The sequence below is a fragment of the Campylobacter lanienae NCTC 13004 genome, from assembly GCF_002139935.1.
Lineage (GTDB): Bacteria > Campylobacterota > Campylobacteria > Campylobacterales > Campylobacteraceae > Campylobacter > Campylobacter lanienae.
Genome location: NZ_CP015578.1, coordinates 403,700 through 461,370, shown reverse-complemented (window position 1 = coordinate 461,370; position 57,671 = coordinate 403,700). Strand labels below are relative to the sequence as shown.

At 35.3% G+C, this 57,671-nt stretch carries 55 protein-coding genes and 1 pseudogene (2 of these 56 running past the window's edge); 25 read left to right on the top strand and 31 right to left on the bottom strand.

Going from position 1 to position 57,671, the window contains the following annotated elements:
• From CLAN_RS02350 to CLAN_RS02305, 10 genes are all read right to left on the bottom strand, one after another.
• On the bottom strand, positions 1-137 hold the 5' portion of the coding sequence (locus CLAN_RS02350) for a rod-binding protein (RefSeq protein WP_390885750.1). Its footprint begins 118 nt before the window's first position; only the first 137 of its 255 coding nucleotides appear in the window; it begins with the start codon at positions 135-137; the stop codon falls past the left edge of the window.
• A gap of 38 nt (positions 138-175) precedes the next feature.
• Entirely contained in the window at positions 176-1,225 is a 1,050-nt protein-coding gene (locus CLAN_RS02345; protein WP_170000563.1) for a flagellar basal body P-ring protein FlgI, read from the bottom strand.
• Positions 1,226-1,963: 738 nt separating this feature from the next.
• On the bottom strand, positions 1,964-3,247 hold the full coding sequence (locus CLAN_RS02340; RefSeq protein ID WP_100590499.1) for a major outer membrane protein: 1,284 nt from the start codon (positions 3,245-3,247) through the stop codon (positions 1,964-1,966).
• Positions 3,248-3,517: 270 nt separating this feature from the next.
• Positions 3,518-3,733 carry a hypothetical protein gene (locus tag CLAN_RS02335; protein WP_100590498.1) on the bottom strand — a complete coding sequence of 72 codons (216 nt, stop codon included), beginning with the start codon at positions 3,731-3,733 and terminating at the stop codon, positions 3,518-3,520.
• A gap of 55 nt (positions 3,734-3,788) precedes the next feature.
• The gene (locus CLAN_RS02330; RefSeq protein WP_100590497.1) at positions 3,789-4,406 is read right to left on the bottom strand and encodes a UPF0323 family lipoprotein; all 618 of its coding nucleotides are present in this window, start codon (positions 4,404-4,406) and stop codon (positions 3,789-3,791) included.
• Between the two features lie 52 nt (positions 4,407-4,458).
• Complete coding sequence (locus tag CLAN_RS02325; RefSeq protein ID WP_096022215.1) at positions 4,459-5,577, bottom strand: N-acetyl sugar amidotransferase; 1,119 nt, start codon at positions 5,575-5,577, stop codon at positions 4,459-4,461.
• 23 nt (positions 5,578-5,600) lie between these two features.
• Positions 5,601-6,671 (bottom strand): chorismate synthase, encoded by a 1,071-nt coding sequence (gene aroC / locus CLAN_RS02320; RefSeq protein WP_100590496.1) that lies wholly within the window; start codon positions 6,669-6,671, stop codon positions 5,601-5,603.
• A gap of 3 nt (positions 6,672-6,674) precedes the next feature.
• Positions 6,675-7,352, bottom strand: a complete 678-nt coding sequence (gene rnc, locus CLAN_RS02315) for a ribonuclease III (RefSeq protein ID WP_086228372.1) — start codon at positions 7,350-7,352, stop codon at positions 6,675-6,677.
• 11 nt (positions 7,353-7,363) lie between these two features.
• Entirely contained in the window at positions 7,364-7,789 is a 426-nt protein-coding gene (gene rnhA / locus CLAN_RS02310; RefSeq protein WP_086232231.1) for a ribonuclease HI, read from the bottom strand.
• Positions 7,767-8,768 (bottom strand): tetratricopeptide repeat protein, encoded by a 1,002-nt coding sequence (locus CLAN_RS02305; protein WP_100590495.1) that lies wholly within the window; start codon positions 8,766-8,768, stop codon positions 7,767-7,769. The genes rnhA and CLAN_RS02305 overlap by 23 nt, the downstream gene beginning before the upstream one ends.
• A 60-nt stretch (positions 8,769-8,828) precedes the next feature.
• Between CLAN_RS02305 and dnaG the strand changes: the two genes are divergently transcribed.
• Genes dnaG through CLAN_RS02290 form a run of 3 tightly spaced genes read left to right on the top strand, consistent with a single transcriptional unit; the run spans position 8,829 to position 12,274 of the window.
• Complete coding sequence (gene dnaG, locus CLAN_RS02300) at positions 8,829-10,451, top strand: DNA primase (protein ID WP_100590494.1); 1,623 nt, start codon at positions 8,829-8,831, stop codon at positions 10,449-10,451.
• Entirely contained in the window at positions 10,448-11,431 is a 984-nt protein-coding gene (locus tag CLAN_RS02295) for an ATP-binding protein (protein WP_100590493.1), read from the top strand. The genes dnaG and CLAN_RS02295 overlap by 4 nt, the downstream gene beginning before the upstream one ends.
• A 9-nt stretch (positions 11,432-11,440) precedes the next feature.
• Positions 11,441-12,274, top strand: coding sequence for a radical SAM/SPASM domain-containing protein (locus CLAN_RS02290; RefSeq protein WP_167368920.1), 834 nt, complete (start codon positions 11,441-11,443; stop codon positions 12,272-12,274).
• Between the two features lie 224 nt (positions 12,275-12,498).
• Here CLAN_RS02290 and CLAN_RS02285 read toward each other — a convergent pair whose 3' ends face one another.
• Positions 12,499-13,074 carry an NAD(P)H-dependent oxidoreductase gene (locus tag CLAN_RS02285; RefSeq protein ID WP_100590492.1) on the bottom strand — a complete coding sequence of 192 codons (576 nt, stop codon included), beginning with the start codon at positions 13,072-13,074 and terminating at the stop codon, positions 12,499-12,501.
• Positions 13,075-13,249: 175 nt separating this feature from the next.
• Positions 13,250-14,392, bottom strand: coding sequence for an NAD(P)-dependent alcohol dehydrogenase (locus tag CLAN_RS02280; RefSeq protein ID WP_100590491.1), 1,143 nt, complete (start codon positions 14,390-14,392; stop codon positions 13,250-13,252).
• Positions 14,393-14,592: 200 nt separating this feature from the next.
• Here CLAN_RS02280 and CLAN_RS02275 point away from each other — a divergent pair, with 200 nt between their 5' ends.
• A complete protein-coding gene (locus CLAN_RS02275; protein ID WP_100590490.1) occupies positions 14,593-15,327 on the top strand; it encodes a Fic family protein in 735 nt (244 codons plus the stop codon).
• Positions 15,328-15,537: 210 nt separating this feature from the next.
• Here CLAN_RS02275 and CLAN_RS02270 read toward each other — a convergent pair whose 3' ends face one another.
• The 6 genes from CLAN_RS02270 to CLAN_RS02245 all read right to left on the bottom strand — a co-directional run bounded on the left by CLAN_RS02270 (position 15,538) and on the right by CLAN_RS02245 (position 18,287).
• Complete coding sequence (locus CLAN_RS02270; RefSeq protein WP_100591039.1) at positions 15,538-15,891, bottom strand: cyclophilin-like fold protein; 354 nt, start codon at positions 15,889-15,891, stop codon at positions 15,538-15,540.
• A 44-nt stretch (positions 15,892-15,935) separates the two neighbouring features.
• Entirely contained in the window at positions 15,936-16,337 is a 402-nt protein-coding gene (locus CLAN_RS02265) for a MerR family transcriptional regulator (RefSeq protein WP_100590489.1), read from the bottom strand.
• Complete coding sequence (locus CLAN_RS02260; RefSeq protein ID WP_147525227.1) at positions 16,337-16,756, bottom strand: carboxymuconolactone decarboxylase family protein; 420 nt, start codon at positions 16,754-16,756, stop codon at positions 16,337-16,339. The genes CLAN_RS02265 and CLAN_RS02260 overlap by 1 nt, the downstream gene beginning before the upstream one ends.
• The gene (locus tag CLAN_RS02255; RefSeq protein WP_100590487.1) at positions 16,719-17,060 is read right to left on the bottom strand and encodes a carboxymuconolactone decarboxylase family protein; all 342 of its coding nucleotides are present in this window, start codon (positions 17,058-17,060) and stop codon (positions 16,719-16,721) included. Before CLAN_RS02255 ends, CLAN_RS02260 begins: the two co-directional genes overlap by 38 nt.
• Positions 17,057-17,506 (bottom strand): cupin domain-containing protein, encoded by a 450-nt coding sequence (locus CLAN_RS02250; protein WP_100590486.1) that lies wholly within the window; start codon positions 17,504-17,506, stop codon positions 17,057-17,059. The genes CLAN_RS02255 and CLAN_RS02250 overlap by 4 nt, the downstream gene beginning before the upstream one ends.
• Before the next feature lie 445 nt (positions 17,507-17,951).
• The gene (locus CLAN_RS02245; protein WP_100590485.1) at positions 17,952-18,287 is read right to left on the bottom strand and encodes a ComEA family DNA-binding protein; all 336 of its coding nucleotides are present in this window, start codon (positions 18,285-18,287) and stop codon (positions 17,952-17,954) included.
• A gap of 395 nt (positions 18,288-18,682) precedes the next feature.
• Between CLAN_RS02245 and CLAN_RS02240 the strand changes: the two genes are divergently transcribed.
• From CLAN_RS02240 to CLAN_RS02230, 3 genes are all read left to right on the top strand, one after another.
• A complete protein-coding gene (locus tag CLAN_RS02240) occupies positions 18,683-18,898 on the top strand; it encodes a hypothetical protein (protein ID WP_100590484.1) in 216 nt (71 codons plus the stop codon).
• Positions 18,899-18,938: 40 nt separating this feature from the next.
• Complete coding sequence (locus CLAN_RS02235) at positions 18,939-21,311, top strand: hypothetical protein (RefSeq protein WP_197736419.1); 2,373 nt, start codon at positions 18,939-18,941, stop codon at positions 21,309-21,311.
• A 107-nt stretch (positions 21,312-21,418) separates the two neighbouring features.
• Positions 21,419-21,622 (top strand): hypothetical protein, encoded by a 204-nt coding sequence (locus CLAN_RS02230; protein WP_100590483.1) that lies wholly within the window; start codon positions 21,419-21,421, stop codon positions 21,620-21,622.
• A 92-nt stretch (positions 21,623-21,714) separates the two neighbouring features.
• Here the strand turns inward: CLAN_RS02230 and CLAN_RS02225 are convergent, their stop codons facing one another.
• Positions 21,715-22,635 (bottom strand): hypothetical protein, encoded by a 921-nt coding sequence (locus CLAN_RS02225; RefSeq protein WP_096013552.1) that lies wholly within the window; start codon positions 22,633-22,635, stop codon positions 21,715-21,717.
• A gap of 242 nt (positions 22,636-22,877) precedes the next feature.
• On the opposite strand from CLAN_RS02225, the pseudogene CLAN_RS02220 reads away from it, so the two are divergent.
• The 13 genes and pseudogenes from CLAN_RS02220 to CLAN_RS02160 all read left to right on the top strand — a co-directional run.
• A pseudogene (locus CLAN_RS02220) lies at positions 22,878-24,784 on the top strand (propionyl-CoA synthetase); the annotation flags it as partial.
• A complete protein-coding gene (gene prpB / locus CLAN_RS02215; protein ID WP_086232385.1) occupies positions 24,785-25,669 on the top strand; it encodes a methylisocitrate lyase in 885 nt (294 codons plus the stop codon). It abuts the pseudogene before it with no gap.
• A complete protein-coding gene (locus CLAN_RS02210; RefSeq protein WP_096013554.1) occupies positions 25,666-26,793 on the top strand; it encodes a citrate/2-methylcitrate synthase in 1,128 nt (375 codons plus the stop codon). Before prpB ends, CLAN_RS02210 begins: the two co-directional genes overlap by 4 nt.
• Positions 26,794-26,802: 9 nt before the next feature.
• Positions 26,803-28,257, top strand: a complete 1,455-nt coding sequence (gene prpD / locus CLAN_RS02205; protein WP_086226520.1) for a 2-methylcitrate dehydratase — start codon at positions 26,803-26,805, stop codon at positions 28,255-28,257.
• Positions 28,258-28,415: 158 nt separating this feature from the next.
• On the top strand, positions 28,416-30,272 hold the full coding sequence (gene rpoD, locus CLAN_RS02200) for an RNA polymerase sigma factor RpoD (protein WP_096016064.1): 1,857 nt from the start codon (positions 28,416-28,418) through the stop codon (positions 30,270-30,272).
• Between the two features lie 101 nt (positions 30,273-30,373).
• Positions 30,374-31,849 (top strand): amino acid adenylation domain-containing protein, encoded by a 1,476-nt coding sequence (locus CLAN_RS02195; protein WP_100590482.1) that lies wholly within the window; start codon positions 30,374-30,376, stop codon positions 31,847-31,849.
• Positions 31,842-32,069, top strand: coding sequence for a phosphopantetheine-binding protein (locus CLAN_RS02190; RefSeq protein WP_100590481.1), 228 nt, complete (start codon positions 31,842-31,844; stop codon positions 32,067-32,069). Before CLAN_RS02195 ends, CLAN_RS02190 begins: the two co-directional genes overlap by 8 nt.
• Positions 32,070-32,795 carry a hypothetical protein gene (locus CLAN_RS02185; RefSeq protein ID WP_100590480.1) on the top strand — a complete coding sequence of 242 codons (726 nt, stop codon included), beginning with the start codon at positions 32,070-32,072 and terminating at the stop codon, positions 32,793-32,795.
• Positions 32,792-33,466, top strand: a complete 675-nt coding sequence (locus CLAN_RS02180) for a CDP-alcohol phosphatidyltransferase family protein (protein WP_100590479.1) — start codon at positions 32,792-32,794, stop codon at positions 33,464-33,466. Before CLAN_RS02185 ends, CLAN_RS02180 begins: the two co-directional genes overlap by 4 nt.
• Complete coding sequence (locus CLAN_RS02175; protein ID WP_100590478.1) at positions 33,467-34,231, top strand: SDR family NAD(P)-dependent oxidoreductase; 765 nt, start codon at positions 33,467-33,469, stop codon at positions 34,229-34,231.
• Positions 34,232-34,262: 31 nt separating this feature from the next.
• Positions 34,263-35,219 (top strand): ketoacyl-ACP synthase III, encoded by a 957-nt coding sequence (locus CLAN_RS02170; RefSeq protein WP_100590477.1) that lies wholly within the window; start codon positions 34,263-34,265, stop codon positions 35,217-35,219.
• A 9-nt stretch (positions 35,220-35,228) separates the two neighbouring features.
• Positions 35,229-35,441 (top strand): hypothetical protein, encoded by a 213-nt coding sequence (locus CLAN_RS02165; RefSeq protein WP_100590476.1) that lies wholly within the window; start codon positions 35,229-35,231, stop codon positions 35,439-35,441.
• Positions 35,434-35,973 (top strand): GNAT family N-acetyltransferase, encoded by a 540-nt coding sequence (locus tag CLAN_RS02160; RefSeq protein ID WP_100590475.1) that lies wholly within the window; start codon positions 35,434-35,436, stop codon positions 35,971-35,973. Before CLAN_RS02165 ends, CLAN_RS02160 begins: the two co-directional genes overlap by 8 nt.
• Before the next feature lie 806 nt (positions 35,974-36,779).
• On the opposite strand, the gene CLAN_RS02155 is transcribed toward CLAN_RS02160, so the two are convergent.
• The 4 genes from CLAN_RS02155 to groES all read right to left on the bottom strand — a co-directional run bounded on the left by CLAN_RS02155 (position 36,780) and on the right by groES (position 39,668).
• Positions 36,780-37,169: a hypothetical protein gene (locus CLAN_RS02155; protein WP_096013563.1), complete on the bottom strand. Its 390-nt coding sequence runs from the start codon at positions 37,167-37,169 to the stop codon at positions 36,780-36,782.
• A 12-nt stretch (positions 37,170-37,181) separates the two neighbouring features.
• Entirely contained in the window at positions 37,182-37,637 is a 456-nt protein-coding gene (locus CLAN_RS02150) for a hypothetical protein (RefSeq protein ID WP_096030110.1), read from the bottom strand.
• 114 nt (positions 37,638-37,751) lie between these two features.
• Positions 37,752-39,389 (bottom strand): chaperonin GroEL, encoded by a 1,638-nt coding sequence (gene groL / locus CLAN_RS02145; RefSeq protein WP_100590474.1) that lies wholly within the window; start codon positions 39,387-39,389, stop codon positions 37,752-37,754.
• Between the two features lie 15 nt (positions 39,390-39,404).
• Entirely contained in the window at positions 39,405-39,668 is a 264-nt protein-coding gene (gene groES / locus CLAN_RS02140; protein WP_086227752.1) for a co-chaperone GroES, read from the bottom strand.
• A gap of 239 nt (positions 39,669-39,907) precedes the next feature.
• Between groES and CLAN_RS02135 the strand changes: the two genes are divergently transcribed.
• Entirely contained in the window at positions 39,908-42,475 is a 2,568-nt protein-coding gene (locus tag CLAN_RS02135; RefSeq protein WP_100590473.1) for a translocation/assembly module TamB domain-containing protein, read from the top strand.
• Between the two features lie 12 nt (positions 42,476-42,487).
• On the opposite strand, the gene CLAN_RS02130 is transcribed toward CLAN_RS02135, so the two are convergent.
• From CLAN_RS02130 to CLAN_RS02100, 7 genes are all read right to left on the bottom strand, one after another.
• A complete protein-coding gene (locus CLAN_RS02130) occupies positions 42,488-43,762 on the bottom strand; it encodes an aminotransferase class V-fold PLP-dependent enzyme (RefSeq protein WP_232045852.1) in 1,275 nt (424 codons plus the stop codon).
• A 62-nt stretch (positions 43,763-43,824) separates the two neighbouring features.
• Complete coding sequence (gene recG / locus CLAN_RS02125) at positions 43,825-45,618, bottom strand: ATP-dependent DNA helicase RecG (protein ID WP_232045851.1); 1,794 nt, start codon at positions 45,616-45,618, stop codon at positions 43,825-43,827.
• Positions 45,618-46,844, bottom strand: coding sequence for a M16 family metallopeptidase (locus tag CLAN_RS02120; RefSeq protein WP_096018141.1), 1,227 nt, complete (start codon positions 46,842-46,844; stop codon positions 45,618-45,620). The genes recG and CLAN_RS02120 overlap by 1 nt, the downstream gene beginning before the upstream one ends.
• Positions 46,844-48,286, bottom strand: a complete 1,443-nt coding sequence (pyk, locus tag CLAN_RS02115; RefSeq protein ID WP_100590471.1) for a pyruvate kinase — start codon at positions 48,284-48,286, stop codon at positions 46,844-46,846. The genes CLAN_RS02120 and pyk overlap by 1 nt, the downstream gene beginning before the upstream one ends.
• 90 nt (positions 48,287-48,376) lie before the next feature.
• On the bottom strand, positions 48,377-49,723 hold the full coding sequence (locus CLAN_RS02110) for an FAD-dependent oxidoreductase (protein WP_096019037.1): 1,347 nt from the start codon (positions 49,721-49,723) through the stop codon (positions 48,377-48,379).
• 146 nt (positions 49,724-49,869) lie between these two features.
• Positions 49,870-51,180, bottom strand: a complete 1,311-nt coding sequence (locus CLAN_RS02105; protein WP_100591037.1) for a DNA recombination protein RmuC — start codon at positions 51,178-51,180, stop codon at positions 49,870-49,872.
• A gap of 44 nt (positions 51,181-51,224) precedes the next feature.
• A complete protein-coding gene (locus tag CLAN_RS02100) occupies positions 51,225-51,434 on the bottom strand; it encodes an alkylphosphonate utilization protein (protein WP_096013572.1) in 210 nt (69 codons plus the stop codon).
• 161 nt (positions 51,435-51,595) lie between these two features.
• Here CLAN_RS02100 and alaS point away from each other — a divergent pair, with 161 nt between their 5' ends.
• From alaS to CLAN_RS02080, 4 genes are read left to right on the top strand one after another with little or no spacing between them, the layout of a single operon-like run.
• A complete protein-coding gene (alaS, locus tag CLAN_RS02095; protein ID WP_100590470.1) occupies positions 51,596-54,130 on the top strand; it encodes an alanine--tRNA ligase in 2,535 nt (844 codons plus the stop codon).
• The gene (locus tag CLAN_RS02090) at positions 54,127-54,624 is read left to right on the top strand and encodes a hypothetical protein (protein ID WP_100590469.1); all 498 of its coding nucleotides are present in this window, start codon (positions 54,127-54,129) and stop codon (positions 54,622-54,624) included. Before alaS ends, CLAN_RS02090 begins: the two co-directional genes overlap by 4 nt.
• Positions 54,621-55,166: a septum formation inhibitor Maf gene (maf, locus tag CLAN_RS02085; protein ID WP_100590468.1), complete on the top strand. Its 546-nt coding sequence runs from the start codon at positions 54,621-54,623 to the stop codon at positions 55,164-55,166. Before CLAN_RS02090 ends, maf begins: the two co-directional genes overlap by 4 nt.
• Positions 55,163-57,103, top strand: coding sequence for a transglycosylase domain-containing protein (locus CLAN_RS02080; protein WP_100590467.1), 1,941 nt, complete (start codon positions 55,163-55,165; stop codon positions 57,101-57,103). The genes maf and CLAN_RS02080 overlap by 4 nt, the downstream gene beginning before the upstream one ends.
• Positions 57,104-57,139: 36 nt before the next feature.
• Here the strand turns inward: CLAN_RS02080 and CLAN_RS02075 are convergent, their stop codons facing one another.
• A protein-coding gene (locus CLAN_RS02075; protein ID WP_100590466.1) for an FTR1 family iron permease crosses the window boundary here: on the bottom strand, positions 57,140-57,671 show its end. It continues 1,139 nt past the right edge of the window; only the last 532 of its 1,671 coding nucleotides appear in the window; its start codon lies beyond the right edge, outside the window; its stop codon occupies positions 57,140-57,142.

The following is a 57,671-nucleotide window of genomic DNA, read 5'->3' as shown; positions in this document are numbered from 1 at the left end:
GGAAATAGCGGATTTTCATTTTTTAACGCAATATCTAAAACCTCCTTAACCAAAAACGCCTCAAAAGCATCAGTTTGCTCCCTTAGCGCTGCATCATCAACTGCTTTTTCTTTACCTAAATTTTGGGTATTTGCCATATTATAGGCATTTAAAGCCATAGTATTATCTACTCTCATCATATCACCTCCACACCAGCGTGAATCGCTCCGGCGCGTTTTAAATTCTCAATAATTGCTATTATCTCTTTTGGCGTAGCACCAAGCTTATTTAAAGCCCTTGTAATATTAGCAACTGTTATATCTTTTTGATTGATTTTTATCATATTTGTATTTGTATTTATCGCTACATTTCCGATATCCACATCACCTGCTGCCATAGCTGCCGGATCATATCCACCATCATCAATCTGTATTGTGATAGCTCCATGAGAGATAATCACAGGCTCAACCTTGATATTAACCCCACTAACTACCGTTCCAGTTCTCTCATCTATAATCACCTTATCTTCAGATTTATAATCCATCTCAATCTCAAGCACACTAGCCAAAAACTCAACCATACTAATCCTATCTGGCTTATTTAAGCTAATAGTTCTAGGATCTAAAGCCGTAGCCGAATTAGCGCCGAATTTCGCTATTATCGCATTTTGCATATCAATCGCAGTTTGAAAACTAGAATTTTTTAAACTTAAATTCGCATTTGGCTTATTATAGATATCATATACAACCTCTTTTTCTACCAAAGCCCCGCTCATTATAGTTGCAACCGTTGGATGATTACCACCTTTTGCCGTAGAGCCACCAAGTGTCAAAGCCCCTTGCGCCAAAGCATAAATATCGCCATCAACACCTTTTAACGCAGTTAGCAAAAGCGTCCCGCCAATTAAATTTTTCGCATCACCAATAGAGCTAACAGTAACATCCAAATTATCTCCTTGTCTAGCAAATGGCGGTAATTTAGCCGTTACCATCACAGCGGCGGTATTTTTGGATTTAATATCATTTGGATCTATTTTTACATTTACTGTTTGAAGCATATTTGATAGTGATTGAATGGTAAATTCGCTACTACTACCATCGCCTGTTCCATTTAGCCCCACTACCAAACCATAACCGATTAGCTGGTTGTCACGCACACCTACAACACTAGCCAAATCTTTAATCGCCGCAGCCTTAGCCGCAACCGCTATCAAAAGCGATAAAAGCGTGATTTTTATAATCTTCATCACAAGCCCCTAATTTTAAGCATTTTATATTAATTTCCATAATTTAAGCAATTATTATTCCAAATATATCAATACCAAATTAACGCAAAAATTATGAATTTTGACAAAATTTTCGCAATAGCAAAATAACCTTAAATGGTTATTTTACGGAGAACATTTGGAATAATTAACCTTAAAAGGCTTTTACATGGGGTTAGGGGTTGTTAAAAAAAGGAGAGTGAGGAGCCATTGCGTTACTATCATTCGTAGCATAGCTAAACGATAATTTGTATCGTTTAGCTACCATACTACTCATCTGCCAAAAAAGCGCTTTTTATTTTTATCTACTTTTAACGCACGAACAAAGTCCGTGCTAAAGTAGCAAACGCTAAAGTCCCCATAAATGGGGTACCCCTTCCCACTTAAAAAAGAAAAGAAAAATTTAGATTTCTCTCATATTTCAAAAATTTAAATCCGCAAAAAAAGAAATATAAATTTAAAATTCAAATTTCTAAAAAATTTCGGGCAAAGAATTGGGGCGCCCCACGAAGTGGGGCTTTAGGTGGGATCAAGGGCGAATGGGTCACATTCCAAATTTTCGCCGTCGTTTCATCTGCAAGACGGCGCCTATTGCGAAAATTTTGTCGCAAAGCTGGGCTTAGCTCAGCTGCGAAGTAAAAAATAGGGGGTCACCCACTCAAGGAAACCACTCCTAAAGGGGTCGCATTCGCTGGTTTTGTGGGGGGGGGTGCTATAAAATTAAAAATTATATCTAGCTTCAAATCTTAAATGTTTATAATCTCCTATAATTGAGTCTCTATCAATATATGAATACCAAGCTTTAAAATTTAGCTTTTTGCTATATTTATAATCCACTCTAGCTACGGCTTCGTACTCATTGACAGTTGAGTTGATTCTTTTGCGTATTACTTCGCCAGATACATAATCAGCACCTACTCTTACTTTGTTAGCAAATGTATAACCAGCTTTTAAAAACCAATATTTACTTTCGCCAATTATTAAAGAGTATTCTAGTATATTTTCACCAGCATCTATAAAACTACCTTGGTCTTCAAATGAGATGAACGACACTTCATCTGTATCAAACCATACATAACCAGCATTCGCATCAAAGCCAAAAGCTTTAGCGCCAGCTTCTATAGCTGCAAATTTAGCATCATCTAAAGGCAACACTACACCAAGTCTAAAATTTTCTGCCCACATACTTGAAGTGGCGTATTGAGCTTGCAAGCTTAGGTCTATATCAGCTATATTTGTTCCTATTAGTAAATCAGTAGCATATAGTTGAGCTACGCTATCAATAGCGGCATACCATAGTTGGAAGCTAACTAGATTATATGAGCCAATAGCAGCTACACTATAGAGATTTCTATCGGTTATAAATTCTGGTTGCGGGGAGTTTTTATTGCCGATGAAATAAAATCTTGTCCTAATATCATTATCATTTTGAAGGTTATCAAATGCCATACCAGCTAAAGTAAGCCCGTTAATATCGTTATTAAGCACTTTAATACCAGTACCTACCATATCATCAGTGAAGAATGTACCTAGCACTTGGCGACCAGCTGTGATAGTAGTGTTGCCAGCTTTGTATCCTAGATAGAATTGGCGAACATTGAATGTTTGACCATAATTATCATAGTTAAAGCCTGTATCATTTGTCCCTACCTGGGTAGCAGCGTCAGAATTTTCGCCAGAGTTATCACCGCTATCATATCTAAAGCCGATAACGCCAAAGAAGTTATCATCTAAAGCAGATTGAAAATTTATATCAGATGTAAATCTATGCTTATTAATATGACCTTCAATATCATTATATTCACTATCATACCTATATCTTGAATACCCTGATATATCTATATTTTTAATAGTCTCTTCAAGTATCCCAGCACTTGACACGCTTGAAGTGGTTAAATGAGAATACCCACTTTTTTTATTATCTTCAAGCGTCTTAGCGTTTGATATGCTTGAGATGGTAGCTACGCTTATAATAGCAAATAAGCTTAGTTTGACTAATTTCATTTTTATCTCCATATTTAAATATAAATTTATAAATTATAATAATTTATCATTCAATATTTACTAAAAATTTGATAAATTATTACCTATTATTTACCAAAATTTAGCAATCTTTATAAGGGATTAGTTTAAATCAATAGCGTTAAAATCACTAAATTTATTTGCTTATTAGCGGTAAATTTGGGCTATATTAAACTCTTTTTGCGATTTTTTCCATCTTAGCTATTAGTTTTGAGCGTTCATTATCATCTAAATTTCCGTATAAAAGCTGATTCATCGCTTGTGTAAAGTCAAATGTAGCAAAAAGTTTGGCGCGTCATTATTTGCCTCTTTGGCGGCATTTGAGATAGCAGAGCTGGTATCGCTAGACCCATTTTTTATCTCTTGTAAATTTTGTAAAATTTCATCAAATTTGCCGCTTTCATCAAATTTGGCTTGATTTGTGGCTATTTTTATTAATTTTGTGGTTAGCTCATTGTCTATTGTCATATTTTAGCCTTGTATTGTGAATTTACACAATACAAGCAAATTTTAGACCAAAATATCATCCGCCAGTGGCTTGGCTTGAGCCACTTCCGCTTCCACCGCCGAAAAATCCGCTTCTAGCGTTGCTACCGGCTTTTGTGGCAGAAGCTGCGGTGGAGGCTTTGTTAAAGCTATTTACGCTTCTGTTGTATGTGCTTGGGTTGTTGTATGCGCCTTGGCGTGAGTTTTGGTAGGTTGGGTTATTAAAGAGTTTTGAGCCGATCCAACTACCTATTATCGCACCAGCCGCACTAGCTAGGATCGCTTCGCCTAGACCTAAGCCACCATTTCCGCTACTTAAATTTGAGTTTGTCAGACCGCTAGTGCCGGCGTCTATTTTGGCGTTTTCTTCTTGAAGAAGTTTGTCTATTTCAGCTTGGCTTAATAATCTTTCACTCATTACGCCATTAGCATCGCTCTCTCGTAAAAATACTCTAGTATCATTACTTGGGAATTCATCTGCTATTTTATAACTTCCATCGCTTGTTTTTTCTATAAATACGGTTGCGCCTTGTTTTTGGATAGTTTGGGCTGTGTTTGTGCTATTAGACTCGCCGCATCCTGCTAAACCAAATGCTATTATAGCGCCCACACCGCTAGCTATGCTTATATCTTTTAATCTTTTGATATGCTTCATCTTTGCCCTTTAAATTAAAGTGAAATTATAAAAATATAGATTAAATTCAAATTTAACTTATCCCATATTTTATCTTATACTCGCCAAATTCATTTTTAGCAAATATATCTTTGTTATAGTGTTTTTCTACAATTTGCCAAAATTTGGATTTGCTAATGCCTATAAAATTACAAAAATCCTCCACGCATCTAGGGTCTAGTGCGTGGTCTCTCTCTTTGACTAGCTCGATTGCTTTATCTCTACTCATCAGTCCATATCTAACTAGCCTAGCAGCGTAGTCAGTAGCCGTGGCGTGGCCAAATTTAGGATATTTCATCCAGGCATGGACAATATATGCTACGCTATCTACTTGATCGAAATCTTCTATAGTGTGAGTTCTATCCCATTCGCTCTTTAAATCGCTAAAGCCTCTGCTTTTAGCAAAGATATAATTAGAGTATGAATTCCACTTGATAAAATAACTTAGATATATAGGCTCAAGGCTATCTATATCTAAATTTGGGTTATTTGGGTCATAGAATAGTTGTAAATCTTTAAGGTCTATATCTACGCCACTTAAATCAATATCACTTGCTACGCCATTTAAAAATATATCTTTAGCGCTTGGAGTCTCTACTGCGTCGCTACCACCATACTCGTAGCTCACATTTTCGCCATATACCAAAAGCGGAGTATTAAATTTCGCCGCCATAGCAAATGGATAACTATATATAAGGCGATCTATATACCATGTTGGTTTGCCGTATTTTTCAAATGTGTAGAGCATTAGGGCTTTTTGGGTTTTGATATTTGGTTTTAAAGATATTATATGACAGCCAAATTCTTCGCTTAAATTTCTTAAATTACTCTTACCAGCTTTTGTCATTGTGAAGTTATCCTCAACGCTAAAAAGCACCGGATTCATCCCTAAAACCTCTTTCATGATATGGACTTGAAAGTGACTATCCTTACCGCCACTTACAGCAATAGCGCAGTCATAGTCATTTTTGCCATTTCGGCCTCTGTGCTTATCGCATAAAGCTTCAAGCTCTTTAAATCTAGATTTGTAATCGATATTTTTCTTATTTTCGTGATTTATACACGCACTACATTTAAGTCTTCCATCATCTAAGGTAGTAAATTTAATCCCCGGTCTGCTATCAGGCATAACGCAAAAATCACAATATCGCATTACCCCCCCCCTAAAATCTCCATTCATCTATATATCCTTTTTAAATTATTTAAATTTGAAGTTGCGTTTAAAAGCAACATATCAGCTATAACTAGCCTTGCCATTGCCGTAGCTACCACGCTTCCACGCACTCCAATACATGGATCATGTCTGCCACGAAGCTCACATATCGTCTCATCACCATTTAAATTTAGAGTTGGTTGAGCCTTAAAAATGCTCGGCGTTGGCTTAAAATAGCTCTTAATCACAATATCGCTGCCATTACTAATACCGCCTAAAATTCCGCCACAATGATTGGTTATAAAGCCGCTTTTATCTATATAATCATTATTTTGACTTCCAAGCATATTAGCCACGCTTATCCCATCTCCTATCTCTACAGCCTTTACTCCATTTATCCCCATCATAGCATTAGCTAAAGCGGCATCAAGCTTATTATATAGCACTTCGCCTAGTCCAGCGGGAGCGTTTTTGATGATAGTTAAAACACTAGCCCCAAGGCTATCATTTGAATTTTTGGTATTTAGTATTAGCTCTTTAGCACTCTCTTCTGTGGATTCATCAGCCCAAAAAATCTCACTAGAATTCGCAAATTCAAAGTCAATTTTATCAGCTTTTATATCGCCAATTTGCCTTACGCAACTTTGGATATCTATATCAAATTCTCTTAAAAGCAACCCCGCAAACGCCCCACCAGCAACCCTTGCTACACTCTCTCTAGCGCTACTTCTGCCACCACCCCTATGATCTCTAATCCCAAATTTAGCAAAATATGTATAATCAGCATGCCCTGGGCGAAATAGATCTTTGATATTATCATAATCTTTGGAGTGTTGAGAGGTATTAGCCACTATAAAGCCAATAGGGCAACCGGTGGTAAAACCATCATAAATTCCGCTTAAAATCTCTATCTTATCACTCTCTTTTCTTGAAGTGGCGTATTTGCCACCGGGGCGACGCCTATCAAGCTCACTTTGGATAAAGCTCATATCAACTTTAATACCGGCTGGAATCCCATCTATCACGCCGCCTATAGCTACGCCGTGGCTTTCGCCAAATGTGCTTAATCTAAATTTAGTCCCAAATGTATTCAATAGCTATCCTTTCATTGAATTTAGTATCTCTAAGGCCTTTAAAGCGCAAGCCTGCTCGGCTGATTTTTTGCTATTTCCTATGGCTCTTGCGATCTCTTTGCCCTCTAATATCACCGCCATTTCAAAGCTTTTTTTATGATCTGGCCCACTTGAGCTTATTAGCTCATATTTTGGTGCTAAGCCTATCTTGGCTTGGGTGAGTTCTTGAAGAGTTGTTTTGTAATCTTTAGTTAGATTTAAGCTGATATCAGGGAAATTTGCTTCTAATAAAGCTATAAATATGCTCTTCACTTTTTCTAATCCACTCTCTAAATATATAGCCCCCATCAAGGCTTCTAAAGCATCGCTTATTAGGCTTTGTTTCTCTCTGCCGCCGTTATTTTCTTCAGCGGTTGAAAGATATAAAAACTCGCCAAGTCTTAGCTCTTTGGCTATCTTAGCAAGGCTATCTTCATTGACTAGTGAGGCTCTTAATTTGCTTAAGTCGCCTTCGCTTTTGCCTTTAAATTTGTGATATAGATACTCACCTACTATCAAATCCAACACCGCATCACCTAAAAACTCAAGCCGTTCGTTATTGATAGAGCTTTTGATACTTTTGTGAGTTATGGCCTCTTTGAGCAAATTTATATTTTTAAATTTATATTTTAAAAGCTTTTGAATCTCTCTTAGTTTATCCATAATAATCCTTTTTAATCCTTTGTAAGCTTCATCGCTGCATCTTTGGCTAGTTTGTCGCATAACTCATTTTGTGGATGGCCGGCGTGGGCTTTGATCCAGTGGGCTTTGACTTTGTGAATTTGAGTTAATCTATCTATCTCTTGCCAAAGCTCTATATTTTTGACATTTTTAAAGCTCTTCTTTTTCCATCCATCTAGCCAAGAGTTAATCCCATTTGCAGCGTAGCTACTATCTGTGTAGAGATTGACGATACAAGGCTCTTTTAGGGCTTTTAAGCCATTGATGATGGCCAAAAGCTCCATTTGGTTATTTGTGGTATCTAGCACTGCTCCGCTATCATTTTTGGTATATTTTTCATATTCTAAGATATAGGCCCAGCCGCCATTTCCAGGGTTATTTAAGCAACTACCATCGCTAAAAAGAGATACTATTTTCATCGCTCTCCTTTATAACATTTGGGATAATAGCACAACTTCCTAGCCTAGCGCAGTGATTACACCGATAAAAAAATAGAGGATATGAGCCTTTACACTCCTTACAGATATAACTAAAACTTAAAGTAGCATTAAGGTTATTATCTCTAGCGACCTTTAAAAGATTTAAATTAAAATCAGTGATTTGAGCGTTATTTAGCCCCTTAGCGCTATAAAGCTCTTTATACTCATCACCATCTAAAACTCCATCATTAAGATACAAAATATCTATACAATTATCCAAATTTGGCTTGGATTTTATCTCATTTATATCTTTATTATTTGCTATATAAAGCTCTAAAATCATACGATTTATTAGATTAAATTCACCCGTTAATCTATCTAATTTTGCTATTTTTTTATCAAATTCCATTTTGGAATTTTTGATCTCTAAGGCCTTTGTATATGCGATTTGAGCAGCTACGGCTACGCCTTGTTCGCTTAAAGCGTCTAAGACTTCAAGGCTTTTTTGATACATTTTAAGCTTCTCAAATCCCAATCCAAGGTGGCTAAGAGCATCAATATTTTTGGCTCTTAATCTAATGGATTCTAAGAAAACTTCTGTGGATCGCTCTATAAATCCAGCTTTTAAATAGGCTTTACCTAAATTTAAAAATACAAGCTCTTTTTCATCATTTTTAACCGCCTTTTTAAGGGCGATTAAATATATACTAATCGCTTTATTAAAATCCCCATTTTTAGCAAAAATCCCAGCTAAATTAACAAGCGAATTGGAGTCTATATCAAGATTTAATAGCATATTTTGATATTTTTGCTCTAGTTGCGGGGTGAATTTATTGACAAATTTATCTATATTACTCTTTTGATCTTTGAGCGAAAAAACACCCCAAAAATAGCTTAAAATCGCTATCAAAAGCAAAACGCTAAAAAGAACAATAAGCCCAAAAATCGGATCTCTATACTCAATGAAAAAAAAGTCCAAATCTAAAAACCTTACGAAATTTAATGGCGATTATAGCTAAATCAATGTATAATCTCGCTTATGATCTCTAAAAATAGTATAGAAAATTTAAAAAATATAGTTGATATTGTTGATGTAATAGGTAGCTATATACCGCTTAAAAAATCCGGCGCAAATTTCGTTTGCGTCTGTCCATTTCACAACGACAAGCACCCATCAATGTCAATTAGCCCAAGCAAAGGGATATATCACTGCTTTTCATGTAAGGCCGGTGGAGATGCGATTAAGTTTGTAATGGAATATGAGAAGCTAGGATATGCTGAAGCTATCGAGAAGTTAGCATCCATCTATAATGTAAGCTTAGAATACACAAGTAGCAAAAGTGAATTAAAAGTAGATAAAAAGATTTTAGAGAATTTAAATTTACACTATAAAATACTTTTATACAAAAATAGCGAGGCTCTAAACTATCTAAAACACCGCTCTATAACTGATTCTATCATAGAAAAATGGGAGCTTGGCTGGGCGGCATCTTCGCAAAATACACTAAATTTGCTTCAAAATGAAGGCATAGAGCCAAAAGAAGCCTTAGAGGTAGGCGCTATAAAAGAGAATGAAAATGGATATTATGCTAGTTTTATCAATCGCATAACATTTCCTATATATAACCACCTTGGGAGTTTAGTAGGCTTTGGAGGTCGCACCATTAGCGATAATCCGGCCAAATATATCAATAGCCCACAAAGCCAAATTTTTGATAAATCTAAGATATTTTACGGATATGACAAGGCTAAAAGCGAGATATATAGATCTCAATCAATGGTGATTTGCGAAGGCTATATGGATTGTATCATGCTACATGCTGCTGGGGTAAATAACGCTGTAGCAGTGCTTGGCACGGCTCTCACTCAAAAGCATATCCCATTAATTAAAAGGGGTGATATCAAGGTTACTTTAAGCTTTGATAGCGACGCAGCTGGAGTTAATGCGGCCTTTAAAAGCTCAAAATTGCTAGTAGAGCATCAAATCGATGGTAAGGTTGTCTTAATCAGCGGTGGCAAAGACCCAGCCGAGCTAGTAGCAAGTGGCAAAGAGATGGAGCTAAAAGAGATATTAAAAGGCGGAATGGAGCTTGGGGAGTTTTATATAAGAGAGCTTATTGCGAATTTAAACCCTCAAAGCCCATTAGAAAAGGCCAAAGCTCTTAGGGCTATACAGGAATTTAGCTTTAATCTTGATCCTATTGTGGCTCAATCTTATAACTCTTTAGTAGTAACTCTTTTAAAGATTGAGCCAGGCTCATTTAGCTTAAGTAGATCAAGCTCAAAACCTAGCTCAACAAATTTAAATCCACCCATCAAATTCACAGAACAAAAAGATATCGCCGAGCTATCAATTTTAAAAAATATGCTTATAAATCCTGAATTTTGCGAAGTTGTCAAACGCTATTACGGGGTTGAAATTTTCAAAGATAAAGCCACTTATAGAGCAGTTACAGGCTCACAAAGCTCAAATAACGAGCATATAAGGGAGCTTGAATTATATGAAAATTTAGAAGAGTATAAGAGTGTTGAAGATCTACATAGCGCCATTAGACCACTTGCTATTAGGTATTATGAAGGGCTTTTAAAGAGTGGCAGGCTTAGTATCGAAGAGATTATCGAGTGTAAAAAAAGAATATCAATTTTGAAAGGAAAAAGATGAAAAGAAAGTGTTTAGCGCTATTTAGCGGCGGCCTTGATAGTATGCTAGCTATGAAGTTAATTTCACTACAAGACATAGAGGTCCATGCTCTAAATATAGATATAGGATTTGGCTCAGACCCAGTTAAAAATGAAACTCTAGCCAAAAGAGCAGCGATGGCAGGGGCTACATTTGAGAGTGTAAATGTGCGTAGCAAATATCTCCAAGATGTGCTATTTAATCCTAAATTTGGATATGGAAAGCAGTTTAATCCATGTATTGATTGCCATGGGTTTATGTTTAGAACGGCTATTTCTATGCTTGATGATTATAATGCTAGTTTTGTAATTAGTGGAGAAGTCGTAGGCCAAAGACCGATGAGTCAGCGAAATGATGCGATGGTACATGTCAAAAATCTAGCCGATGATAGAGATGATATCATTCTTAGGCCACTTTGTGCTAAGCTATTAAAGCCTACTTTGCCAGAGCGTGAAGGATGGGTGGATAGAGATAAGCTTTTGGGCTTAAATGGTCGCAATAGATCGCCGCAACTTAGCCTAGCAAAGGAATTTGGATTTAGCGATTTTGAAAGCCCTGGTGGGGGCTGTCCATACACGATGGAGGGCTTTAGTAATAGAATTAGGGATTTTATCAAATATGATAAAAATATGAGCGAAGACGACCTTCAAAGCCTAAGATATGGCAGGCATTTAAGGCTACCAGATGGCGCTAAAATGATAATTGGTAGGGATCAAAATGATAATTCTAAGCTTGAAGCTTTAAAACTTCAAAAGATGGATATCATAGATTGTGGCGATATTATCGGTGCTAGGAGCTTTATAGATAAAAACGCAAGCGATAATGATAAACAATTAGCCGCAAATCTAGCTATAAGCTATTGTAAAAGTGAGCCAAATTTAATTTATGAAATTAAGATAGCTAGTAGCATAATCCAAGCCACAAAATGCGATAAAAGCGAAGCTGCGAGATATTTTATCTAGGTTATTTGAGTGGCAAAATTCCAAAAAGTCTATATAGAGATAAGCGATATTTGCGGATGTGAGTGTAGCTTTTGTCCATCTCTAAATTTAGCCAAATTTGGCTCTATGGATTTGGGACTTTATGAGCGAATTTTATCACAGATAAGGGGCAAGACAAGGGCGATTTGCCTTCATCTATTAGGCGATCCGCTAGCAAATTTAAATCTAAATCAATATCTAAGCTTAGCTTATGATAAGGGCTTTAAAATAGATCTAGTCACAACGGGCAAATACCTTAAAAAGCATGATTTTAACGCACTTAGCAAGGCTCATCAAATTTCATTTTCTCTAAGCGCCTTTGTGGATAAAAATGCTAAATTTAGCGAAAATTATATAGATGATTTACTAGCTTTTTGTCAATTTACTCAAGAGATAAAAAGTGAAATTTTTATCAATTTTAGAATCCAAAAACATATGATAAATGAGCCTAAATTTGAGATGATTAAGGCTAAATTTGAGCAGTTTTTTGGAGTGAAAATCGGTTATAATGAGAGTAGAGTTCGCCTAGCCTATAAGATATTTTTGGTTTTTAAAGAGTATTTTGAGTGGAGAGAGCCAAACTCACAAAATCCAAGTAAATATTGCCACGGCCTAATCTCACAAATCGGCATTAAAAGTAGCGGAATCGTGGTGCCTTGTTGCGTAGATGCTAACGCTAGGATAAACTTAGGCAATATCGGCCAAAATAGCCTAAATGAGATAATAAATTCCCCAAAAGCTAAGGCTATAATAGATGGATTTAAACAAGGAAAAGCGATAGAAAATCTATGCCAAAAATGCGAATATAAGGCAACTTTGGACTAAATATCGCTTATTGTTTTGAAATTTTCAAATCCTAGCAAACTTATCCTTACTCAAGATAAAATTCAAATTATTTAAGCAAAATCTAAATTACAAAATTTAAATTCACCACTAAAATTTGACTTTTTAAATTAATTTTAAGCCAGAGAGCCTTAAATTCCAGCCCCCTAACCTTTTTAAACCTAGCAAATTTAATTATAAAATCTCTATAAATTCGCTAAAATTCTCTAAAAATTCGCCCTTATATGTGCTTTATAGTTACTAATATACTCATCTACTTTTGGATTTTTTTCCACATCATTACACATAAAGCTAGGCAGCGCTTTCATCCCGCAATACTCCATCGCTTTGTGCATAGTAAAGGTTACACCATCACACCCACGCCCTTCAAAAAAATCATTTTTATCATTAAAGGCCGTAATTGGCGCATTCCAAGTGGTGCTTATCATATATTTTTTCTTCGCTGTTTTCTCGCCTGTGCCATATCCATGCTCCGGGTCATTAGCGTGGCGACCATCGCTTTTTGTCAAGTGTGGCGCTGCAGCTGACAAAACCTCATCTAGATATTTTTTGACAATCCACGGCGCACTCATCCACCAGCCAGGGTATTGAAAGATGATTATATCGCTTTGGATGAGCTTTTGTACCTCACTCTCTACTTCATAGCCATCATCTATTTTGGTGCGGATAACCTCATATCCCTTAGCCTCTAGCTCACTACTTGCTACATCGCAAAGCAAGGTATTTAGCTTGCCACCGCTACAACCAAATTTTTTGCCACCATCTAAAATTAATACTTTCATTTTTGCTCCTTTAATTTTGTGATTGTGGCGATATTTTAAAATATTTTCCAAAACAATCATTAAATTTACTCAAATATGAGTTAAGAAATTTGACAAATTTATAACAAATTTTAAAATTTCTTATAAATTTAAGCTCTTTTTACCTTAAATCTCAAAGCCCAACTCATCACAGAGCTTAAAAGCTCTTTGGATCGATCACGAAGCGATATCTAGCTCTTTTTGCTACTACATCACGCCAAGCCTGATTTATCTGCTCGCCAGTGATTTTTACTATATTTGGGCGAACTCCAGCTTTAGCGCAAAACTCAGCCATTTCCGCAGTCTCTTTCATACCGCCAATTAAACTAGCATTTAAATTTACTTTTGTGCTAGCTAGATTTAAGGTTTGGGTTTTTTGGCTGAAATTTATAGGCATACCAACTAGAGTGAAACTACCAAAAGGCTTAACCATCGCAATATATGGCTCCATCTCAAATTCATAAGGAATAGTGCTAAGCGCAAAATCAAATTTAGCCCTAAACGGAGCTAAATCATCGCTACTTTTTACTAGCACGGCTTTTGCGCCCCAGCTCTCTATATCTTTGATTTTACTTTTAGTAGTTGTAAATGCCGTTACCTTCGCACCCTTAGCAATAGCGATTTTAATCCCAAGATGCCCTAGGCCACCGATACCGATGATCGCTACATTATCACCTTTTTTCATATATTTCATTATAGGTGAGTAAGTGGTGATTCCAGCGCACATTAGCGGTGCTGCCTCATCCCAGCTAAGCTCATTTGGGATATGGATAGCAAAATGCGAATTTACCACAAAATAATCGCTATATCCGCCCTGACTTATGCCAGTAGGCTCTTTAGGATATGGATACCCGTAGGTAAAAATCGTATTTTTGCTATATTGCTCTTCAAGCCCAGCCGTAGCGATATCAGTGTTATCCACCATACAGCCTACACCGGCCCGGTCACCGATTTTGAAGTTTTTGACATTTTTACCCACTTCACGCACGAGACCTACTATCTCATGACCGGGTACTTGTGGATAGATTTGCTTACCCCAATGCCCTAGCTCTGTGTGTATATCACTATGGCAGATACTAGCAGCCATCACTTCTATTAAGATATCATCATCACCAACAGCTCTACGCTCAAACTTCCAAGGTTTTAGCTCGCCACTCTCATCAAAAGCTGCCCAACCTTTACAAGCGATATTTGGCTTATTTGCTGCGCCAAAAAGATTTGTACCAGCACCGATTGCTACGCCAGCAACGGCTGCTTTTGCTAGAAAATCTCTACGATCTTTATTTTTGATTTCATTCATTTTTACCCCTTTAAAAAGATATGAAAAATTATAAAACATTACACCAAGTGTAAGTCAAGAGGTTTTGAAAAATTTAGTAAATTTTTGATATAATTTCAAAATGATACTTAAAAATATAGTTAAAATCAAGCTTTTATTTTTGTAATTATTTATAGGCTTTGAAAAAGCTGATGTAGTGGCTGAGTGTAAAAGGATGTTTGATGAGTAGAAATTTGGCATTGGAAATTTTACTTGATGAATACAAAAACTGCATAAAAAACGGACTCTATCATTATACGCAGATAGTTTTTGCATACAACTCAAACAGAATAGAGGGAAGCAAGCTAAGCAAAGACCAGACAAGATATATCTATGAAACAAACTCTTTATTATCAAAAAAAGATGAAGTTATAGAGATTAACGATATTATAGAAACTAAAAACCATTTTAAAGCATTTGATTTTATTTTAGAAAATTATGATAACCCACTAGATGAAGATTTTATAAAACAAATTCACGCTATTGTAAAAAAAGATACAAGCGATAGAGTGATTGGGGATTTTAAAAAAACGGCAAATTTTATAGGAGATTTAAAAACAACTAATCCAAAAAATGTGAGTAGCGAAATTGCAAAATTACTAAAATCATATAATGAATTAAAAAGTGTAAATATAGAAGATATTATTAATTTTCATCATAAATTTGAAAGCATACACCCATTTGAGGATGGTAACGGACGAACGGGTAGGCTTATAATGTTTAAAGAGTGTCTAAAAAATAACATAACGCCATTTATCATTGATGACGAACATAAGCTTTTTTATTATAGAGGTCTAAGAGAATACGATAATATAAAAGGCTATTTAGTTGATACTTGTTTAAGTTGCCAAGATAAGTATCAAGAAATTTTAAATGAATACGACCCCATCAAGCCCATAGGCGTAAATTTGTATTGAGCTAATAAAGAATACGAAAAATGGGCTAAGAGCATTGTAATTATATTTTGAAAACTTTGGAATTCCAACACTTTTGTCATTCTAGAGCTTGATCTAAAAATCTCTACTCTTTTGATAGCAATTATCCGCTCAAAGCCAGATAATGACAAAGTAAATGAAGCTTGGCAATGACAAATTCTAAGGAATTCTAGAATTCCCTAAGCTATTTTTCTATCTTACAGACAGCCTTATTTTTGCATCACCTGTGCCTAGTAGCTTTTTTAGTTCATCTTTGCTTATGCCATCTAATTTGCCAAGGCAAGTTAAGAACCATGAGTTTGTATCGTAGGCTAGCACAAAAGTTTGACCGCTATAAAGAATTATATCGCAAGGCTGCATTGTGATTTGCTCATCATTTCGTGGCAATGGCGATGGAAGTTTGCCGCTTTTTTCAAAGCCACCATAATCACTAGCATTTATAATGATATCTCCTTTTTCTAGCTCTTTATATAGAGCCTTAGCCCGGCTATTTTCAGCCAAAACAGCCTTTAACTTTTGCTCATTTATGATAACAAAAATCTCCATTTTCTCTCCTAAAACAAAGCTAAAAAGGCAAAAAAGCGATAAAATCACTCGCATTTTTTGCCACCTTTGGCGTGTGGGTCGCTTTTAGCTTTTATGGCAGTTTCGTAGAATTCAATTTTTTTATCCACACAATTAAGCGCTGATTTTATCTCATCAAGCTCATTTAAAATTCTACTTTTTTCTTCTTTTATCATCGCTAGGCGAATTTCTAGTGTGCTATCGCCTTTGATAGCTAAATTTATATACTCTCTAAGCCGTTTAACGCTCATACTCATTTTACGAAAACGCACAACCCATTCTACCCACTCTATGTCGCTCTTGCTAAAATACCTAATACCGCTAGGGCTATGCTCAACCAAAGGAAAAAGCCCATTATCACACCAATAACGCAAAGTGCGTGGGCTTACGCCTGTTTTTTGTGAGACTTCTATGATTGTGTATGCCATTATTTGCTAGCCTCTATTACAGCGGTGGTGGCATTTAGTGAGCGTGGATAGCCTATAAGAGCGATATTTGCGTTGATTAGGGCGATTAATTTTTCTTTATTTAAGCCTTGAAGAAAAATAGCTTTTGCGTAAGCTTTCATCTGTGCTGATGTATCTCCTTGAGCCGCTAAAAGAAAAAATGTGATAATCTCACGCTCGATAAGGCTTAAAATTTCAACCCTAGTATAGTAATCCCCAAAGCAATTTTGGCTTAAATACCTGCCGATTTGTGCGTAGTCGCCACTCATACTCTGCGTAGTAGCACTGCCAAAAAGCTCTATTTGTAAATTTTGCCCATTTTTAAGTCTATTTTCATCACTTTCTAGGGCAAAATCTGTGATTTTAACCCCTTTTACGCTTATAAATTTCACTTGTAACAAAGATAAATTCCCTAATCCTAGCCATACCAAGATAAGCTGTGCTTTGGCGTAAAAGCTCCATTATCTCATCAGCCTTTAACTCGCTTTTTTCTAGCCTTTCTTGCCATAGCCTAAGAGAACCCGATGCTATTATCGCAGCTAGATTACTAAGCTCGATTTGCCTAGGACTTAGGCCAGCTTGTATGGTATCATTTTTACTACTTTTCTCAAAGTTTTCAAATATCGCTTTAAGCGTTGTATCTTCTATATCTGCACTCATTAAAACACCCCCAAACACCGCAAAAACAGCTAAAATCTTTTTCATTGAAGCTCCTTTAAAACACTTTCATACTCTTCGTCGCTTACTTTTTCTAGCCAAGTGGTTTTATTTGGCATACCCATGACTGAGATGTGTGCCATTTGCGTGGTTTTGCCACCTGCATGAAAATACTTAGCGTCGCTATCTATTTTGATAATTGCACCAGGCTGGGCTTTTATAGCTTTTTGCCCCTCTATTTTTACTACACCTTCACCGCTTAGAACGATTAGAAGTTGGCCCTTTTCGTGTGTGTGCCAATGCGTACGAGAACAAGGCTCAAAGGTTACTAAGCCGGCATTAGCACTTCTGCCACCACTAGCATCATCAAAGGTATTTAGATAAGTAGTGCCGGTGAAGTATTTGCTATACGGATTTATCTCACCACGCTCAAATGGCAAATCTTGCGAAAAGGCCGCTGCTGCTGCGCTAAGAGTTAAAATAGTTTTTTTCATTTTGCTTCCTTTTTTACAAGTTTAGCAAAAATTATAAAACATTACACCAAGTGTAAGTCAAGAGAATTTAAAAAAATGTTGTAAAAATATGATTAATTTTGCTAAAGTGTCGGCTTAAGCTAGTGGCCATAAATACGCAAAATCTCTTAGAGATTATGTGATATTTTAGCAAAGCATCACAGCGATAAAATCTTAAAAATAATAAAATTTGAATTTAATAGCTTTTGGCTTCTGTGATAAAATTAGTGTAATTTTTATATCAAACATTGCTTTTATAACTCATCTCTAAACACACTTAAATAGTGCTTTATTAAGCTACAATTTATTTTTGCTGATTTTCATCTATATAACAAAATAATTTTAACTTTAAATTTACTATTTTTATCCACACAATCCACACAATTTTGGTCAAATTTAGCCAAAACTAAATTTAACCATAGGGAATTTATCTAGTTTCTGTAGAGTTATTATCTATTTTTTCTTTTTTATCATTTTTTATTGGTTTTTTGATATCTTTGCTTTTTAAATTTTTTGTATCAGTTGGGCCATTTACTATTAGATCAGCTTTAATATTTTCATATATTTTATCTCCAATTCCAGAGACATTTTTGATCTCATTTATGGTTTTGAATTTGTTTTTGGCTCTGTATTCGATAATCGCATTTGCCTTACCTTCACCAATTCCAGGTAGCTCCATTAACTCACTTTTGTTAGCTGTGTTGATATTGATAGCTGCTAAGACCATACTAGCACTAAGAGCGGTTAAAATAATCGCCTTCATCTAATCTCCTTAAATAAAATAATCTTATATTAAATCTAAATTTTATATAAATTTTACTGAATTTAGATAAATTTGATATATGCTGTTACTTTTGGTAACATTTATCTATAAATTAAGCTTAATTTTATTGGGGGGGGGTATAATTAGGGTATTTTTCATCAAAACAATTTTGAATTTTTAAAGGAGAAATATGCAGACAAAAACACCGGTGATATAAATATCCCTGAGATCTGGCTATTTATCATCGGTGCTGTGATTGCTGCCTTTGCGATATCAATCGGCATGGGTGGGGCTATGTTTTTAACGCCGCTTTTAGTTGGCGTGCTTGGAGCGGATATCAAAAAGGCAATCTCGCTGGGGCTTTTTTTGTAATTTTTTCTAGTTTTGGAGGCTTTGTGAGCATAAGCTATAATGGGTTAATTGATTATAAAGTCGGTGCGATTTTAAGTGTCGGTGGGCTTGTGGGCGTGTATTTTGGCACGCTAGCCCATCACAAGATAGAAAAACACAAGCAAAAACTAGCTCTTATGGGGCTAAATATCATAACTTTTAGCCTTGTTATGCGCTTAATTTTTTTTAAGTTAAAATTAGGGAATTCTAGAATTCCCTAGAATTAGGCTATAATTACGCATTTACAAAAAGGGGCAAACAATGGCAAATGAAGTAAATTATAAAGTAGAATTCGCACAAAAGTATTTTAATATAAAGCTTTGTAATTTTGATGTTTTAAGGCAAGTTGATTTGCTTATAAAAGACAAAAAAGGCAATATTTTATTATACATTGAAAGCAAAGATATTATCAGTAGCGATACAGAACACCAAAAAGCCCTAGCACAAGTTATTTTAACAAACAAAAAGCAAGAGCAAATTTTAAATAAAGTCGCGCTCATTTACAAAGACAAGGAAAATAATGATTATTTAGAGCTAATTGACTGCTCGCAAAATGGAATTATGTTTAATAACGACATAAACTGGGCAAAAGAAAAAGCAAGTCAGCCAACAAAAGATGCCATTGATAGAATAAATGACCGCATAAAAGGCAATATAACTCAATATATAAATGATGAAATAGCTGAGTTTTACAAGCTTTTAGAAGCTGGTGCTAGCACTCAAATTGACATTACTGGCTCAAATTTTATTTCAGTTTATAATGAGTGGAAACACAATGTTATTTTTAAGCATGAAATACAAGATGAACAAGATAATATAAACTTATTTTTAGTAGATATCCTAAACGGAGCCACTTATAAAACAAAAATTGAAAGCGAAATGTTTGGAGAATACGAAATAGAACTCATTAGAGAAGGCACAAACCTCAGCAAATATCGCATAATGTATGCTGATGGCAAAATTGATGGTATAAAATATAATGGTGAAAAACAAACTTTTTATTATGAAATATCAAACGCTGAAAAATACGACTTTTTTTGGAAAAAATACAAACGCCCACCAGCACAAAGTGAGTTTTTACAAATCTTAGAACACTCAGCAAAATTATATAGCGAAAAATACCGCAAAGACACAGGCGGAGAGTACACTCCAAGCTGTTTTGTAGAAAAACAAAATGAAATTTTAAAAGAACATTATAATTTAGATGATTTTATCGTTTTTGACCCTTGCGCTGGTGTGGGAAATCTACAAAATCAATTTGGCAAAGACTATAAAAACTCTTGCTATCTCTCTACGCTAGACCAAACTGATGTGGATATTTGTAGAATCAAAGGCTTTGAAAACTCAGTGCAATTTGATTATTTAAAAGATGACAAACAACCAAAATTTAAATATAAAGGCAAAGAGCTTGAAATAACAGAAATTGCTAAGCTAGAAAACAAAAAGCTAATGGTGATAATGAACCCACCTTATCAAAGACTAAAAGGCAAAAAAGAAAATCTAGCTATTTTATTTTTTAACAAAGTTTTAGAGCTAAACCCACAAGTTATAGTATTTTACTATATGACTGAGAGCTTTTTGCGCAGTGAAGTAAATCACTATATAAATAGTAATTATAAAATCGTTTCACACATTTTTAGCAATGCCAAAACTACCTTTTTGCTCTCTACTTGGTCTATTTCACAAGTGATTTTTGACAAAGATAAGGGCGAAACACTAGACTTAAACGCTATAAAAGCTGATAGATACGAGCTAAACGCAAAAACTGATAAACTTGAATTCAAAGGAACTTATATTTATAACGATACTCGCCCAAATCTCATAAATGAAATTGATAAAAAAATAAAAGAAAATAAAGACGGTTTGGTACTTGGAAATTTTAGTTATTTAGAAAGCGTTATAAACTTAACAAATAAACCATCAAAGAATGCCAATTCTATAACATCAAATAATTTAGTGTGGTCTTTGTTGTCAAAAGGATTAAATTTTAATACTCATCAACAATATTTTGAGAGAAGTGATTATATGTTTAAGGGTAATATTGATGATATCCCAAAAGAGTTATTTAATGATGCTATTGCTTTTTCTACATTTTATTTAAGAGTTGCCTTTTCAAATAAAGGACAAAAAAATTATATTATGCCTTTTACTAGCGATGATTTAGGCTGTGCTAAAAATGATTTAAATGTTTTAATGCCAGCAAATGATGATCTTTTTGCTGGTGTTTCAAAGCCTTTTGATTTTAGAGATTTTTTAAAGCAGTTTGAGTTTTCAAATGAAGCAAAAAATCTTTTTAAATCAGCTTTAAAAATCTTTCGCTACTACCACTCAAACGATGAGTATAAAAGCAAAGATTTTAACGATAGCTTTTATGATATAACAAACGCTATAATGGGAAAAGATGAAAGTAGTTTTAAAGAATTCAAGACCCAAAACGACACCCGCATAACCAAAACAAAAACCACAAAAGGCACAAAGGGCTTTGGTAGAAATACCATTAAATACGCAGTTAAAAGCGAGTATTTGCCTATATTTATAGAGTTTTTTGATAATAGAGATATTTTAGCTCGTAAAATTAATAGGCAATTAGTAGAAAGTGGTTTATTGCTTTGGGAGCGAGAAAATATTTATTAAAATTCTAAAATCCCACTAAAACGAAAACAAATAGTCTGCAATTCTAGCTAGAATTCTAGCAAACATTGCCAAAATGCAAAAAATGTATCGGCAGAAAGGATAATAAAATGGATACAAATCTTACAAACTACTTGGAATTCTTAGAAAATTCTAGCAAATTCAAAGCGATGGATAAAGCTGCGAAGGCGCAAATGCTAAGTCAAATAAATGAGCTTATCAAGAGCGAGGCTCTTTGGGTGCGAAACTCACACAAAGATGAGAACAAAAGGCAATTAAAGAAGCTATTTTTGCTAGACTTTCTTCTCAAATGATGGTAAAAAGCGTATTACAAGCTTTGTGCTATGATGCTAGCTAGTCAAAGATAGGCTTTTGATTTATAGTGATATTTTGGTGAAATTTGCTTTTAAGAGCGGCTTATCACCTTGGTAAAAATCTTGCCATAACTAGTAAATTTATCTATCTTAGCGCAAGTTTTCATTAAATCATCATTATCTTTTATTGATTCTAAGATTAGCTCCATTACCATCACAGCGTCTTTCGGGTCGATATGTGTGGGGCATTTTTTAGCGTGAGTGTAGTGAGTATGAATTTTATTGACAAGATCACTATTTTTAATCTCTAAAATTGTAGTTTCAAGTGGGAGCTTTAAAAACATCTTTTTTTCTTTTATATTTAGTGATAAATAAAACATATCTAAGCCATAAATTTTCTTATCATAGGAGTCAAAAAAGTAAATTGATTTATTAAGATTGTCACGAAAAGTAACAATCATCAACTCTAGAATTTGAATTTTTTGCTCTTTGGTATAGAAATTACCGATATTAGCAAAGCAAAACTCCAAAAGCGACTTCACACTATACCACTCACTAGCCCCAAAAGAGTGCGCTCTCATCTTTAAACCACGCTTTTGCCTATATTTAGCAGCTTCTTGGCTATCAAAATCATTATAAATGCTCTGAATTACAAAATCCCTATAAGCTGGATTAGGAAATGTAGGATGAAGGATTAATGAGCCTTCATTTTCATTTTCATAGATATATTTTAAAAGCGACTCATATCCATCATCTATGATCCTTAAACTACTATCATCAAGCTCATTAATATAGCGATAAAACTCGCTTTCATCGCAATCCCATATATCTTTATAATACCTAAAATAGCTACAAATTGTAGATTTGATATCATCATTTAGAGATTTTGTATCTTTATTTTCTATCCAAGAGAGCAGAGTTCGCCTATCCTTGCCAAGGATTGTAGCGAATTTACTCATTGATAGCTTTGATTTTTCAAATATTATTATCAATCTATCCATAGCACTTAGCATTTTGGCTTCCTTTAAAAATATAATGTTACTTAAAGTAACAATACAAAAAAATAAATCAAATTTTACGCAAATTTATAGTTAAAATTCTTGTTTGATTATGCGACAATTTAGCTAAATTTTGTATAAATTTTGTCCAAATTTGAAATTTTATAGACAAAAATTTACAAATTGTAACAAATTTTAACATTTTAATTTCTTTTATAAATCTCTATAATGTGCTTAACAAACAAGAAAGGATTACTATGAGTTCTAGCCCTTATCAAGAGTCTTATGATCTCTCCATTAATGAACCAGAAAATTTTTGGGCATTAGCTGCTCAAAAAGTTCATTGGTATAATGAATGGGATAAAGTTTTAGATGATAGTGGGGATCACTATAAATGGTTTGTTGGCGGGTGTATGAATACATGCTATAACGCCCTAGATTTGCATATACACAATAACAGAGGGGATCAACTCGCTTTGATATATGACTCCCCTGTTACTGATACTAAGAAGAAATATACATATAGACAACTTCGAGATAGAGTCGCTAAAGTCGCTGGAATCTTGACAAATAAAGGCGTTGTCAAAGGCGATAGAGTTGTGATATATATGCCAATGATGGCTGAAGCTGTAATTGCGATGCTAGCGTGTGCGAGAATTGGCGCTATCCATAGCGTGGTATTTGGTGGGTTTGCTGCTCATGAGCTTGCTACTAGAATTGAAGATGCCAAGCCTAGAGTTGTGATAAGTGCTAGTTGCGGTATCGAAGTAAGCAACATAATACCATATAAACCAATCTTAGATGAAGCCATCAAGCAATCATCTCATAAGCCTACAACTTGTCTAATTTGGCAAAGACCACAATATAAGGCAAATATGCTCCCATGGCGTGATATCGATTGGGAGAGCGAAGAAGAGAAAACCAAAGGCGTAGATTGTGTGCCGGTGCTAGCTACTGATCCGCTATATATTTTATACACTTCAGGCACCACAGGCTCACCAAAAGGTGTAATCAGATCAAATGGCGGTCATAGCGTAGCTATGAAGTGGTCAATGGATAATATATATAATGCCAAACCTGGCGATGTATTCTTCGCTGCTAGTGATGTGGGTTGGGTTGTTGGTCACTCATATATCGTTTATGGGCCACTTATGAATGGTTGCACCACTATAGTATATGAGGGAAAACCAGTTCGCACGCCTAATCCAGCTGCGTTTTGGCGAATTGTAGATGAGTATAAGGTAAATGTATTGTTCTCAGCACCTACTGCATTTCGTGCTATTAGGCGAGAAGACCATAAGGGCGAGTTAATAAAAAATTATAATTTAGATAGCCTTAGAGCGATCTTTGTAGCCGGTGAGAGATGTGATAGTGATACGCTAAAGTGGATAATGAAAGTTACCAAAAAGATAGTAGTAGATAACTGGTGGCAAACCGAAACCGGCTGGGCTATTGTCGCTAATCCATTAGGATTAGAAGAGATGCCTATAAAGCCAGGTAGCCCTACAAAACCAATGCCGGGATTTAATCTAAAAGTCCTTGATGAAAATGGCAAAGAGTTAGGATCAGGCAAAAAAGGAGCCTTATGCCTTAAATTACCACTTCCGCCGGCTTGTTTAATGGGAATTTGGGAAAATGATGAGAGATATAGAAAAGGATATTTAGATCACTTCAAAGGCTACTATCTCACAGGCGATACAGGCTATATAGATAAAGATGGATATGTTTATGTCTTAGGTAGGATGGATGGGATCATCAATGTAGCAGGTCATAGGCTCTCTACTGGCGAGATGGAGGAGATCATATCTAAGCATCCTGATATCGCAGAGTGCGCAGTAATCGGTGTAAATGATGATTTAAAGGGTGAAGTTCCTATGGGATTTATAGTCTTAAAACAAGGAATCGAAAGAGATCATAGAGGGATCGTAGATGGAGCCATAGCTCTAATCCGCCAAGAGATCGGTGCGGTTGCTAGTTTTAAATTAGCTTGCGTGGTTAATGCCTTGCCAAAAACTAGAAGTGGCAAGATTTTGCGCAAAAGCTTAAAAGAGTTAGCAGATGGCGTTGAATGTAAAATTCCAGCAACAATAGAAGATCCTAGCGTCTTAGATCATTGTAAAGAGGTGATTGCGACATTAGGTTACCCAATAATAAAGGAGAAAAAATGAGTATAAAAAGTCCAGGAAAAAGCTTTAGAGAAGCTGTAAATTCAAATAACCCACTTGCGGTATTAGGTGTTATAAACGCATATAGCGCCCTTCAAGCTACAAAGCTTGGAGCAAAAGCTATATATCTATCAGGTAGTGGTGTAGCTAGTGCTAGCTATGGTCTGCCTGATCTTGGGATTGTAGGCCTTGAAGATGTCTTAATCGATGTAAGACGCATAACTTCAAGAGTAGATACTCCGCTTTTGGTGGATGTTGATACTGGATTTGGTGGTGCTTTTAATATAGCTAGGACAATAAAAGAGCTTATAAAAGCCGAAGCGGCCGCTTGCCATATAGAAGATCAAGTAGCTCAAAAGCGTTGTGGCCACAGACCAAATAAAGAGCTTGTAAGTATATCTGAAATGACAGATAGATTAAAAGCTGCCCTAGATGCTAGAACTGATGAGAATTTCGTAATCATGGCTAGAACAGACGCACACGCTATGGAGGGTCAGCAAAAAGCCTTAGAGAGAGCCTTAGCATATGAAGCTGCTGGGGCTGATATGATATTTGCTGAGGCTGTCCATACCTTAGAAGAGTATAAAGAGTATACAAAGGCTCTTAAAGTGCCTGTTTTAGCCAATATAACTGAATTTGGCAAAACTCCATATTTTAGCCAAAGTGAGTTAGCAAGTGTAGGTATAAAACTGGTGCTATATCCACTTTCAGCTAATAGAGCGATGAATAAAGCCGCCGTTGAAGTCTTTAATAGCATTATCAAAAACGGCCATCAAAAAGATGTCTTAGATATCATGCAAACTCGTGAAGAGCTATATCAAATGTTAGATTATTATGAATTTGAAAATAAATTAGACCAACTATTTGCAAAGGATAAAAAATGAGTATCAGCGAAGCAGCAAAAAAACAAGGCGGATTAGCCGGAGTTATAGCTGGTGAGAGTGCGATATGTACTTGCGGGACTGGCAATGGGTTGAATTATTATGGTTATGCTATTGAGGATTTAGCAGAGCATTGTGAATTTGAAGAGGTTGCATATTTATTACAATATGCTAAACTTCCAAACGCAAATGAACTAAAAGATTATAAAAGCAAAATTATAGCATCTCGCCCTCTTAGCGTTGAGCTTAAAGCTATGCTAAAGCTCATACCAAAAGGCGTTCATCCGATGAATGTATGCCAAAGTGCGGTTGCTTTGCTTGGGACTTTAGAAGCTGAAAAGGATGATTTTAGCGATCAAGATGATAAGATTATTCGCCTTCTTGGAGTTCTTCCTAGCGTTATTTGCTTTTGGCATAACTATATAAATGGCGGTAAAGAGATAGATTTTGAGAGTAAAGAAGATAGCATAGCTGGGTATTTCTTGGAAAAATTACACCAAAAAACGCCACCGGCTGAATTTGTAAAAGCTATGCATTGCTCACTAATTTTATATGCTGAGCATGAATTTAACGCATCTACATTTACAGCTAGGATTTGTGCCTCTACAAAAAGCGATATTTTTTCGGCCGTTGCTGGTGCTATAGGTGCTCTTCGTGGGCCACTTCATGGTGGGGCTAATGAGGCGGCATTTGGGCTAATTTCTAGCTTTGATAATGTAGAAGATGCTATAAATGGAGTAAATCAAAAACTAGCTAATAAAGAGCTATTAATGGGATTTGGGCATAGGGTTTATGGAGTTGGCGGTGATCCTAGAAACGCCGTTATCAAAAAATGGTCAAAAGCCCTAAGCAATAATCACAAGCTATTTGCTATTAGTGAAGCCATTGAGGGTGTAATGAAAGAAAAACGCCCTAGTTTGCCGCCAAATGCGGATTTTTATAGTGCGTCAGCATATCACTTTATGGGGATACCAACTGAGTATTTCACCCCTATATTTATAATGAGTAGAGTAAGTGGCTGGTGCGCTCACATAAAAGAACAAAGAGCCAACAACAAGCTCATTCGCCCAAGTAGCAACTACATAGGGCCTGAGCCAATGAAATTTATACAAATACACCAAAGATAAGGAGAGAAAATGAGTAATATGGGAATATTAGAGGCTAAACGTCCTGAATTTGATGAGTTGCTAAGTAAAATCGCAAAATATGCTGATAGCTTTGAGATTACTAGCGAGTTAGCGTATGAAACGGCTAAATATACTATGATTGATGCATTAGGATGCGGGATTTTGGCTCTTAAATATCCAGCTTGCGCTAAACTGCTTGGTCCAAGTGTTGAAGGGGCGGAATTTCGCCCATTAGGTAGCAAAATTCCAGGCACTTCATATCAACTTGAGCCGATTCGTGCGGCCTTTAATGTAGGAGCTATGGTAAGATGGCTAGACTATAATGATACTTGGCTAGCGGCTGAATGGGGACATCCAAGCGATAATCTAGGTGCTATTTGGGCGGTGGCTGATTATGTAAGTCGCAAAAATTTATCTCAAGGCAAAGCCCCATTAAAGGTCAAAAGCGTCTTAGAAGCTATGATAAAAGCACACGAAATTCAAGGTATCTTAGCACTTGAAAACTGCTTTAATAAAGTTGGATTGGATCATGTTTTGTTAGTTCGTATCGCCTCTACTGCGGTTGCGGCTAAGCTTTTAGGATGTAACTATGATGAAATTCGCAATGCTGTCTCAAATGCCTTCATAGATGGTGGTGCTTTAAGGACTTATCGCCACGCACCAAATACAGGTAGTCGCAAGAGCTGGGCTGCTGGCGATGCATCTAGTCGTGGGGTGGATCTAGCACTAAAAGCCAAAACAGGTGAAATGGGCTATCCATCAGCTTTAAGTGCGAAATTCTGGGGCTTTGAAGATGTCAAAATGAGAGGCCAAAAGCTAGTAATTCCACAAGAATTTGGCTCGTATGTAATGGAGAATGTGCTATTTAAAATTAGCTTTCCAGCTGAATTCCACGCTCAAACAGCAGTTGAGTGTGCTATGGCACTTCATAATGAGGTCAAAGATCGCCTAGATGAGATAGAAAAAATCGTTATCACCACTCAAGAATCAGGCCATAGAATCATCAATAAAACCGGCGAATTAGCCAATCCTGCCGATCGTGACCATTGTATCCAATATATGGTGGCTGTGCCTTTGATATTTGGTAGATTAGTGGCTGATGATTATGAAGATAGCGTAGCCAAAGATCCACGCATCGATGCCCTAAGAGATAAAATGGTAGTAGAAGTAGATCCAAGATACACAAAAGAGTATCTAGATAGCGATAAAAGAAGTATCGCAAACGCAGTTGAAATCTACTACAAAGATGGCACAAAATCCAAAAAAGTAGAAGTAGAATACCCTATCGGTCACAAAAGAAGAAGAGATGAGGGAATTCCACTATTAAAAGCTAAATTTAAAGCCAATCTAGCTACAAGATTTAGCCCAAAAACTTGCCAAATAATAGAAGATTTAGTAAATAATCAAAAGCTTTTAGAGAGCTATAATTTCAATGAATTTAGCGATCTATTTTGGCTAGGATAATCTAAAAGCCTAGGAGCAATCCTAGGCTAAATTTAAGCCAAATTCGCAAAATCCACTCTATAATCTTATTTATATTTCATTTTATTAATTTCAAATTTATTTAATCAATTTTTGTGTATAATATCCGACTTTATTTTGCCTATACAAAGGATATTTTGATGAGTGCAGCCAAAGAGGTATTTACACAAATTGAAGAGCTATTTCGAGAAAATGCCAAAAGCTATGTGACATTTGAGCAACTAGTAAGGCTATTTGACAAAGCCCCAACCGCAGCAATGATCAAAAAGATAGAATCCCTAGCCGAATTACACAAAATTCAGCTAACAAGCGCCGTGGAAGCTGCCAAACAAAAAACGATCCAAGAGGCCAAAAGATCATCCACAACAGACCCGCAAAAATCATCTGAAGCAAATTTAGAAGACGAATTTGACCTAAGTAGCGAAACTGATCTATTAGAGTGGAGCCGATCTGATAGCCCTGTTCGTATGTATCTTAGAGAAATGGGCCAAATACCGCTACTAAGCAAAGAAGAAGAGATCGAGATAAGCAAAAAGATTGAGCTAGGTGAAGATATCATTATAGATGCCTTTTGCTCTGTGCCGTATCTAATAGATTTTATACTAGATTATAAAGAGCCTTTGATTAATAGAGAGCGCCGAGTTAAAGAGCTATTTAAAAGCTTTGATGAAGAAGACAACGAAGAAGAAGATGATATCGAAGAGAGCTATAATGAAGATGAAGAGATCGAAGAGAGCAAAAAACAGCCTAAAAAGCTTGATAAGAGAGCTGAAAAGGTAATAGAGAGCTTTAAAGCACTTGAAAAAGCTAAAAAAGATTGGCTAAAAATCGCATCTAAGCAAAATATATCCGTAGAAAATGAGGTCGATCTACAATCAAAACTGAATTTAACATTCAAAAAAAAGGTCTTAAAAGATAAATTAATGGATTTAGGCCCAACAAGCAAGCTAATAAATGAGATTGTAAAGTCTATTGAAACTGCTTTAAAAAGCGATACCGACTTTGATAAAGAGCTTAAAAGACTTGAGTATAGACTTCCGATGTTTAGCGCTGAATTGAGAAAAAATCACCAACAAATCTTAAAAGATATCACCAAACTAAGCAAAGAAGATGTAATAGCTAGAGTCCCAGAAGCTACAATGGTATCTACATATATGGAGATCAAAAAGCTATTTCAAACCAAAGAAGCGAGCAAAACCGGCTTTAACCTAGATCCAAAAGATCTTAAAAATGTCTTAGATCAGATCAAAAAAGGCAAAAATATCAGCGATGACGCCAAAGCCAAAATGGCAAAATCAAATTTACGCCTAGTTGTCAGCATAGCCAAAAAATATACTAATCGTGGGTTGCCGTTTTTAGACCTTATCCAAGAGGGCAATATAGGCCTTATGAAAGCTGTGGATAAATTCGAGTATAAAAAGGGATTTAAATTCTCCACATACGCCACTTGGTGGATAAGACAAGCTATCAGCAGAGCTATCGCTGATCAAGCTAGAACTATTAGAATTCCAATCCACATGATAGAAACCATAAATCGCATTAATAAAATCAATAGAAAATATGTCCAAGAAGAAGGCAAAGAGCCAGATGTAAGTGTAATTGCTAAAGAAGTTGGGCTAAGCGTAGATAAGGTTAAGCAAGTTATCAAAATCACCAAAGAGCCAATAAGCCTAGAAGCTCCGATCGGCAGCGAAGATGATGGCAAATATGGCGATTTCGTAGAAGATAGAAGCGCATTAAGCCCGATGGAACAGATATTAAAAGCGGATTTAAAAGAGCAGATAGATGAAGTTTTAGATCAGTTAAATGATAGAGAAAAAGCTGTGATTAGAATGCGTTTTGGCTTGCTTGAAGATGAGAGTGATAGGACGCTTGAAGAGATCGGCAAAGAGCTAAATGTAACAAGAGAGCGTGTAAGACAGATAGAAAGCTCAGCAATTAAAAAACTAAAGCATCCAAAAGTCGGTCGCAAACTCAAAAACTATATAGAAGGATAGATTTTGCGGGGGATGAGATTTAAATTTGAGATTTCTTATCAAATTAAATTTAATTCAAAAGGCTCTACCCCCCCCTATTTTTTGAATTTTAAGGGGAAAATATGCTAAACTCAACCCATCAAATACTAGTTCACACAGCCAAGATCCTACCAGATAAACCAGCATTTATAACGCCAAGTGGCACCACCATTAGCTACTCTAAGCTTGATGAGCTTAGCACCGCTTTGGCTAGTGAAATTTTAAATCATAAAATATATAAATCCCCTATTTTGATAATTTTACCTAAATCCATAGAGGCGATTATAAGCTTTTTTGGGGTGCTCAAAAGTGGCAATTTCTACACAATAATAGATGAAAATATGCCGGCTCAAAGAGTAGAAAAGATAGTTAAAAAGCTAAGCCCCGCCCTACTCATCACCTCCAAAGATTTAAAGATAAATTTAAATCTCAAAACAATATTTATAGATGATGTATCTAAATTTAAGATTGATTATAACCTTCTTAATAGCGTCAAAATCATAGACACAGACCTAGCCTACACGCTATTTACTAGCGGCAGCACAGGCGAGCCAAAAGGCGTGAGTATCAGCCACAAAAGCCTTTTAGACTTTATCTTAGCTTGTTCTAGCGACCTTAATATAAGCCAAGATAGCATTATAGCTAATCAAGCGCCATTTTATTTTGATTTAAGCGTTTTTGATATCTATGTTAATACCTTTATTGGTGCTACTACTCATATTTTACCAAGCTCTATTTTTGCTTTTCCGCTTAAAGTAGTTGAGTATCTAATCACAAATAGCGTTACTACCATTCTCTGGGTGCCAAGTGTGTTAGTATATTTTGCTAATTCTAATGCCCTAAATGGAGCAAATTTATCCCTTAAAATGATAATATCTTGTGGCGAGATGATGCCTACAAAACAGCTAAATTACTGGATAAAATCCATTAAAAATGCTAAATTTTATAATATGTATGGCCCTACTGAAACAACCTTAGCAAGTTCGTATTATATGGTAGATAGAGAGTTTGGTGATGATGAGATCTTGCCTATTGGTAAGGCGTTTAGCAATACAGAACTTTTGGTATTTGATGAAAATATGAATCTTATAACCAAACCAAATTTAAAAGGCGAATTATATATCAAAGGCTCTAGCCTATCTAGCGGATACTACAATGACGCTGATAAAACAGCCCAAGCCTTCATCCAAAACCCACTTCAATCAGCCTACAAAGAGCTAATTTATAAAACCGGTGATATAGTCGCTTATGATAAATATAGCAATCTACTATATTATGGTAGGTGTGATTCTCAGATTAAGCTTAATGGATTTAGAATCGAGCTTGGCGAGATAGAAGTGGCTCTAAGCTCACACACAGATATCCATAGAGTTGCCTGTATATTTAAAAATTCTCAAATCATCGCATTTTACGAAAGCCAAGATGAGATTAAGAATTTAAAAGAGTTTTTAAAATCCAAACTCCCAGAGTATATGATCCCACGAAAATTCATCCATAAATCAAATTTCAAGCTAAACCAAAATGGCAAAATAGATAAAGAGGCACTAAAAAATGAGTGAAGCAAAAATCCTATTAAACGAGATAGGCAGAGGTGATATAAGTGATGAAAATTTAAATTTGCTTGATAATGGACTTATCGATAGCATCGATATTATCGCACTTATAGCTGCTATGCAAGCTAGGTATAATAAAGATTTAGACGCCAAATTCCTAAGTGCTGAAAACTTTCAAAGCATAGCCGCTTTGGATAATATGATTAAATTAGCTTATGGAATTTAAATGAATTACAATCAAGAATATATCTACTCCCCAAAATGTTATGAGAGTTGCGCTGGATACTGCTGCGCTGGATTTGCCAATCCACATTTTAAGCTAATTCGCTCAAATTTCATCGCTCTACCACTTTTTGATATCGAGTATAAGGAGTATCTAAAATCAGGCGGAATAGATGGTATGGAAGTAGCTAAAAAGAGTGAGAAATTCAAACTCAAAGGCGGTCAAACCTTCACTATACATTGGCTACATTGTGATAAAAAGGGGCTTTGTCATCCGCACCAAAATCGCCCATTGATTTGTAAGCTATATCCGATTTTACCTAAAATCAACGCTAGGGGCGAGATTTTAGGCTTTTTTAATGGGACGATTTTTGATATATTTTTTGCTGATGATACCCATCCATGTACCCTTATCAAAACACAAAAACAAAATATAGAAAATATGCTAAAATCAAATTTAAAAGAGCTTTTAAAAGACCCAAATTATATATTTATATTTAGAGTCGCTCAAATAGTAGTAGAGCATTTACAAAACTACATAAAAGCTAAATTTGGCACCTATATCATAGATGAAATTCCTAGCGATAGGGTATCTGAATTTTGGAGCGAAGTAGAGATGGCGATGGTGCTTAGAAGAGCTTGGAGTAGTGATGAATTCACTTCTGATATCAATCAAACATACCAAGAAATCGCTCAAATTTGGGGTGAGTTTTTAGAAGTTGAGCTATGATATCAAAACTTAAAAAAGCCGAAAGATTAGAGAGCAAAGATACATATTATATAACTGAGTATATTTGGCGTGTTTTGATAGTTTCAAAACTCATCTTACCACTACTTATCCGCACAAATATAAAGCCAAATCATATAACCATCTTTGCTATGTTTTGTGTAGCTAGCTCATTTATTTTACTATATTTGGGGCATAATATTTTAAGTGGAATTTTGTTTTTAATCTATAGCATAGCTGACCACACTGATGGAATGCTAGCTCGCTTAAGAGATCAAAGCACGAAGCTTGGCCATTGGCTAGATTATATCTGCGATTATATGGCGTGGTTTGGGCTTATTATCTTAGCTACTTATGTATATCATATTAGTATATTTTGTGCTAGTTTCGTCGCTTTTGCCTTGCTATTTCATCAGCAATTTTGTAAGCATTTTATCCACTCTAAATTAAAAAAATTAAATAAAATTTATAGATTTGGGCTAAAAAAATATCTTTTAGAGCGTGGAATTTTGCTTGGGATTGATGTTAGTTTGCTAGCTATTATCCTATCTATATCAATTTTTAGCTTGAAATTTGAGCTATGCTTTTATACTCTTGGGATAATATACTTAATCGATATATTATATCGCATTATTGAGCTATATCATAATATTAAATTAAATGGGGGGGGGTAGATGGAGTTTGAGAATAAAACCTATATCATCACCGGTGCTACATCAGGCATAGGTCGATGCGTAGCCACTGAACTTGCTAAAAGTGGCGCTAGATTGCTACTACTTGGTAGAGATGAAAATAGATTAAATGAGATTAAATATCAATTGGATAGTATCGGTGAGCTAGCTAGTGAAGTTGCGTTATTTGACTCAAATGATCTAAATAGCATTGAATTGGCTGTGAGCAAATTCGCTGATAAGTTTAAATTTAATGGCTTTATCCACTGCGCCGGGATACTCTATCCAACGCTACTTCGCAATCTAAATTTAGATAAAATGAGTGAGCTAATCAATATAAATCTTTTAAGCTTTTTTGCCCTAGCCAAAGCCACCTTAAAACACAATAGATATATCAAAAACGACACAAACATAGTAGCTATCAGCTCTTTAGCGGCCTTTGGCAGTGAGCCTGGACTTAGTCTATATAGCGCTAGTAAAGCAGCTCTAAACTCCGCTATAAAAAGCCTAGCCAAAGAGTACGCCAAAAAAGGCGTAAGGATCAACGCCATAGCCCCATTATATGTCAATACCCCTATGTATGATGAATTTATCAATAACTTTATATCCAAAGAATCTCACGAGAAGAGCTTAAATGATATTATGCCTTTTGGGCTTATAGAGCCTATAGATGTGGCCGAATCGGTGCTATTTTTGCTTAGTTCTAAATCTAGTAAAATCACCGCTGAATGTATCAAAATCACCTCTGGGGGGGGTTATGACAAATGAAATTTATAATGAAATTAAGATGGATTAAAATATGAAATTAGCATACTATCTACCAAGTCAGGTTATTGGCAACGAGTATTTTAGCGCACTTGCTAATAGTGATGAGTATAGCTGCGAGCAAATTTACAAAAAATCCGGTATCAGATACCGCCATAAAGCCGCCGATGATGAACTAACTAGTGATCTAGCGACTAAGGCGGCTTTTAATTTGATTAACGAATATGATATAGACCCTGCTAGTATAGATATGCTTTTGCTCTGTACTCAATCACCTGAGTATCTCCAACCAGCTATGATTTATCTCCTTCATCATAAATTAAATTTACCCAAAACCACAAACGCAATGGAGATCAATATCGCTTGTAGTGGCTACGCTCACGGACTATTAATAGCCAAATCTTTGATAAATTCTAAAAGCGTTAAAAGAGTATTGCTATGTACAGCCGATCTATGCTATAAAATGTTCGAAAATAGCGATCTGTCTCAAAGGATACTCTTTGGCGATGGAGCGAGTGCGACCTTAATCGATGATAGCAACGCTCACAAAATAGCTCAAATCATCTGTGGCACCGATGGTAGCGGGTACTTTAGTATGTATAAAAAATATGGTGGCTACGCATATCCATCTCATAGCTCACAAAATAGCCTAAATATGAATGGGCCCGAGATATTTCTCTTTACCATTAGAGAGATTCCAAATTTAGTCAAACAAACTCTAAAAGCCAATAATCTAAATTTAGATGATATAGACTATTTTGTATTTCATCAAGCCAATTTATTGATACTTCAGGCCATTGCCAAAAGCTTGAAATTAGATAATTCTAAGGTGATTTATGATATCGAAAATGTAGGCAACACCTCATCTTCTAGCATACCAATAGCACTTAAAAGAGCCTTAAATAATAACACGATCAAACCAGGCCACAAGGTCTTAATAGCCGGTTTTGGCATAGGTCTTGCGTGGAGTGCGACTATTATAACCATATAAAGGATCAAAATGGATAAAAAGATAGCTAAATTCAAAGATACAATAGAGTGTGATGAGCCACTTAACCCACAAACCCCGCTAGACTCCATAGCTGAGTGGGACTCAATGGGTAAGATTAGCACTATTATTATGCTAGCTAATGATTATGGGCATACACTTACATACGATGAGTTAAAAGAGCTTAAAATCGTTGGTGATATATTGGATTTGATGAATGAGTGAATTTAGCAGATATGGCGTCAAAATCGAAAAATTAAAGCTAAAAGATATAGAGATTTTGCGAAGTTGGAGAAATGACCCTAAAATCGCCAAAGTTATGCTAAGCCAAAATGGCACACACATAACCAAAGAAGAGCAATTAAAATGGTTTAACTCTATCCAAAATCAGCCAAATTCGCTATATTACATGGCTTTTGTGGGTGGCGTAGCCATTGGGTATTTTTGTTTTCAGCAAATTGATTGGCAAGCCCGCACTGCTATACCAGGCGAAATCATCTCCATACCACAGCACCTAGACGAAGCTAGAATCACGCTTGGGGCATACTGCGCTATTTATGATATGGGCTTTGAAAATTTAGGTCTTAAAAAGCTAAAAGCATATTGCAAACTAGAAAACAAACGAGCCATCCGTATGGCAAGATTGCTAAATTTCCAAACCACTCACACAGATAATCAATGTATCTATTTTGAGCTTGACAAAGATGATTACTACCAAATGCGAGATAGCCTGATAGTTAAACTTGGTTTAGCGTGATTGGGATTGGCGTGGGATTAATATTATAATTTTTACGCTTTTAAATGCTATTTAATCGCAATTAAAAGCAAATTTAGAAGTAGCTAAATGCTATATTATTTTGATTAAAAAATCTTATAGTAATAATCCATATATCCAAAATACTAAAAAGATAAAGTTTTGTCTAAAGCCATAGGGGGTTGTATTTCCCCACTTTCGTGGGGCAAGGCTAATAAGCCTTGACAACAATTATACAAAGTAGTATAATTGTCGTAAATACAAAATACAACATAACCGCTCTCCTTTCTATGGAGACAGAATTTGCCGTAGGGGTTCCAGCCCTATGGCATATCCCCATAACGAAATTATATCATTATAACATTCTAATTTATCTTAAATTTAGCGTTGTTTTCGTGTGTCTCTTTTTCATTAAAGTTACTATGGATAATTAAAATTTTGATTTGATTTAAAATATCTTTAGTAGCAAATTTAAATTTTATCTAAAATCATAAAAAACCAAGTTTTGTGTAAAGCCATAGGGGGATTGCATCCCCACTTTCGTGGGGCAAGACTTAATAAGCCTTGACAACAATTATACAAAGTAGTATAATTATACATAAGTATGCAATATTTAGCAAAATACTATTCTCCTTTCTATGGAGACAGAATTTGCCGTAGGGGTTCCAGCCCTATGGCATATCCCCATAACAAGATTATATCATTATAAACTTCTAATTTATCTTAAATTTAGCGTTGTTGATCTTGTATTTGTTTATTAGCTTATGATTTACTGAAATCTATTCTTTCTTGTTGATACTCTTCTAGCATTATTGTTCTTTGTCAGCAAAATAAAGCTTTGTAAGCTCATATTTCATAAAATCATCGACTTCTTTATCAAAATTTATAGATTTTAAGTAGCCAAAAAGCTCTTTTTCATCTTCGTCATCCAAGTAGTCTCTAACGCAGTTTTTCAAGCCAGTGAATTCTTTCATATAGACCAAATCAGCAATAGCTCTTGCGAAACTAGCTACATATTCATCTCTATTAAGCATAGGTATAAAGTGTTTTTTTATACCTTTATTTCCTAGAATTTTATTATATTTATATTTTTTTATATCATCTTTATTGTTTAAAAAGCAAAGTGGATGCCAATCTGCCACCAAGCCTTTTTCATTTGGGATATTCAAAGCTTCCCAACCAGATATATACTCTTTCATTTTAGCTTCTTACTAAAATATACCTTTCGCAAGTCTAGGTAATCCAGCACAAATCATAGTTATCCAAAGAAGTAATATAAAAATACCGCTTACCATAGCAATCGTATAGATAATATCAATTTTATCCTCTCCAAGCCATTTCTTTACTTTACGAGTAATACGAATATTTTCATTAAATTCTTTTTCATACCTATCTTCTAAGTCATCAATAATGTCATCCCAAATTCCATCAATCTTCTTAAATATCCAAACTGGAAGATGAAAAAATAGAGGAACAAACATCATAGGCACTGCAAATATATAAGGTATAACATTTTGATGAACAACTCCATATTTGACAAGAATTGTTAATAGTATAAAAATCGCAAATGGGGCAATCATCCAAAATATTTTAGGTTTAAAACCAGCTTCACGAAGTCCTTGTTTAAAATCTCTTAACAAATCATCAAAAGGATATTTATTTGCCATATCCCAATATTCCTTTAATTTATTAGAATAATTATAACCAAAATATCCTTAGCTTGGAAATTTAAAATTCCCAAGCTTTGAGGTTAGAATTATAAAATTCTAGATTTTAAGGGTTTACATCATACCGCCCATTCCACCCATACCGCCCATATCAGGCATTGCTGGCATAGCTGGTTTATCCTCTTTGATTTCGCTCACTGTAGCTTCTGTAGTAAGTAGCAAGCTAGCTACGCTAACAGCATTTTGAAGCGCTATGCGCTCTACTTTAACAGGATCTATGATACCAGCTTCAAACATATCTACATACTCTCCACTAGCAGCGTTAAATCCGTAATTTGCCTTATCAGCACTGCTTACTGCGTGAGCTACCACACCAGCATCAAATCCAGCATTTTCAGCTATTTGGCGAAGTGGAGCAAACAAAGCACGCTTGACGATATCAGCGCCGATTAGCTCATCGCCTTTTAAATTCAAATCTACTTTATTTCCAGCCTTAATCAAAGCAGCACCGCCGCCTATCACGATGCCCTCTTCTACTGCTGCTTTAGTAGCATTTAGAGCGTCATCTACTCTATCTTTTTTCTCTTTCATTTCAGTTTCAGTAGCGGCTCCGACTTTGATAACTGCTACACCACCGCTTAATTTAGCCAATCTTTCTTGAAGTTTTTCTTTGTCATAGTCGCTTGTAGTTTCGATAATTTGAGCTTTGATTTGGCTGATTCTAGCATCTATCGCCTCTTTTGAGCCAGCGCCATTTACGATTGTAGTGTTATCTTTGTCGATTACTACTCTATCAGCTTGACCTAGATCATTTAAGCTAGCACTCTCCAAAGTTCTACCTAGCTCTTCGCTAATTACTTCACCACCAGTTAAAATAGCGATATCTTCTAGCATAGCTTTTCTTCTATCACCAAAGCCAGGGGCTTTAACTGCTGAGATATTTAGCACGCCACGAAGTTTATTGACAACTAAAGTTGCTAAAGCCTCACCCTCTATATCTTCGGCGATGATTAGTAGAGGTTTGCCTGTTTTTTGGATTTGTTCTAAAACTGGTAAAAGATCTTTTAAATTTGATATTTTTTTATCAAATAATAGTATAAATGGGCTACTTAGCTCAACTTGCATTTTCTCTGCATTTGTGATGAAATATGGGCTTAGATAGCCTCTATCAAACTGCATACCCTCAACCACATTTAACTCATCATTTATTGATTTAGCCTCTTCAACTGTGATAACTCCATCTTTGCCTACTTTTTCCATAGCTTCGGCTATTAGATCACCAACGCTTGTGTCGCTATTAGCTGAGATTGTAGCTACTTGGGCGATCTCTTTTTTGCCTTCTACTTTTTTAGATGCGTTTTTAAGCTCGTTTATAACAGCAGATGCGAATTTATCCATACCTCTTTTTACTTCGATTGGATTTGCTCCAGCTGTGATATTTCTTAAACCTTCTTTAAATATAGCATGAGCCAAAACAGTAGCTGTAGTAGTGCCATCGCCGGCTTCATCGTTGGTTTTGCTAGCTACTTCTCTAACTAAACCTGCGCCCATATTTTCTATAGTATCAGCTAGTTCAATCTCTTTAGCCACGCTAACGCCATCTTTTGTTATTGTTGGCGCGCCAAAACTTTTTTGTAAAAGCACATTACGGCCTCTTGGACCCATTGTTACTTTAACCGCATCGCTTAATTTTTTAACACCATTATATAGTCTATTTCTAGCATCATCTGCAAATATAATCTCTTTTGCCATTTTCTATCCTTTTTATTATTTTATGATACCTAAGATATCATCTGTATTTAATACTAAATATTTTTTGTTATCAAGCGTAATTTCGCTACCGCTATATTTCGCAAATACAACTCTATCGCCTTCGCTGATTCCTTCTACTTCTTTGCTAACAGCAATAACTTTGCCTTCACTTGGTTTTTCTTTGGACGCATTATCTGGGATGATAATACCTGAAGCTGTAGTTTTAAGCTCCTCCTCTCTTTCTATAAGCACACGCTTACCTAATGGTAAAAAATTCATTTTGATCCTTTCATGTAATCTGATTTAAAAATTAGCACTCTATATATTTGAGTGATGAAAATATATCATAATTTTATATATATGTCAATAAATTTTTAGCAAATTTAAATAGAATTTATCAAAAACATTTAGTCTAAGCCACTCAAGTTTAAATTAATTTCGCATAAAAATAGATTTGTGATTTTGATTTTATTAAATTAAATTTTAGTATAATAAACAAAAATTTATAAGGAATTTAAATGAGAGTTGTATATTGGATTTTAGGTAGTTTAGTGGTAGTTTTGGCTGCTATTTATACACTGCTTTTTACTAGCATTGGCAATAGCATCACAAAGCCATATATAGAAAAAATCGCTTCTGAAAAAAGTGGAATGAATATTAGACTTGACGAATTTAAGCTTGGTATTAGCAATCTTGATATAACTGCTAATGTCAATAACGCCCTAAAAGCTAGAGTTTATGGTAATTACAGCCTATTTACTCAAAATTTAGATCTCAATTATACCGCTACTACAAATGATTTAAGTAGTTTTGGTGTAGAGATTAAAGATGATATAAGCTTAAATGGTGCTATAGTAGGTGAATTTAGCAATTTTATCGCTAATGGTAGTGGTAAAATAGTCGGGTCAAATTTGCGTTTTGCGGCTAGGATTGCTGATTTTACCCCGTTAGAGTTAAAACTAGATGCCAAATCATTAGAATTAGCTCAAATTAGCGCCATAGCCTTAGGCAAATCCTATATAAAAGGCAAGATGAATATCATAGCAGATATCGGTAGTAAAGATGGAAATTACAATGGTAATGCTACTTTAAATATCCCAAATGCCACTACAAACAATGAGCTAATAGCTAGTGATTATGGGCTGATACTACCACAAAATTTCACTATCAAAGCAAATTCAAATTTAAATCTCGATGGTCGCATAGCTAAGGCTAAGAGCGTGATTACCACGCCTGTGGCGGTGCTTGCGGCTTTGAATTCAATATATAATATCGATGAAAATACCCTAAATAGCGATATAAATTTAAATATCCCAAATCTTGCTAAACTTGAGCCGATAATCTCTCAAAAGCTCCATGGCGAGATAACAGCAAAAGCCAATGCGAAATTAATCGGCTCAAATTTAGAATTCCTAGATGCTGATATCAATGGACTAGGTGGTATAATCACTGCCAAAATGGCAAATAATGAGATAGAAGCCAATATCAAAAAGATTAAATTAAACGAGCTTTTAAAGCTTCTATCCATGCCAGCAATAGCAGATGGAAGTATCAATGGAGTCGCTACTATAAAGGGCTTAAATGACGCTACTCAAAGAGTTGGCGATATCAATATAAATCTTAATAATGGGCTTTTTAACGCTAGTGAGTTAAATAATATGATTGGCTCAAATTTGGCTAAAAATATAAGCTTTAGCTCAGATATAAAAGCGAATTTAAAAGGCGATGATGCGAATTTAAACGCAAATTTAAAATCTGAAATCCTAAATCTAAATAGCCTAAATGCCACCTATAATCTAACGCAAAAAATCGCAAAAGCTAGCACCCAAGCACTAATGCCAGATCTAGCCAAACTAGGTAATATCTCTGGAGCCAAACTCAATGGTCAAATCGCTATAAATGCTGATCTATTGGCTGATTTAAATAACCAAAAATCCCCACTCAAAAACGCAAATTTGGATATAAAAGCGATGGATGGAGTCATTAAAGCAACTATAGATAATGGTAAATTAAAAGCAAATATCCAAAATATCTTAGCTCAAAATCTCTTTTTAATGATAGGGCAAAAACCGCTTTTAAGTGGTGAGTTAAATGGCGAGCTAAATCTTGATAGCATAGATATCGCTAATTTAAATGGTAAAGGCGAGATTAAACTAGAAAATGGAGTGTTAAACGCAGCCAATTTAAAAGCCCTAACAGATAAAAATTTCCCACAAAATACAACTATAAACGCACATATCAAGCCTACATTTACAAATTCCATCGTGCATTTTGCCACCACAATTAATTCAAATTTAGCTACAATAAATAAATTTGATGGAAGTTATGATATAAATAAAAATAGCCTTGAAGCCTTATATAGCGCCGATATCCCAAGTCTAGATAGATTAGAGTTTTTAACTGGAATGAAGCTAAATGGCTCACTAAATCCAAGTGGCAAAATCTCTATAAACGAAAATATCAATGCCACTTTAAATAGCGATTTTATCGGTTCTAAACTCAAAATAGATATCAAAAACAATAAAGCCAATGCTGTGTTAGCTAAATTTGAGATAGCTAAGATGTTGGAGTTTTTAGATTATGCGCCATTTTATCAAGGTGAGGCCACATTTAATGCCAATTATGATTTAAATAGCTCAAAAGGCGATTTCAAAGCTGATATTTCCAAAGGTCAATTGACCAAAAGTGCTTTGACAAATTTAATTAGCGCTACAATCCAAAAAGATATAACCGCCGAAGTCTATAAAGATGGCTATCTAAATGGCGTGATAGATAAAAATTTAATAAATTTTAACGCTCAATTAAGCTCACAAAGATCCGATGTCAATATAACTGCTGGCTCTATAGATACGCTCTCAAAAACTATAAATATCCCGCTTAGAGCGAATTTAGAAAAGACCGATATAGCTGTAGATATCACAGGCACAAGCGACCAACCAAAATACAAAATCAGCTCAAACTACCTACGAAATCAGATATCAAAAGAGATTGATCGTGGGCTAAATAAGCTCTTTAAAGGTGATGAGACCAAAACTCAAGATGCAAAAGAGCTAATAAACGGCCTTCAAAATTTATTTAATCGCTAAATTTAAGCAAAATCAAGCTAGATATTTTCTAGCTTGATTAATCGCACTCAATAGATAATCCACATCATCATCGCTATGAGACCAGTGAAGGCTTACTCTTAGCCAACCAGGCTTAAAGCTAAGTGGCTCATCATCTCTAAGACCTAGCAGATCATGTCCGTATGGCCCAGCACATGAGCATCCAGCACGACTTTGGATTCCAAATTTTAAGCTTAGAGTTTGAGCTAGATCAAATGGCGAAATATCTTTGATATTAAAGGCATAAATAGCGATTTTATCTTGATTTTGTGGGGCGTAATTTATCAGCCCTTTTATCTTAGATAGGCCATATTCGAATTTACTCATTAGATGAGTTTTTTGTCGGTTTATAAACTCTAGCCCAACTCTATTTCTAAGTTCAAAAGCCAAATACGCACGGATAAGCTGAGTAATCGCAGGAGTCCCAGCATCTTCGATCTGTTCTATATCATCTAGATATCTGACGCTTTTTTTGCTTACATAACTCACCGTACCACCAGCTGAAAATGTCGGTAAATTTAGATTAAATAAGGATTTTCTAATAGCCAAAATCCCGCAACTTCCCACCCCACCAAGAAGCTTATGCGGTGATATAAATATCGCATCACACAAAGAGCTATCTACATTTTCATATGCTACCAAGCTTGAAGCGTCTATTGCGATTATAGCGTTATATTTTTTAGCTAATGAATTTATAGCTTTTATATCGGTTTTAATCCCCGTTACATTTGAAGCAGCACTTATGCTAACTATAATCTTTCTATTGGCGTTGATTTTTAAAATTTTATCTAGTTCTCCCCAGTGTAATCCACCATCTCTAGCTAGTGGTATTCGCACCACTTCACAGGCTCCAACTCTATAGCTAATCTCGTTGCTATGATGTTCATATGGGCCAACTATCACTAAGGGTAGGGATCGCCTTATGCTATCAAAATTGATATTTAACGCCATTTTAGTAGCTGGTGGGATATAAATTCCCATAATTTCTTGAAATTTCTTAATCGCTGCGCTACTACCTTGTCCGCATGGCAAAAGCAAAAAATCGCTTTGTAAATTTAGTAGTTTTTTGATCCCCGCTCTAGCATTTTCATAGTAATTTGTAGTGATATTTGAGCATTCACTACACTCGCTATGTGTATTGGCATAAGTCTTTAAAATGCGTTTAATCTCATCTTCGATAGGCATATATCCAAGCCCGCTAGCAGTCCAATCAAAATAGTAAATTCCATCTTTTAATATTATATTTTGGCGAATTTTATCTATATTCAATACTTCTTCCTAGATTTTTGTCTAATTATACTAAAATTTAGTAAAATCTAAATTCACAAACTCTATTTGCCCCTTAAAGCAGCTAATCTACTTTTGGCTTTTTGGGCTATATCCTCTTCCATATCATAATACTCAAATGTAGCCCCATGCTGAATTGTCCCATCTAAAATATCTCCAGCTTGGCGGTTTTTTAAATCTATCTTAGCCACCTCAAATCCATCAAGAGTTTTAGCAAATTCCTTAAGCCTACTTGGTATCTGTGTAAGCTTGGTATATAGATAGCACCAGCCTAGTCCGCCATGTCTGCCAACTCTACCACGAAGCTGATGAAGCGAGGCTAAACCTAGCTTTTCAGCACCAACTATAACGATGGTTGAAAGCCTAGGCAGTGAGATCCCAACCTCAACAATCGTAGTAGCTAACAGTATATTTCCATCATTTGCGAACTGCTCTAAAATCTCATCTTTTTGCTTATCCTTGCCGTGTGTGATATAGACTTTTTCAAATTTATTTAGCCAAAATGGCGCAGCGGTGTTTAAGCTTTGGTAGTTGCTTACCTCGCTATCTTCTATTAATGGGTATATGATTATTGTCTGTTTGTTTGCTTGAATTTGGGCTTTGATATGCTCTAAAAGTGCGTTAAATCCGCTATTTTGGATTATTAGCGTTTTAATCTGTTTGGTAAATGGGATTTGCTTTAAAAAGCTAAAACTCACTAGCTCTGATTCAATAAGACAAAGAGTCCTAGGAATCGGCGTGGCGCTAAATTGTAAAAAGTGCGCCCTTAGGCTCTCATTGCGAGTTAATTCATCTATTTTTTGCCTTTGAGTTGAGCCAAATCTATGCTGTTCATCTATCATTATTAGGGTGCTTTTGGGTAATTCTTGATACAAAAGAGCATGCGTGCCAATTATCAAATTCGCATCTTCTAAATTGAAATTTTTTAAGCCTTTTTGTAGATAAATCACCTTCATAAATTTCGGCAAAAGCCGTATTGCCTCGCTATAAAGTTGAGTAGCAAGGATAGTAGTAGGTGCCATCAAAATAGATCTATTAGGATAATTCAAAAGCGCCGCACCTAGTATAACTAAGGTTTTGCCACTACCTACATCGCCCATCATTACACGCTTTGCGGCGAGATTTTGCGATAGATCATCTCTGATATCATCGAGCGCTTTTAGCTGATCATCAGTAGGCTTAAATGGCAAATTATTTAGCCAATCACTAATATCAAATGTCTTAATCGCAGTAGCCTTAAATAGCACTTTTTTGACACTAAGCTTTTTAAGGTAGCTAAAAATCTCAACAAATTTTAAGGTCTCTAATGCCTTTTTATCGATATTTAGCACAGCACTCATCGCCTCATCACTTAACTCATGTAGAGCCAAAATCTCTTTAGCTTCATCTTCATTTAGCCCTTGTGAGCATAGAGAGTCTAAATTTATATATTTGCTAATTAATTTTTGAATTTGGGTATCTTTTATCGCTCTTTTATAGTGCGGGATGATCTGACCAACCTTGGTTATAATCTTAGGATTGCTAAATTGCCAAATTCCATTATATAAGGTGCTTTTGCCGTGGATATAGAGCTTTTTACCACGCTTAAATGTAGCATAATGCCACGGCTTAGCGTTGAAAATAACGATATTTACACTACACCCCCACGAGATACAATAGGCCAAAATAGTAAATGTATTAATGCGATTAACGCTAGATTTGATCTCTATTTCAACGCTATTTTCGCCTATACTTGGTATATTTTTAACTCTTAGATCATCAAAACTCTTTGGTAATATCAAAGCTAGATCAAGCAAACTTGCTATGCCCAGCTCTTTTAACTCCTCAATCTCTTTCACTATTTTTGCTCATTATATAAACAAGCAATACTAAGATTATTAAAATCTTTTAAGCTAAATATAAATTTATTTAATTCATCTAACTCCAAAGCCTTAATTCGCTCTAAATTTATATCAAATTCTCCAAGCTCATAGCCTTGATAATGCTCTTTTTGCGCTATGGCAAGTCGCTTAAATAGCGTCTCTTTGGTAAGTGGCTCGCTACCAAGTAAGAAATTTTTAGCCGCTTCTAGCTCCTCTTTGGTGGCTCCATCTTGGATGAATTTGGCTATCTCATCTTTTATAATCATTATGGCTTCATCTTTGCTCTCATTTTTAGTCTGCAGATATCCGTTCATTGAGTTATAGCTTAAGTTCAAATTAGCCGAGCAATAGACACTATAAGCTAGCCCACGCCTAACCCTAATCTCCTCCATCAATCTAGAGCCAAACCCGCTACTACCAAGGATAAACATCGCTACATTAAGCTTAAATTTATCCCTTAAATCAAATTTAATCGGCGACCCAAAATATATATAAGCTTGCTCACTTGGCTTATCAATTATCTTTAAATTTCCATCGCTGCTTACTTGAATTTGGCTTAAATTTCTTTTCTTACCGCTATTTAATACCTTAGCAAATTTATCAAATTTAACCTCATCTACACCAATATCACCACCTAAGACAATAAACATATTCTCAAGATTTAAATTACTATCTATAAACTCTTTAATATCATCAATAGTGATTTTCTCAATACTATTAGGCGTCCCGATGCTAGGGATCGCAAGACGTGAGTTAGGATACAAAATCTCTTTTAATGCGTTACTAGCTTGATAGTCGTAATCCGTGCTATTTGAAGCGATAACTCCAAGGGCTTGGGTTTTTAATTTTTTTAAGATATTTTTATCATAATTTGGACTAGATAATAGCTCTAAAAGCATATTAAATCCAAATTCAAAATGCTCACTCAAACTCTCTAAACTAATCTCAAATGTCTCAAACCCCGCACTCGCCCCAAGCATAATAGCTCTCATATCCAAAGCTTTATTAAACTCATTGCTACTAAGCTTTTTGCTCCCCTCACTTAGCAATTCAGCGGCTAATTTTGCTACGCCATATTTTTTCTCATTACAAATTCCAGCTACCTTAAATACAAGTTTCAAACCCACCAAAGGCAACTCACTATTATGCTCATATATCAAAGCCACATCAGTAGCGCCGATTTTTAAATTTAATCTCTCCACTATTTTACCTCATTTAGATAATACTCGATTTGATCTTTTCTTAGAATTCTTATATAGTTGGTGCTACCTATTTTGCCTGTTGGATATCCTGCTGTGAGCGTGTATGTCGATTCATAGTTGATAAGTCCGGCATCTTTTAACCCTTTAATTGTATTAGCTAGGAGTAAATTCAGTTGATTTTTAGATACAACTAAGCTTGGAGTAACGCCCCATACGATTGTAAGACTTCTAGCTATGCTCTCATCGTGTGTTACGGCAATTATCGGCATTGATGGGCGATTTCTAGCCATTTTGATCGCACTTGATCCACTGCTAGTGATAGAGATTATCGCATCGGCACCGATTCTTTGAGCCAAATGTGAGCTAGCACTAGCTACCATATCTGTCTCATCGCTAAATTCAAACTCATCAAATTTGCCATAAGGATATATAGATTCACTCTGCACTATAGTAGCGCTCATAGCTTTTACTACCGCTACTGGATTGATACCTACAGCACTCTCTTCACTTAGCATCACCGCATCCGTCCCATCTAATACTGCATTAGCAACATCACTAATCTCAGCTCTAGTAGCACTTTGGCTCTTAGCCATTGTAAGCATCATTTGAGTAGCGGTGATTACTGGGCGATTGGCTGCGTTGGCTTTTTTGATTATTAATTTTTGGATACTTGGCACTTTATAGTATGGCACCTCAATTCCTAAATCTCCACGAGCTACCATAATTCCATCGCTTGCTTCTATAATGCTATCTATATTTTCTACTGCGTCGAATTTCTCTATTTTGGCAAAAACCTTAGCATTAGAGCCAAATTCTTTTAGTATCGCCTTGGCATTTATAATATCATTTGCGTTTTGAACGAAGCTAATAGCCACAAAATCCACGCCATTTTGCGCTCCCCAAAGCATATCATCTCTATCTTTTTTAGTGATAACATCGATATTTAGCTTGGTATTTGGGAAATTCACACCCTTATTTGAGCTTAATACCCCATCATTTTCTATAATAGTCTCTATAACATCAGGCGAGCATTTTACCACCTTAGCCTTAATGCTACCATCATATAAATATATATATTCACCATCTTTAATCAAAGACAAAATTTGCGGTTGATTGATACTAAGCTCATAAATTTCGCCATTTTTACGCCCTGTTATGCTATCTTTTAAGACATTTAATCTATCACCAGCTTTTAGCTCAAAAGGCTCATTTAAAGCCCCTACTCTAATCTTTGGTCCGCAAATATCTTGTAAGACTCCAACCCTGATTTTAAGGTCATTTGATGCTTCTTTGATCTTCTCAATTGTGGATTTATGATACTCGTGTGTGCCGTGTGAGAAATTTAACCTAAATACATTAACGCCCTCTTGGATTAAGGATTTAATCACCTCTATAGAATCACTAGATGGACCGATGGTTGCTACGATTTTTGTCTTTTTCATATTTACTCCTAAATTTTGGTAATTATACCAAATTTAAGGATAAATGATGAGAATTTTAGCAGAATTTAGGCGGATCATCCGCCTAAAATATTAATCAAATAACTCTTCGTTTAATTTAGCTTCGTTGAAGTTTTTACCTAGATATTCACAAACTTCACGAACATCTCTTAACGCATTGCCAAGGCAGCTTGTCGCACCAGGGCTTGGTGTCATATTAAAGATTATTCCGGTTTTTGGATTTATACTAGCTTCACCTAACATTAATTTTTTCTCTGTTTTGTTAAGCACTTGAGGGCGGACACCGCCAAAACCTTTAGCATAATATATATCGCTAGTGCTTAGGCTTGGGACGATTTTTCTAGCATCTTTGACAAATAATTTTTTATTTAAATACGGAACTTCAAATAAGAAATTGCGTAAGATATAGTTGCGAATATCGCTATCTTTAAATAGATCAAATAATATACCAGCAATAGTTGAGTCAAAATTTAAAGTCTTACAAAAGTCAAGAAAACTTCCCCAGTTATCATGATATCTCTCTAGCTTAGGTAGCGCCAAAGCCGTAGGCCCAAATCTCGTACAACCATCAGCCAAAATATCAGGATCACCATGTAAAGCAGCAAAAGGCAATTTAGGATTTTGCACCATATAAACCTTGCCATTTAATAGTTTTTTCTTAGTTAGATAGAAGCTACCAGCCACAGGCAAACAACCAAAATCAAGCCCATATCCCATTTTGTGAGCTAAATATAAAGAGTGAGCACCAGCATTTACTACGACAAAATCAGCGCTAATAGATAATCCATCTGCTGTTTGGATATAGTATTTATCTGCGTTTTGCGTGATAGTATCTACTCTTGAATTTAGATAGACATCGCACTCTCCGCCCTCTTTTTTGGCATTTTCTATAAATGTAGTTGTGAATGCCCCATAATCAACGGTGGTATATTCTCCACTTCTAACCCCCATACCAACGACATTTTCAGCTCTATGAGTACCATCACTATTTAATATAATTTTTGGCTCTATTTTAGCTAGTTCTGCTTTGTCATAAAACTCCAAATATGGATATATCTCTTTAAACTCATTAAATCTATTTTTAATGTAATCAACCTCTACATCGCCCACGCCGATTGCCATCTTTTGGCCATCAAACATATATTTGCCTTGATATCCGTGTTGTAAGCCATATTTGACTACCATTCTAGCGGTTTTGCTGACTTTTTGAGCCTTTTCAAATGTATAATTTGTCTCAATATCTCCACAATGGATAGTTTGCGAATTTGCTGTGCCTTTTGAATTTAGCGTAGCTAGACCAGAGTATTTTTCTATTAATGCGATGCTTTTTACATCTGTGTATCTTGCTAACTCATAAAGTAACGCACCACCGCTAATGCCGCCACCTATTATCACCACCTCATAGTGCTTCTCTTTCATCCTTAACTCCTAAGACAATTTTTAAATTCCGTAGTATATATTAATAAAACTTAAAGATAACAAAATAAAAATAAGTAAATTAAAATATTTATGAATTTATTTAATTAAAAAATATTAAATTTATTTATTAAAGCCCAAACCGCCACTTATGATAGCGGTGGCTCTATTAATATCTCATCATCGCTAGTTGTATATGGCAAAGTTTTGGTAGTTTTGGCACCTAATTTTTTAAGATTTTCAAATTTGCTTATCAAATTTCCACGACCTTGATATAGTGTGATTTTGCCATCTTCGATCGCCTTAGACATAGCAATTACTTGATTTTCTAATCTTTCATAATTTTTGATAAATACATCAAATTTATCATATATCTTACCAGCTTCTATAAATATCTTAGTTGCGTTCTCATCGCTTTTTAGATTTTTCCAGCAGATATAGACGGTTTTTAAAGCCATTAAAAGTGTAAGTGGCGTGGTGATAAATATACCCTTTTCATACGCATATTCATAAAGAGCGCTATCAGCACTGAGAGCGACAAATAGCATATTATCATTAGGTATAAACATAAATATATACTCATAATTTTTGCTATCTAAAAATGCGTAATCTTTGGAGTTTAAATTATCAATATGATTTTTAATATCCTTAGCCAAGGCCTTAGCGTAGCTATCTTTTTGGCTCTCATCTGTAGCATTATGATACTCATTATAATTGATAAGTGAGCATTTGGCATCTATTATCGCTCTTTTACTCTCATCAAATTTAACCACAACATCAAGATATTTTTGGTTTCCATTTTCATCTTTATAAGATACTTGTTTTTCATAATTCACACCCAAAATCAGCCCACTACTTTGCAATACACTATCAAGCTGAATTTCACCCCAATTTCCTAGAATTTTTTTATTGCCTTTTAGTGCGTCAGCTAAATTACGAGCTTGAGTTATAACCCCTTTGGTTTCGCTTTTTAAATTCTCAAAATTTACTTTAAATGTGTTATTTATCTCTAAATTTGATTTTTGATATTTATTGATCTCATCTTTTAATGGCGTGATTAAACTCTCTAAGATTTTTGCGGAGTTTTCTCTCATCTCTTTGCTATTTAAATTTAGCAAATTCTCACTCATCTGCTTAGTTTTTAGCTCAAAATACTCTCTAGTTTTATTATCAAGTTCATCTTGACGCTTTTTAAGCTCGTTATTTATCTCATTGGCACTGTCTAATTTTGTTGTTAATTGTGTGATTTGCTGGATATTTTGGATATTTTGCTCTTGTAAATTTTTGTTCTCATCTTTTATGGAGTTTAGCTCTTGATCTTTTATACTTAAATTCGCACTTAAATCGCTAAATTTCTGCCCTAAACTCACTAATTGCGTATGCTTTTTAAACAGCACAACCCCAAGCCAAACACACACACAAACCGCCACCACAACTATCGCAATTAAAATTTCTATCATCGCAATCTCCATATAAAAAGAAAAAGCCTAAGCCTTTTCTTAATTTAGATTTTTTTCAAAAATTCACACTTTAATACCACAACTCCAACGCCATTTATCTTACACTCAACCTCATTATCTTTGCTTGTAAGCTTGATATTTTTAATCGTTGTGCCACGCTTAATCGTGCTACTAGCACCTTTGACCTTTAAATCCTTAATCACACTAACGCTATCTCCAGCGTTTAACTCTGTGCCGTTAGAATCTTTTGCCATTTATGTTTCCTTGATTTGATTTAGCTAAAAATTATAGCTATTTAATGCTTAAATTTCATAACATTTATAATTAAAATTTTAACACAAAATTTAATTATGATTTAATAAATTTAGTAATTTTATGATACAATCTAGCCATTTTTTAAATTTAGGAAATCAATATGGATATCAGAAAAGAGTATTTAGAATTTTTTAAAAGCAAAGGCCATGAGATAATACCATCAGCACCACTAGTCCCTGATGATGCTACGCTGCTATTTACAAATGCAGGGATGGTGCCTTTTAAAAGCATTTTTACAGGCGATGTGCCTCGCCCTACTCCACCGATTCGCACTAGCTGTCAAACCTGCATTAGAGCCGGTGGCAAGCACAATGACTTAGATAATGTCGGTTATACTGCTAGGCATCATACATTTTTTGAAATGCTAGGAAATTTCAGCTTTGGCGAGTATTTTAAAAAAGAGGCCATAGCTTACGCATGGGAGTTTGTAACTGAAATTTTAAAACTACCAAAAGATAGATTATATGTAACAGTCCATGAAAATGATGATGAAGCATATGAAATTTGGCAAAAACATATAGATAAAGATAGAATTTATAAATTTGGTGATAAAGATAACTTCTGGGCTATGGGCGATACTGGACCTTGTGGGCCTTGTAGTGAGATATTTTATGATCAAGGAAGCGAGCATTTTAACAGCGATGAAGACTATATGGGCGGTGATGGCGATAGATTTTTAGAGATTTGGAATCTTGTATTTATGCAGTTTGAAAGAAGCAGTGATGGAAGTATGAGCCCACTTCCAAAGCCTTCAATTGATACTGGGATGGGGCTAGAGAGAGTAACTGCTATAAAAGAGGGTAAATTTAGCAATTATGATAGCTCACTTTTTATGCCTTTGATTAATGAAGTAGCAAGAATTGCGAATTTGAAATATGAGTATGAGAGTGGGGCTAGCTTTAGAGTTATAAGCGATCATATTCGATCAACTACATTTTTGCTAGCTCAAGGGGTAAATTTCGATAAAGAAGGCCGTGGATATGTCCTAAGAAGAATATTAAGAAGAGCCGTTCGCCACGGATATTTGCTAGGGATAAAAGAGCCTTTTATGTATAAATTAGTAGATAAAGTAGTAGAGCTAATGGGCGAACATTATGAGTATTTAAAAGAGCAAAAAGAGTATGTCAAAGAGCTTATTAAGATTGAAGAAGAGAGATTTTTAGCCACTATTTCAGCTGGGCTAGATCTATTTAATGAAGAGCTGAAAAAAACCAAAGATATATTTAGCGGCGAAGTAGCCTTTAAATTATATGATACTTATGGATTTCCACTAGATTTAACAGCTGATATGTTAAGAGAAAAGGGGCTTAGCGTAGATGAGGCTAAATTTGATGAATTGATGAGTGAGCAAAAAGCAAGGGCCAAAGCTAGTTGGAAAGGTAGCGGGGATGCTATAAAAGAGAGTGGGGATTTTAAAGCCTTGCTTGAAGAGTTTGGTGAGAATGAGTTTATCGGATATGATAATCTAAAAAGTAGTAGCAAGGTTTTAGCCCTTTTAAATAGCGAATTTAAAAGAGTAAATGAGCTAAAAAACGGCGAGATTGGATATGTTATGCTAGACTCTACTCCATTTTATGCTCAAAGTGGTGGTCAGTGCGGTGATACTGGGCTTTTAGGGGGCAATAAAATTCTTGATACCAAAAAATATTTTGGATTAAATCTAAGCACAATAGAGGCAAAAAACAGCATAAAAATAGGTGATATCTTGCCTTGTGAAGTTAGCCTAAATAGATTAGAAATTCGCCGTCATCACTCAGCTACTCATTTGCTCCACGCAGCACTTAGAACTATACTTGGGTCTCATATATCTCAAGCTGGAAGTAGCGTTGAGGCTGATAAGCTTAGATTTGACTTTACTCATCCAAAGCCTATCTCTAAAGATGAATTAGATAAAATTGAGAAATTTGTAAATGATCAGATCACAATCGGTGCTAAGGCTAAAATTGATATTATGGATATAGAATCTGCTAAAAATAGTGGCGCTATAGCTCTTTTTGGCGAGAAATATGGCGATCAAGTCAGGGTGCTAACCTTGGGATGTTCTAAGGAGCTTTGCGGTGGTACTCATGTAGAGAATTTGAATGAGATAGGGAGCTTTTTTATCATCCGTGAAAGTGGCGTAAGTGCTGGAGTAAGGCGTATAGAAGCAGTTTGTTCTAGGGCGGCATTAAACTACGCAAATGAGCTAAGAAGTGAGCTTGAAGAGATCAAAATAGCCCTAAAAGGTGCCAATCCAATCAACGCTATAACCAAACTAAAAGATGAGATAAAATCCCTACAAAACGAGATTAAAAACGCCAACTCATCAGTAGAGCTAAGCCCAACTATTATAAATAATGTAAGTGTAGTAATTGGCGAATTTAACGGCGATATAAAAGCTAAAATAGATGAGATAAAAAATAAATTTGATAGTGTAGTAGTATTTTTAGCTAGTAAAAAAGATGGCAAAGTCAGCCTAGGCGCTGGATCTAAAAATTGTAATATCAAAGCTGGTGAGCTAGTAAAAGCTATAGCCCCTATAGTTGGTGGCGGTGGCGGTGGTAGAGATGATTTTGCCACTGCTGGCGGTAAGGATATAGATAAAATTCCAAACGCACTAAACGAAGCGACAAATATCATAAAGAGCAAACTTTGAGTAGTTTAAATAGCGCATTTGCTAGGCTTGATCAGATAGTTCCATTTACTCATATTGGCTGTTCGGCTCTTTTTATAGCTTTGGAGATTTCGGTTATAATCTGCGGCTACTACTGCTTTAGAGATATTGAGCAAAATCCCCATCGATATAAGCTAATTTTAAAAGAATTTAACAAATTTTTATTTAGCGCTTTGGCTATGGTGGGATTTTTGCTTTTGAGTGGGTTATATATGTCTTATGGGGATTACTTTCCAATAGGCGATCCGATGGTTGAAGCCATCGTCAAAACCAAAATCGCTATATTAGCCTTCATCTGCGCCAATCTAGCCTATATTTGGTATAAATATCACCAAGCCAGAGGGGCATTTATAAAAGATGATATGCTAATGAGCCATGAAAATTTAGTTCTCATAATCTACTATTTTACACCATTAAATGTGGTTTTATCATTTATCAATATATACCTTGGTGTTACTTTTAGAGGATTTTTATGATAGTTTTGGCTTCTAGCTCGGCTAGTAGGGCATTGATCTTAAAAGAGCATGGAGTGGAGTTTATCCAAGTTTGTATGGAGTATGATGAGAGCTTAGATATAAATTTGCCACCAGCAAAATACGCCACAAGCATCACAAATAACAAAGCCAAGCAGTTTTTTGATAAATTTAAAAATCGCTATGATAGAGTGCTATTTGCTGATAGTAGCGTGGTATCTCAAGGGGTGATTTTAGGCAAGGCAAAAGATGAAATGGAGGCTAGATATATGCTAAACCTTCAAAGTGATAATCTAACTAGCGTCTATACAGCGATGAAATTTATCAGCCAAAAAATAAGCATCGATATGCTTAGTGTGGCAAGTTATAAATTTTCTAAATTTGATGAAGATGATTTAGAGCGTTATATAGCAAGCAATTTATGGCGAGATAAGGCTGGTGCTATGATGATAGAAGGATTTAATAAAAAATATATAAAATACCAAAAAGGCAACAAACCTACAGCTATGGGACTAGATATTATAAGCTTAAAGGCGTTTTTATGAAATATATTTTTAATTTTTTGATAATAATAATTTTAGCTTGTGTTGGGGGTGTGATATATTTTTACTCTCAAATCAAGATTGATATATCCAAAATTGTAGATTACAACCCAAAATTAACAACGCATATATATGACAGAAATGGCGATTTGGTGGCGTATATTTTCGATGAAGAAAATAGGCAATATGCTAAATTTAATGAGATTCCGCCACGCATTATTGAAGCGCTTATCGCTATTGAAGATACGGCCTTTTTCGAGCATGATGGGATAAATTATGAAGCGATTTTTAGAGCGGCGATTAAGGATATTCAAGCTATGTCCTTAGTCGAGGGCGCATCAACTCTAACACAACAATTAGTCAAAAACATGCTCCTAACAAGAGAGAAGAAATTCACTAGAAAACTCAAAGAGATAATCATATCTTATGAAGTTGAGCAAAAACTCACAAAAGAACAAATAATAGAAAGATACCTAAATCAAGTATATTTCGGCCATGGTTATTATGGTATCAAAACAGCTGCTCTTGGGTATTTTAAAAAGAATTTAAATGAGCTAAGTATAAAAGAGATAGCTATATTAGTTGGCTTGCCAAAGGCTCCTAGTAGCTATGATCCAACTAGGCATTTAGATCTATCACTATCTAGAGCAAATAGCGTTATTTCAAGAATGTATAATATAGGTTGGATCACAGCCAATGAGTATCAAAACGCCATCAAAGAAAGGCCAATAATTTACGAACAAACTCTAACACAAAACAAAGCCCCATATCTAGTAGATGAGACCATAAAACAGCTAACTCCGCTATATAAAGATATCAAATATGGTGGCTATAAAATCACTTTAAATGCTGATTTAAAAGTCCAAGATATAGCTAGAGAGGCGTTAAAATTTGGCTATAATGAAATTTTAAAACGAAATAAAGACGCCAATACCACAATCTTAAATGGTGCGATGATAGTTACTAATCCTACAAATGGCGAGATACTAGCTTTGGTTGGTGGCGTGGATTATGCTAAGAGCAATTTTAACCGTGCTACGCAAAGCTATAGACAACCAGGCTCTAGCTTCAAGCCCTTTATCTATCAAATCGCCCTAAATCAAGGGCTTTCGCCTCAAACTAAGGTTGCTGATATATCTAGAATTTATGAAGGTGTAAATAAAGATAATCCAGATGATAAAGACTGGAAACCAAAGAATTTCAGCGGAAATTTCAAAGGGCTAATCACGCTAAATGACGCCTTAAAACAATCAAGAAATCTAGCTACGATAAATCTTTTAAATTTACTTGGATTAGATGTAGTCCAAACAAATTTAAGCGAATTTGGATTTAAAAATATACCAAATAACCTATCAATCGCACTTGGTAGCTTCGGTGTGAGCCTTATGGATTATAGCGAGCAATACTCTATATTTCCTGGACTTGGGATTAGACATGAGACTAGATTAATTAACTCTGTAGAGAATAAAAATGGCGAAATATTTAAATTTGAGCCTAAAAGTAGTGAGGTTATCAAGCCTGAACAGGCTTATTTGATGGTTAAAATGCTTCAAAATGTTGTCGATAACGGTACCGGTCGCTCTGCTAAAATAGATGGCATAGAATTAGGTGGCAAAACAGGTACCACAAATGATAGCGTGGATGCGTGGTTTTGTGGATTTGCTCCTGAAATTCAAGTCCTAGTCTGGTATGGAAATGACAATAACACACCAATGAGATATGTAGAAGGCGGATCTAGGACGGCTGCGCCTGTATTTAGAAAATTTATGGAAAACTACATAGCACAATACCCACAAACAAAGAGAAAATTTGATATGCCTAGTGGAGTTTATCGTAAATTATATAATGGAGAAGATGTCCTATATACCAATACTTCACCACTACCAAAAGAGCAAAATAGTATCTTAGACAAACAAGATAAAGAGGGGATAATATTTTAAATTTTACTGATAGTAATTTGCTATCAGTAAAATTTATCAAACGGCCTTTTTGCCCATTAGATAAGCCAAAATTATCACAGATAATATATAGCTAATTTGTATAATAACCCCTTCAAATGTGTTGTAAAATCCGATAAATGAAATGCTAGGAATGCTAGGTATAATGCTATTTGGCACTATATTTGTAAGTTGTAAGGTATGAACGCTAATACCTAAAATTTTAAACCCAAGCGCATAAAGCAATAGGCTCATAAGCTTAAAAATATTATGCATAGCAATTTTAGAAGTAATGAAATTCATAAAATAAGCTATCAAAGCCAAAATCACCAAAGCCCCAACTATACCGCTTATAAAGCTTGACATTTCAACCTTTGGCAACATCCCAGCATAAAATAGTATAGTCTCAGCACCCTCTCTAAAAACAGCCAAAAATGATAACAATCCAAACCAAAACACACTACCACTCGAAGTAGCTCTATTAATCTGCTTAGCTATATAGGCCTTCCACGCTGCAAGGCTGCTTTTGGAGTGTAGCCAAGCTACTACAAATATCATCACAACTACAGCC

Excerpts from the sequence above, each read along its gene's own strand:
- CLAN_RS02345 (WP_170000563.1), bottom strand. The coding sequence starts at position 1,225 with ATGAAGATTATAAAAATCACGCTTTTATCGCTTTTGATAGCGGTTGCG.
- CLAN_RS02340 (WP_100590499.1), bottom strand. The coding sequence starts at position 3,247 with ATGAAATTAGTCAAACTAAGCTTATTTGCTATTATAAGCGTAGCTACC.
- CLAN_RS02335 (WP_100590498.1), bottom strand. The coding sequence starts at position 3,733 with ATGACAATAGACAATGAGCTAACCACAAAATTAATAAAAATAGCCACA.
- CLAN_RS02330 (WP_100590497.1), bottom strand. The coding sequence starts at position 4,406 with ATGAAGCATATCAAAAGATTAAAAGATATAAGCATAGCTAGCGGTGTG.
- CLAN_RS02325 (WP_096022215.1), bottom strand. The coding sequence starts at position 5,577 with ATGCGATATTGTGATTTTTGCGTTATGCCTGATAGCAGACCGGGGATT.
- rnc (WP_086228372.1), bottom strand. The coding sequence starts at position 7,352 with ATGGATAAACTAAGAGAGATTCAAAAGCTTTTAAAATATAAATTTAAA.
- rnhA (WP_086232231.1), bottom strand. The coding sequence starts at position 7,789 with ATGAAAATAGTATCTCTTTTTAGCGATGGTAGTTGCTTAAATAACCCT.
- dnaG (WP_100590494.1), top strand. The coding sequence starts at position 8,829 with ATGATCTCTAAAAATAGTATAGAAAATTTAAAAAATATAGTTGATATT.
- CLAN_RS02295 (WP_100590493.1), top strand. The coding sequence starts at position 10,448 with ATGAAAAGAAAGTGTTTAGCGCTATTTAGCGGCGGCCTTGATAGTATG.
- CLAN_RS02285 (WP_100590492.1), bottom strand. The coding sequence starts at position 13,074 with ATGAAAGTATTAATTTTAGATGGTGGCAAAAAATTTGGTTGTAGCGGT.
- CLAN_RS02280 (WP_100590491.1), bottom strand. The coding sequence starts at position 14,392 with ATGAATGAAATCAAAAATAAAGATCGTAGAGATTTTCTAGCAAAAGCA.
- CLAN_RS02275 (WP_100590490.1), top strand. The coding sequence starts at position 14,593 with ATGAGTAGAAATTTGGCATTGGAAATTTTACTTGATGAATACAAAAAC.
- CLAN_RS02270 (WP_100591039.1), bottom strand. The coding sequence starts at position 15,891 with ATGGAGATTTTTGTTATCATAAATGAGCAAAAGTTAAAGGCTGTTTTG.
- CLAN_RS02265 (WP_100590489.1), bottom strand. The coding sequence starts at position 16,337 with ATGGCATACACAATCATAGAAGTCTCACAAAAAACAGGCGTAAGCCCA.
- CLAN_RS02255 (WP_100590487.1), bottom strand. The coding sequence starts at position 17,060 with ATGAAAAAGATTTTAGCTGTTTTTGCGGTGTTTGGGGGTGTTTTAATG.
- CLAN_RS02250 (WP_100590486.1), bottom strand. The coding sequence starts at position 17,506 with ATGAAAAAAACTATTTTAACTCTTAGCGCAGCAGCAGCGGCCTTTTCG.
- CLAN_RS02245 (WP_100590485.1), bottom strand. The coding sequence starts at position 18,287 with ATGAAGGCGATTATTTTAACCGCTCTTAGTGCTAGTATGGTCTTAGCA.
- CLAN_RS02235 (WP_197736419.1), top strand. The coding sequence starts at position 18,939 with ATGGCAAATGAAGTAAATTATAAAGTAGAATTCGCACAAAAGTATTTT.
- CLAN_RS02230 (WP_100590483.1), top strand. The coding sequence starts at position 21,419 with ATGGATACAAATCTTACAAACTACTTGGAATTCTTAGAAAATTCTAGC.
- CLAN_RS02225 (WP_096013552.1), bottom strand. The coding sequence starts at position 22,635 with ATGCTAAGTGCTATGGATAGATTGATAATAATATTTGAAAAATCAAAG.
- prpB (WP_086232385.1), top strand. The coding sequence starts at position 24,785 with ATGAGTATAAAAAGTCCAGGAAAAAGCTTTAGAGAAGCTGTAAATTCA.
- CLAN_RS02210 (WP_096013554.1), top strand. The coding sequence starts at position 25,666 with ATGAGTATCAGCGAAGCAGCAAAAAAACAAGGCGGATTAGCCGGAGTT.
- prpD (WP_086226520.1), top strand. The coding sequence starts at position 26,803 with ATGAGTAATATGGGAATATTAGAGGCTAAACGTCCTGAATTTGATGAG.
- rpoD (WP_096016064.1), top strand. The coding sequence starts at position 28,416 with ATGAGTGCAGCCAAAGAGGTATTTACACAAATTGAAGAGCTATTTCGA.
- CLAN_RS02195 (WP_100590482.1), top strand. The coding sequence starts at position 30,374 with ATGCTAAACTCAACCCATCAAATACTAGTTCACACAGCCAAGATCCTA.
- CLAN_RS02190 (WP_100590481.1), top strand. The coding sequence starts at position 31,842 with ATGAGTGAAGCAAAAATCCTATTAAACGAGATAGGCAGAGGTGATATA.
- CLAN_RS02185 (WP_100590480.1), top strand. The coding sequence starts at position 32,070 with ATGAATTACAATCAAGAATATATCTACTCCCCAAAATGTTATGAGAGT.
- CLAN_RS02180 (WP_100590479.1), top strand. The coding sequence starts at position 32,792 with ATGATATCAAAACTTAAAAAAGCCGAAAGATTAGAGAGCAAAGATACA.
- CLAN_RS02175 (WP_100590478.1), top strand. The coding sequence starts at position 33,467 with ATGGAGTTTGAGAATAAAACCTATATCATCACCGGTGCTACATCAGGC.
- CLAN_RS02170 (WP_100590477.1), top strand. The coding sequence starts at position 34,263 with ATGAAATTAGCATACTATCTACCAAGTCAGGTTATTGGCAACGAGTAT.
- CLAN_RS02165 (WP_100590476.1), top strand. The coding sequence starts at position 35,229 with ATGGATAAAAAGATAGCTAAATTCAAAGATACAATAGAGTGTGATGAG.
- CLAN_RS02160 (WP_100590475.1), top strand. The coding sequence starts at position 35,434 with ATGAGTGAATTTAGCAGATATGGCGTCAAAATCGAAAAATTAAAGCTA.
- CLAN_RS02155 (WP_096013563.1), bottom strand. The coding sequence starts at position 37,169 with ATGAAAGAGTATATATCTGGTTGGGAAGCTTTGAATATCCCAAATGAA.
- CLAN_RS02150 (WP_096030110.1), bottom strand. The coding sequence starts at position 37,637 with ATGGCAAATAAATATCCTTTTGATGATTTGTTAAGAGATTTTAAACAA.
- groL (WP_100590474.1), bottom strand. The coding sequence starts at position 39,389 with ATGGCAAAAGAGATTATATTTGCAGATGATGCTAGAAATAGACTATAT.
- groES (WP_086227752.1), bottom strand. The coding sequence starts at position 39,668 with ATGAATTTTTTACCATTAGGTAAGCGTGTGCTTATAGAAAGAGAGGAG.
- CLAN_RS02135 (WP_100590473.1), top strand. The coding sequence starts at position 39,908 with ATGAGAGTTGTATATTGGATTTTAGGTAGTTTAGTGGTAGTTTTGGCT.
- pyk (WP_100590471.1), bottom strand. The coding sequence starts at position 48,286 with ATGAAAAAGACAAAAATCGTAGCAACCATCGGTCCATCTAGTGATTCT.
- CLAN_RS02110 (WP_096019037.1), bottom strand. The coding sequence starts at position 49,723 with ATGAAAGAGAAGCACTATGAGGTGGTGATAATAGGTGGCGGCATTAGC.
- CLAN_RS02105 (WP_100591037.1), bottom strand. The coding sequence starts at position 51,180 with ATGATAGAAATTTTAATTGCGATAGTTGTGGTGGCGGTTTGTGTGTGT.
- CLAN_RS02100 (WP_096013572.1), bottom strand. The coding sequence starts at position 51,434 with ATGGCAAAAGATTCTAACGGCACAGAGTTAAACGCTGGAGATAGCGTT.
- alaS (WP_100590470.1), top strand. The coding sequence starts at position 51,596 with ATGGATATCAGAAAAGAGTATTTAGAATTTTTTAAAAGCAAAGGCCAT.
- maf (WP_100590468.1), top strand. The coding sequence starts at position 54,621 with ATGATAGTTTTGGCTTCTAGCTCGGCTAGTAGGGCATTGATCTTAAAA.
- CLAN_RS02080 (WP_100590467.1), top strand. The coding sequence starts at position 55,163 with ATGAAATATATTTTTAATTTTTTGATAATAATAATTTTAGCTTGTGTT.